At 63.0% G+C, this 54,096-nt stretch carries 53 protein-coding genes and 2 pseudogenes; 30 read left to right on the forward strand and 25 right to left on the reverse strand.

Annotated elements, in window-relative coordinates; translation table 11 throughout:
• The 3 genes from G7009_RS25605 to G7009_RS25615 form a co-directional block, all read right to left on the reverse strand.
• Positions 1 to 1,112: beta-glucosidase (locus G7009_RS25605; protein WP_181133011.1), on the reverse strand; the 1,112-nt coding region annotated here is incomplete at its 3' end.
• A 35-nt stretch (positions 1,113 to 1,147) separates the two neighbouring features.
• Positions 1,148 to 2,341, reverse strand: coding sequence for a UDP-galactopyranose mutase (glf, locus tag G7009_RS25610; protein ID WP_181133013.1), 1,194 nt, complete (start codon positions 2,339 to 2,341; stop codon positions 1,148 to 1,150).
• A complete protein-coding gene (locus G7009_RS25615; protein WP_181133015.1) occupies positions 2,329 to 3,498 on the reverse strand; it encodes a glycosyltransferase family 1 protein in 1,170 nt (389 codons plus the stop codon). The genes glf and G7009_RS25615 overlap by 13 nt, the downstream gene beginning before the upstream one ends.
• A 328-nt stretch (positions 3,499 to 3,826) precedes the next feature.
• On the opposite strand from G7009_RS25615, the gene galE reads away from it, so the two are divergent.
• The gene (gene galE / locus G7009_RS25620; RefSeq protein WP_181133107.1) at positions 3,827 to 4,873 is read left to right on the forward strand and encodes a UDP-glucose 4-epimerase GalE; all 1,047 of its coding nucleotides are present in this window, start codon (positions 3,827 to 3,829) and stop codon (positions 4,871 to 4,873) included.
• Positions 4,874 to 4,915: 42 nt separating this feature from the next.
• On the opposite strand, the gene G7009_RS25625 is transcribed toward galE, so the two are convergent.
• Positions 4,916 to 5,137, reverse strand: a complete 222-nt coding sequence (locus G7009_RS25625) for a hypothetical protein (protein ID WP_181133016.1) — start codon at positions 5,135 to 5,137, stop codon at positions 4,916 to 4,918.
• 10 nt (positions 5,138 to 5,147) lie between these two features.
• Between G7009_RS25625 and G7009_RS25630 the strand changes: the two genes are divergently transcribed.
• The 3 genes and pseudogenes from G7009_RS25630 to G7009_RS27930 form a co-directional block, all read left to right on the forward strand.
• Positions 5,148 to 5,438 carry a hypothetical protein gene (locus G7009_RS25630; protein WP_181133018.1) on the forward strand — a complete coding sequence of 97 codons (291 nt, stop codon included), beginning with the start codon at positions 5,148 to 5,150 and terminating at the stop codon, positions 5,436 to 5,438.
• A 74-nt stretch (positions 5,439 to 5,512) separates the two neighbouring features.
• Positions 5,513 to 5,809 (forward strand): DUF2388 domain-containing protein, encoded by a 297-nt coding sequence (locus G7009_RS25635; protein ID WP_181133020.1) that lies wholly within the window; start codon positions 5,513 to 5,515, stop codon positions 5,807 to 5,809.
• Positions 5,810 to 5,907: 98 nt separating this feature from the next.
• Positions 5,908 to 6,033 (forward strand): annotated as a pseudogene (locus G7009_RS27930) (helix-turn-helix transcriptional regulator); the annotation flags it as partial.
• 117 nt (positions 6,034 to 6,150) lie between these two features.
• Here the strand turns inward: G7009_RS27930 and G7009_RS25640 are convergent.
• The 3 genes from G7009_RS25640 to G7009_RS25650 all read right to left on the reverse strand — a co-directional run bounded on the left by G7009_RS25640 (position 6,151) and on the right by G7009_RS25650 (position 8,709).
• On the reverse strand, positions 6,151 to 6,399 hold the full coding sequence (locus G7009_RS25640; protein WP_181133022.1) for a hypothetical protein: 249 nt from the start codon (positions 6,397 to 6,399) through the stop codon (positions 6,151 to 6,153).
• A gap of 244 nt (positions 6,400 to 6,643) precedes the next feature.
• Positions 6,644 to 7,498 carry a TIGR03915 family putative DNA repair protein gene (locus G7009_RS25645; protein WP_181133023.1) on the reverse strand — a complete coding sequence of 285 codons (855 nt, stop codon included), beginning with the start codon at positions 7,496 to 7,498 and terminating at the stop codon, positions 6,644 to 6,646.
• On the reverse strand, positions 7,489 to 8,709 hold the full coding sequence (locus tag G7009_RS25650) for a putative DNA modification/repair radical SAM protein (RefSeq protein WP_181133025.1): 1,221 nt from the start codon (positions 8,707 to 8,709) through the stop codon (positions 7,489 to 7,491). The genes G7009_RS25645 and G7009_RS25650 overlap by 10 nt, the downstream gene beginning before the upstream one ends.
• A 199-nt stretch (positions 8,710 to 8,908) precedes the next feature.
• On the opposite strand from G7009_RS25650, the gene G7009_RS25655 reads away from it, so the two are divergent.
• The 3 genes from G7009_RS25655 (at position 8,909) to G7009_RS25665 (ending at position 12,166) form a co-directional block, all read left to right on the forward strand.
• Positions 8,909 to 9,382, forward strand: coding sequence for a hypothetical protein (locus G7009_RS25655; RefSeq protein WP_181133027.1), 474 nt, complete (start codon positions 8,909 to 8,911; stop codon positions 9,380 to 9,382).
• Positions 9,383 to 9,972: 590 nt separating this feature from the next.
• On the forward strand, positions 9,973 to 11,346 hold the full coding sequence (gene ppnN, locus G7009_RS25660) for a nucleotide 5'-monophosphate nucleosidase PpnN (protein WP_181133028.1): 1,374 nt from the start codon (positions 9,973 to 9,975) through the stop codon (positions 11,344 to 11,346).
• Between the two features lie 172 nt (positions 11,347 to 11,518).
• Positions 11,519 to 12,166, forward strand: a complete 648-nt coding sequence (locus G7009_RS25665; protein WP_181133030.1) for a TIGR04211 family SH3 domain-containing protein — start codon at positions 11,519 to 11,521, stop codon at positions 12,164 to 12,166.
• Positions 12,167 to 12,606: 440 nt separating this feature from the next.
• Here the strand turns inward: G7009_RS25665 and G7009_RS25670 are convergent, their stop codons facing one another.
• From G7009_RS25670 to G7009_RS25680, 3 genes are all read right to left on the reverse strand, one after another.
• Positions 12,607 to 13,305 (reverse strand): MOSC domain-containing protein, encoded by a 699-nt coding sequence (locus G7009_RS25670; protein WP_181133032.1) that lies wholly within the window; start codon positions 13,303 to 13,305, stop codon positions 12,607 to 12,609.
• A 104-nt stretch (positions 13,306 to 13,409) separates the two neighbouring features.
• On the reverse strand, positions 13,410 to 14,345 hold the full coding sequence (locus tag G7009_RS25675; RefSeq protein ID WP_181133034.1) for a 5'-nucleotidase: 936 nt from the start codon (positions 14,343 to 14,345) through the stop codon (positions 13,410 to 13,412).
• Positions 14,346 to 14,442: 97 nt separating this feature from the next.
• On the reverse strand, positions 14,443 to 15,324 hold the full coding sequence (locus tag G7009_RS25680) for a LysR family transcriptional regulator (RefSeq protein ID WP_181133036.1): 882 nt from the start codon (positions 15,322 to 15,324) through the stop codon (positions 14,443 to 14,445).
• A 105-nt stretch (positions 15,325 to 15,429) separates the two neighbouring features.
• Here G7009_RS25680 and argC point away from each other — a divergent pair, with 105 nt between their 5' ends.
• Together argC and G7009_RS25690 are read left to right on the forward strand one after the other, a co-directional pair.
• A complete protein-coding gene (argC, locus tag G7009_RS25685) occupies positions 15,430 to 16,389 on the forward strand; it encodes an N-acetyl-gamma-glutamyl-phosphate reductase (protein ID WP_181133038.1) in 960 nt (319 codons plus the stop codon).
• Between the two features lie 60 nt (positions 16,390 to 16,449).
• On the forward strand, positions 16,450 to 17,136 hold the full coding sequence (locus tag G7009_RS25690) for a GNAT family N-acetyltransferase (protein WP_181133040.1): 687 nt from the start codon (positions 16,450 to 16,452) through the stop codon (positions 17,134 to 17,136).
• A gap of 44 nt (positions 17,137 to 17,180) precedes the next feature.
• Here G7009_RS25690 and G7009_RS25695 read toward each other — a convergent pair whose 3' ends face one another.
• From G7009_RS25695 to G7009_RS25715, 5 genes are read right to left on the reverse strand one after another with little or no spacing between them, the layout of a single operon-like run.
• Positions 17,181 to 17,936, reverse strand: a complete 756-nt coding sequence (locus G7009_RS25695; RefSeq protein WP_181133042.1) for an ABC transporter permease — start codon at positions 17,934 to 17,936, stop codon at positions 17,181 to 17,183.
• Complete coding sequence (locus G7009_RS25700) at positions 17,936 to 19,141, reverse strand: ABC transporter substrate-binding protein (protein ID WP_181133044.1); 1,206 nt, start codon at positions 19,139 to 19,141, stop codon at positions 17,936 to 17,938. Before G7009_RS25700 ends, G7009_RS25695 begins: the two co-directional genes overlap by 1 nt.
• Positions 19,128 to 19,961, reverse strand: a complete 834-nt coding sequence (locus G7009_RS25705) for an ABC transporter ATP-binding protein (protein ID WP_181133046.1) — start codon at positions 19,959 to 19,961, stop codon at positions 19,128 to 19,130. The genes G7009_RS25700 and G7009_RS25705 overlap by 14 nt, the downstream gene beginning before the upstream one ends.
• The gene (locus tag G7009_RS25710) at positions 19,958 to 21,022 is read right to left on the reverse strand and encodes an acyl-CoA dehydrogenase family protein (protein WP_181133048.1); all 1,065 of its coding nucleotides are present in this window, start codon (positions 21,020 to 21,022) and stop codon (positions 19,958 to 19,960) included. The genes G7009_RS25705 and G7009_RS25710 overlap by 4 nt, the downstream gene beginning before the upstream one ends.
• Before the next feature lie 48 nt (positions 21,023 to 21,070).
• A complete protein-coding gene (locus G7009_RS25715; protein WP_181133050.1) occupies positions 21,071 to 21,628 on the reverse strand; it encodes a carboxymuconolactone decarboxylase family protein in 558 nt (185 codons plus the stop codon).
• Between the two features lie 101 nt (positions 21,629 to 21,729).
• On the opposite strand from G7009_RS25715, the gene G7009_RS25720 reads away from it, so the two are divergent.
• Both G7009_RS25720 and G7009_RS25725 read left to right on the forward strand, forming a co-directional pair.
• Positions 21,730 to 22,644 carry an AraC family transcriptional regulator gene (locus G7009_RS25720; protein WP_181133052.1) on the forward strand — a complete coding sequence of 305 codons (915 nt, stop codon included), beginning with the start codon at positions 21,730 to 21,732 and terminating at the stop codon, positions 22,642 to 22,644.
• A gap of 231 nt (positions 22,645 to 22,875) precedes the next feature.
• Entirely contained in the window at positions 22,876 to 24,486 is a 1,611-nt protein-coding gene (locus G7009_RS25725) for a methyl-accepting chemotaxis protein (RefSeq protein ID WP_445677198.1), read from the forward strand.
• Here the strand turns inward: G7009_RS25725 and G7009_RS25730 are convergent.
• Both G7009_RS25730 and G7009_RS25735 read right to left on the reverse strand, forming a co-directional pair.
• Entirely contained in the window at positions 24,476 to 24,937 is a 462-nt protein-coding gene (locus tag G7009_RS25730; RefSeq protein WP_181133056.1) for a hypothetical protein, read from the reverse strand. The two genes, G7009_RS25725 and G7009_RS25730, sit on opposite strands and share 11 nt — an antisense overlap.
• 319 nt (positions 24,938 to 25,256) lie before the next feature.
• On the reverse strand, positions 25,257 to 26,660 hold the full coding sequence (locus G7009_RS25735) for a purine-cytosine permease family protein (RefSeq protein WP_181133058.1): 1,404 nt from the start codon (positions 26,658 to 26,660) through the stop codon (positions 25,257 to 25,259).
• Between the two features lie 317 nt (positions 26,661 to 26,977).
• Here G7009_RS25735 and G7009_RS25740 point away from each other — a divergent pair, with 317 nt between their 5' ends.
• The 11 genes from G7009_RS25740 to G7009_RS25790 all read left to right on the forward strand — a co-directional run bounded on the left by G7009_RS25740 (position 26,978) and on the right by G7009_RS25790 (position 36,782).
• A complete protein-coding gene (locus tag G7009_RS25740; RefSeq protein ID WP_181133060.1) occupies positions 26,978 to 27,463 on the forward strand; it encodes a flavin reductase family protein in 486 nt (161 codons plus the stop codon).
• 90 nt (positions 27,464 to 27,553) lie between these two features.
• Entirely contained in the window at positions 27,554 to 28,597 is a 1,044-nt protein-coding gene (locus G7009_RS25745; RefSeq protein ID WP_181133062.1) for an LLM class flavin-dependent oxidoreductase, read from the forward strand.
• Positions 28,598 to 29,146: 549 nt separating this feature from the next.
• Positions 29,147 to 29,737, forward strand: coding sequence for an amino acid synthesis family protein (locus G7009_RS25750; protein WP_181133064.1), 591 nt, complete (start codon positions 29,147 to 29,149; stop codon positions 29,735 to 29,737).
• A gap of 213 nt (positions 29,738 to 29,950) precedes the next feature.
• Complete coding sequence (locus G7009_RS25755) at positions 29,951 to 30,784, forward strand: alpha/beta fold hydrolase (protein ID WP_181133066.1); 834 nt, start codon at positions 29,951 to 29,953, stop codon at positions 30,782 to 30,784.
• A complete protein-coding gene (locus G7009_RS25760; protein WP_181133068.1) occupies positions 30,781 to 32,262 on the forward strand; it encodes an aldehyde dehydrogenase in 1,482 nt (493 codons plus the stop codon). Before G7009_RS25755 ends, G7009_RS25760 begins: the two co-directional genes overlap by 4 nt.
• Before the next feature lie 13 nt (positions 32,263 to 32,275).
• Positions 32,276 to 32,761 (forward strand): flavin reductase family protein, encoded by a 486-nt coding sequence (locus G7009_RS25765; protein WP_181133070.1) that lies wholly within the window; start codon positions 32,276 to 32,278, stop codon positions 32,759 to 32,761.
• 155 nt (positions 32,762 to 32,916) lie between these two features.
• Positions 32,917 to 33,306, forward strand: a complete 390-nt coding sequence (locus G7009_RS25770) for a carboxymuconolactone decarboxylase family protein (RefSeq protein ID WP_181133072.1) — start codon at positions 32,917 to 32,919, stop codon at positions 33,304 to 33,306.
• Between the two features lie 88 nt (positions 33,307 to 33,394).
• Positions 33,395 to 34,147 (forward strand): GntR family transcriptional regulator, encoded by a 753-nt coding sequence (locus G7009_RS25775; protein WP_181133073.1) that lies wholly within the window; start codon positions 33,395 to 33,397, stop codon positions 34,145 to 34,147.
• Between the two features lie 2 nt (positions 34,148 to 34,149).
• The gene (locus tag G7009_RS25780) at positions 34,150 to 34,713 is read left to right on the forward strand and encodes an NUDIX hydrolase (RefSeq protein ID WP_181133075.1); all 564 of its coding nucleotides are present in this window, start codon (positions 34,150 to 34,152) and stop codon (positions 34,711 to 34,713) included.
• A gap of 144 nt (positions 34,714 to 34,857) precedes the next feature.
• Positions 34,858 to 35,835 (forward strand): threonine/serine dehydratase, encoded by a 978-nt coding sequence (locus G7009_RS25785; protein ID WP_181133077.1) that lies wholly within the window; start codon positions 34,858 to 34,860, stop codon positions 35,833 to 35,835.
• On the forward strand, positions 35,832 to 36,782 hold the full coding sequence (locus G7009_RS25790; protein ID WP_181133079.1) for an ornithine cyclodeaminase family protein: 951 nt from the start codon (positions 35,832 to 35,834) through the stop codon (positions 36,780 to 36,782). The genes G7009_RS25785 and G7009_RS25790 overlap by 4 nt, the downstream gene beginning before the upstream one ends.
• Here G7009_RS25790 and G7009_RS25795 read toward each other — a convergent pair.
• Both G7009_RS25795 and G7009_RS25800 read right to left on the reverse strand, forming a co-directional pair.
• Positions 36,779 to 37,414 carry a helix-turn-helix transcriptional regulator gene (locus G7009_RS25795; protein WP_181133081.1) on the reverse strand — a complete coding sequence of 212 codons (636 nt, stop codon included), beginning with the start codon at positions 37,412 to 37,414 and terminating at the stop codon, positions 36,779 to 36,781. The genes G7009_RS25790 and G7009_RS25795 overlap by 4 nt on opposite strands.
• A 224-nt stretch (positions 37,415 to 37,638) precedes the next feature.
• Complete coding sequence (locus tag G7009_RS25800; RefSeq protein ID WP_181133083.1) at positions 37,639 to 37,932, reverse strand: DUF1330 domain-containing protein; 294 nt, start codon at positions 37,930 to 37,932, stop codon at positions 37,639 to 37,641.
• Positions 37,933 to 38,010: 78 nt separating this feature from the next.
• On the opposite strand from G7009_RS25800, the gene ribBA reads away from it, so the two are divergent.
• Positions 38,011 to 39,120, forward strand: coding sequence for a bifunctional 3,4-dihydroxy-2-butanone-4-phosphate synthase/GTP cyclohydrolase II (gene ribBA / locus G7009_RS25805; RefSeq protein ID WP_181133084.1), 1,110 nt, complete (start codon positions 38,011 to 38,013; stop codon positions 39,118 to 39,120).
• 111 nt (positions 39,121 to 39,231) lie between these two features.
• Here the strand turns inward: ribBA and G7009_RS25810 are convergent, their stop codons facing one another.
• The gene (locus G7009_RS25810) at positions 39,232 to 39,384 is read right to left on the reverse strand and encodes a hypothetical protein (RefSeq protein WP_181133086.1); all 153 of its coding nucleotides are present in this window, start codon (positions 39,382 to 39,384) and stop codon (positions 39,232 to 39,234) included.
• A 535-nt stretch (positions 39,385 to 39,919) separates the two neighbouring features.
• On the opposite strand from G7009_RS25810, the gene G7009_RS25815 reads away from it, so the two are divergent.
• From G7009_RS25815 to G7009_RS25830, 4 genes are read left to right on the forward strand one after another with little or no spacing between them, the layout of a single operon-like run.
• A complete protein-coding gene (locus G7009_RS25815; RefSeq protein WP_181133088.1) occupies positions 39,920 to 40,945 on the forward strand; it encodes an ABC transporter substrate-binding protein in 1,026 nt (341 codons plus the stop codon).
• Positions 40,942 to 41,859 (forward strand): ABC transporter permease, encoded by a 918-nt coding sequence (locus G7009_RS25820; protein ID WP_181133090.1) that lies wholly within the window; start codon positions 40,942 to 40,944, stop codon positions 41,857 to 41,859. Before G7009_RS25815 ends, G7009_RS25820 begins: the two co-directional genes overlap by 4 nt.
• Before the next feature lie 6 nt (positions 41,860 to 41,865).
• Positions 41,866 to 42,675, forward strand: a complete 810-nt coding sequence (locus G7009_RS25825) for an ABC transporter permease (protein ID WP_181133092.1) — start codon at positions 41,866 to 41,868, stop codon at positions 42,673 to 42,675.
• A gap of 19 nt (positions 42,676 to 42,694) precedes the next feature.
• Positions 42,695 to 43,843, forward strand: coding sequence for an ABC transporter ATP-binding protein (locus G7009_RS25830; protein ID WP_181133094.1), 1,149 nt, complete (start codon positions 42,695 to 42,697; stop codon positions 43,841 to 43,843).
• A 137-nt stretch (positions 43,844 to 43,980) separates the two neighbouring features.
• On the opposite strand, the gene G7009_RS25835 is transcribed toward G7009_RS25830, so the two are convergent.
• On the reverse strand, positions 43,981 to 44,694 hold the full coding sequence (locus tag G7009_RS25835) for a YebC/PmpR family DNA-binding transcriptional regulator (RefSeq protein ID WP_181133096.1): 714 nt from the start codon (positions 44,692 to 44,694) through the stop codon (positions 43,981 to 43,983).
• Between the two features lie 197 nt (positions 44,695 to 44,891).
• On the opposite strand from G7009_RS25835, the gene G7009_RS25840 reads away from it, so the two are divergent.
• On the forward strand, positions 44,892 to 45,254 hold the full coding sequence (locus tag G7009_RS25840; protein ID WP_181133098.1) for a DUF2784 domain-containing protein: 363 nt from the start codon (positions 44,892 to 44,894) through the stop codon (positions 45,252 to 45,254).
• On the opposite strand, the gene tam is transcribed toward G7009_RS25840, so the two are convergent.
• The 3 genes from tam to G7009_RS25855 form a co-directional block, all read right to left on the reverse strand.
• On the reverse strand, positions 45,251 to 46,015 hold the full coding sequence (gene tam, locus G7009_RS25845; protein WP_181133099.1) for a trans-aconitate 2-methyltransferase: 765 nt from the start codon (positions 46,013 to 46,015) through the stop codon (positions 45,251 to 45,253). The two genes, G7009_RS25840 and tam, sit on opposite strands and share 4 nt — an antisense overlap.
• A 431-nt stretch (positions 46,016 to 46,446) precedes the next feature.
• Positions 46,447 to 49,023, reverse strand: a complete 2,577-nt coding sequence (locus tag G7009_RS25850) for a bifunctional diguanylate cyclase/phosphodiesterase (protein ID WP_181133100.1) — start codon at positions 49,021 to 49,023, stop codon at positions 46,447 to 46,449.
• A gap of 56 nt (positions 49,024 to 49,079) precedes the next feature.
• The gene (locus tag G7009_RS25855; protein ID WP_181133102.1) at positions 49,080 to 51,002 is read right to left on the reverse strand and encodes a bifunctional sugar phosphate isomerase/epimerase/4-hydroxyphenylpyruvate dioxygenase family protein; all 1,923 of its coding nucleotides are present in this window, start codon (positions 51,000 to 51,002) and stop codon (positions 49,080 to 49,082) included.
• A 274-nt stretch (positions 51,003 to 51,276) separates the two neighbouring features.
• Between G7009_RS25855 and G7009_RS25860 the strand changes: the two genes are divergently transcribed.
• Positions 51,277 to 52,632, forward strand: coding sequence for an MFS transporter (locus tag G7009_RS25860; RefSeq protein ID WP_181133103.1), 1,356 nt, complete (start codon positions 51,277 to 51,279; stop codon positions 52,630 to 52,632).
• Positions 52,633 to 52,699: 67 nt separating this feature from the next.
• Positions 52,700 to 53,578 carry a DMT family transporter gene (locus G7009_RS25865; protein WP_181133105.1) on the forward strand — a complete coding sequence of 293 codons (879 nt, stop codon included), beginning with the start codon at positions 52,700 to 52,702 and terminating at the stop codon, positions 53,576 to 53,578.
• A 337-nt stretch (positions 53,579 to 53,915) separates the two neighbouring features.
• On the opposite strand, the pseudogene G7009_RS27935 reads toward G7009_RS25865, so the two are convergent.
• Positions 53,916 to 54,096 (reverse strand): annotated as a pseudogene (locus G7009_RS27935) (GntR family transcriptional regulator); the annotation flags it as partial.

The raw sequence follows: 54,096 nt of genomic DNA on the forward strand, positions 1-54,096 counted from the left end.
CCCCCAAACAGCCCCGCCACCGCCCCCATTTCGCTGTGCAACGGATGAAAAGGCGCTCGCGTCCCTTGGTGATCCGCATACCCGAACACCCCTGACGGACAATAGCGTTCATCATCCCACCCCGGATAATCCAGAAACGGATACCAGCACGCCCCTTCGACAGGCACGCCCCTGGCCCGAGCCTGCCGCACCTGTGCGCAGATGTAACGCAACCAGGGCACGCGCAGGGTATCTTCGGCACCGGTCTCCGCGATCAGGATCGGCCGTCGATAGCGTTGATACAACTCGCTCAGCATTCCCGCCAACGGCCTGAAATCCCGATGCTCGGGGTCGATCTTGCCTCCATGGTGGTACCACTGGTTCTGTGGGTAGAAGTTGGCGCCAATGATATCCAGATACTCCTCTCGCCCACCCAACCCCGGCCAACGTCGACCGGCGAGCAGGTCCCAGGCTTCGAACTGCGCCAACCGATAGCCCTCGGCGGCCTCGATGTCTTCGACACGCCGTGATCCTGGCAGCACGTTGATCAGCGGCTCGCACTGGACGAATCGCGCTTGTGGCATGACCTCGCGCACGGCCTCGATCGCAGCTATCGTCGCCCGTACCAATTGTTGCTTGAGCTCTTCGCCACGGTGTCGCGCGCCGGGATTGAAATACGCCACCTCGCCCCCCGCCCAGCTCCAGAACGACATCTCGTTGACCGGCGAAAAGTAACCCGCCTCGGTACCCTCCTCGCGCATCAACCGCGCAACCGCGCCGGCAAAACGCGCGAACCGTTCGACGAACACCGGCCGCCAGATATCCAGGTCATCGGGGTAGCCATAATGGCAAAGATCCCAGATGACCTGGACCCCGGCGTCCCGGGCGGCCCGGAACATGGGCAGGAAGCTGCTCCAGTCATATCCCTGCGACCGGTGATCGATCAGGTGCCAGCGCAAACCGTCACGAGCGCAGCGGATGCCGAGCGAGGCAAGCTGCCGATAGTCCTGCTCGGCCCAGCGCGCATGGCCCGTCGACTCGAGCAAGTCGAGTCGGCGTCCGTCGCTGCGTCGCTGGGTCGAGCACTCGTAACCGGCCATGAGGAAGCTGTCGAAGAGCTGTTCCTGGCTCATGCCTCGCGCGCTCCCGTCAGGACCGACAGCTCCACTCAACCTGAAGCCGCCGCATCGGATTCCAGCTCGACCCCAGCGGGTTCGGCGATGCGTTGATAGAGCGCGAGCGCCTGGCCGACCACCTGATCCATGTTGTAGTACTTGTAGGTACCGAGCCGGCCCAGGAAGGTCACATCAGGAGTCTGGTCGGCCAGTGCCTTGTAACGCTTGTACAGCTCGGCGTTCTCCAGGCGTGGCACCGGATAATAGGGATCGCCTTCCGCGCAGGGGAATTCATAGCTGATGCTGGTCGAATCGTGAACCTGCCCCGTCAGATGCTTGTATTCCGTGATCCGTGTGTAAGGCACGTCGGGATGCGGATAGTTGACCACCGCGACCGGCTGGAACTGCGGCTGCTCCAGCGTCTCGTGCTGGAAACGCAACGACCGGTAAGGCAACTTGCCGTAGCAATGGTCGAAATACTCGTCGATCGGGCCGCAGTACACCAGTTCCCGGTGAGGAACACGCTCACGCACCTGCTTGAAGTCGGTCCCCAGCAGCACGTCGATGTTGGGATGGTCCAGCATGCGCTCGAACAGTCGGGTATAGCCCTCCAGAGGCATCATCTGGAAGGTATCGGTGAAGTACCGATCATCGGTGGTGGTACGCGTCGGTACGCGCGAGGTCACCGACTTATCCAGCTCCGACGGGTCCAGCCCCCACTGCTTGCGGGTGTAGCCCCGAAAGAACTTCTCGTAGAGCTCACGGCCGATCTGGTTCACCACGACGTCTTCGGAGGTGCGTATCGAGGCCACGGGCTCGGCACGCTGCTCGAGAAACGCTTGCGCCTGGGCCTCGTCCATGGACTGGTTGTAGAGAATGTTGAGCGTCGTCAGGTTGATCGGGATAGGCACCTGATGACCGTCCACCTGGGCCAGAACCCGGTGCTCATACGGGCGCCATTCAGTGAAGCGCGACAGGTAGTCGACGATGCGCTGCGCATTGGTGTGGAAGATGTGCGGCCCATAGCGGTGCACCAGCACGCCGGCGGCATCGAGATGGTCATAGGCGTTGCCGCCGATATGCTCGCGCCGGTCGATGACCAATACCCGCTTGTTCAACCCGGCGGCCAAACGCTCGGCCAGTACGCTGCCCGCGAATCCGGCACCGACGATCAGGTAATCGTAGGGCTGGCCTGCGGCTCGCTCGGAGGGTCCTTTCACTGCTTGCTCAAGTGTTATCTCTGGCATTCGATCTGCTCCTTCATCAAGTGGCAGGTCTTGTTCCAGGACATGCCTTGCAGCGCCTTGTCGGCGCGCTCACAGACAATCCCGGGCTGCGCGCGCAGGGCCAGGAACGCTTCGATCGCCGCTATGAAACCCGCCGTGTCGTCGGCGATGCTGACCACCCCGCTGCGGCCATAGTCGTTGACGACATCGCTGATACGGGTGGATACCACCGGACATCCGCCCGCCAGGTACTCGGGCGTCTTGGTCGGGCTGATGAAGCGAGTGGACTCGTTCAAGGCGAACGGCATCAAGGCCACGTCCCAGCCGGCCAGGTAGGCAGGCAGTTCCTCGTAACGCTTGGAACCCAGGTAATGAATGTTGGGCAGGCGCGGCAAGGTGGCGGGATCGATCTTCACCACCGGCCCGACCAGCACGATCTGCCAATCCGGACGCTGTGTCGCCACGTCCCTGACCAGCTCGACATCGAAGCGCTCGTCGATGACGCCGAAGAAGCCCAGCCGGGGCCGCGCGATCGATGCCTGATCCGGCGGCTCGGGCAAGGAGTCGCGCGCTGCCGCGAAATGGTCGATGTCCACGCTGCTGGGCATGGCGTGCACATTCTCATGGTGCTTGCGCTTGGCCTCTCCCAGGGTACGACCGCCAGTGAAGACCACGTTGGCCTTTTTCAGCAGGCGCTTTTCCATGTCTACCAGGGCGGCCGGCGCATGAAGAAATGCCGACAGCTCGTCCATGCAGTCGTAGATCACCACTTGCCCCTCGAGATGATCGGAGAAGGACAGGCTCATGGGTGTGTAGTACCAGAGCAACAACGCCTGCTCGCCCCTACCGCGCAGATGCTCGTCGAGCAGCGCGCGCTGGATCTCGCTGGCCTTTTCCCCGGAACCTTCCGGCAGTACCGGAACCAGCACGGTGACACCTTGCGCAACGGCGTGTGAGCGCAAATGTGCCGATGGTACCTGCTCGAACACAGGCTCTTCGAAAAACAGCACATCGTAATCACGCGCCAGGCGGGACATCACATGCTGTGGACGCTGGTACACGAAACCCCATCGCAAGTGCGAAAGACAGAGCAGGGTCGGGCGTTGCCCTGCGATGCGTGTCTGGGGTTGAAGCGATTCGGTGGGTGAAAGCTGTACAGGCTGCTCGATCTGATTCATGCAAAGCTCCTTGAATATATTCGATGCGCACGCCCCGGCTATCGCTGGCGGAGTATAGGCCAGTGCCGAACAAGGCCTGGATACAGCTCGTTGCTCCTCCTTGTGAAACTTGGAGAGGCCGCGTCGACGCGGCGTTCAGCGCAGATTGCCAGCATCCGATGAAGGGCATGGCCCGCTGGGTAAAACAACCTGAACTCCTTGACAAGTCCGACACCCTCAACAGGACAGGTCCTCGTCTCCAGCCCACCTCGCCGCTGCGAGACCGCCCCTGCAACACCTGTCGTCTTGCCCAAGACGCGGGTCATGGCTTGCCAGGAGGATTCAGATGATGATTTTGGTAACAGGTGGTGCGGGATATATCGGCAGCCATGTGGCCGTCGAACTGATGGCCCAGGGCGATGAGGTGCTGATCCTCGACAACTTGTGCAACAGCTCACGCGGCGCATTGGAGCGCATCGCCCAGGTGACCGGGCGTATGCCTGGCTTCATCTATGCCGATATCCGCAACCGCCGTGTACTCGACACGGTGTTCCGCGACTACCCCATCGACGCCGTGGTTCATTGCGCGGGGCTCAAGGCCGTGGGAGAAAGCGTCCGTGAGCCGCTGCGCTACTACGCCACCAACGTCGGCGGCAGCGTGACCCTGTGCCAGGCCATGGCCGATGCGGGCGTCATGCGGCTGGTCTTCAGTTCGTCGGCCACGGTCTATGGCGACTGCACGCAGATGCCGATCGCCGAAACCTGCCCGACTGGCCAGCCGACCAATCCGTATGGGCAGTCGAAGCTGATGGCCGAACACGTCATGAGAAGCATGGCGGCGTCGGATCCGCGCTGGTCTGTCGGCCTGCTGCGGTACTTCAATCCGATTGGCGCGCATCGTTCGGGCCAGCTCGGCGAAATGCCATCGCAGACTCCCAACAATCTGTTGCCCTATCTGCTACAGGTCGCCAACCGCGAGCGCGCGGTGCTGCGTGTGTTCGGCACGGACTACCCGACCGCGGACGGTACCGGTATCCGCGATTACGTTCACGTCCTCGATTTGGCCGAGGGTCACCTGCGGGCGCTCGACTACCTGCGACAGGCGCCGGGCGTGCATGTCTGGAATCTCGGCACGGGGCGAGGGCATTCGGTGCTGGAGGTGGTCAGCGCATTCGAACGGGTGACCGGCGTTACCGTCCCCCTCTCCTTCGAATCGCGGCGCGCGGGCGATGTGGCACGCTGCTGGGCCGACCCGAGCAAGGCGGCCCAACAACTGGGGTGGACAGCCCGACGGGACCTGGAATGCATGCTCGAGGATGCCTGGCGCTGGCAGTGCTACCTGGCCGCCCAAGTCGAGGCGCAAGGGCTGTTCCAACTGCCCAATACCGGGCGTTGATTCTTGGACGGGCCGCCGGCCCGTTCGATCCTTCACCTTCGGTTAGAGGCTGGCGTCGCGCAGCCGTGCCCGTGTACGCAGGTGCCAGCATTGGAGCAATACGGCTATCGTGAGCGAAACGAGCGCGGCGGCCATCAATGGGGCCCTGCCGTTGCCGGGTGTTAGTTCCAGCAGCGAGGACAGGAACTGACCCAGGAAAATGGCCATCGACAGATACGCCGATGTCCGTCCTCGCGGGTGTTCGGTGCTGCGCTCGATCGTCATGTGATTGACCATGGGGCAGATCGCCAAGGCGGCGGGCCTTGCGCGCACTATCACGCACCGAATCGTCGGATCCCTAGAGGCGCAGCAGTTCGTCATCAGCGCTCAGAACGGTATGCGGCTCGGCCCGGCGCCGATGCGCCTGGCCGCGTCGGCACCTACCGACATCGTCGCCATTGCCCAGGCCTTCATCGAAGTCTTGGGCCGCAAGACCCGGGAAACGGTGGTCTTGTGCGTCTATCGCGGTCGGCACGCGATTTCCGTCGATCAATATGCCTGCGACCAGGTGGCCGACGCTGGGTGAGGGAACTCCGGACCGTCCCCAGCCTCTTAACAGCAAGGAAAACACCCTGGCTCAACGCTTCTGGAGAACACATCATGCGTAAGTATTTGCTCATCCCTGCAGTGATCGCTTGCCTGCCCTTGGGCTCCGCCATGGCGGTAGGCACAAGGGATGTCGCCACATCGGCAGGGGTCTCGGCGTCGTTGTACTCGACCTTCAAGGACGACAAGATGGTCCTGCCCGCCCGCGACGACCTGTCCAGCTTCATCGCCAGTGGCGGCGCCATTCGCGGGGCCTACCTGGAAGCGGTACTGCAGCAGGCTCGACAAAATCACCCTGGCTTGCAGGCCAGCGATGAAGAACTGGCCCAGGCCCTGCTGGCTCAGGATTGATCGACCGCCGGCCGCTCGGACAGGCACCGCCACCCGCCACATAGCGTTCCCCGCAAGCCCCGGAATGACCCTAGTCATCCCGGGGCTTCTCGTTGGGCGTGGCAGGCGGGACGCTTGCCGAAATGGCGTTGCGGTTGAACGTCAAGATCAGCTCCGTAGTGACTTGCCTGAAGCGCGCAAGCGCGAAGCTGGGCGTCAGCGGGCGGCACGGGCTGGTCGGGTAGATGGCGAGGGGTTGATGCGGGGATCCGGTGTAGGGGTCAGGAGCGTTCTGATTGCCGCTGCGGGCTGGACGGGAGCATGCAGGTGTGAGTGCTGACTTGTCACAGACATGATTCGGCTCAGTGGTAATCCTCTCCAGCGACTGCTCGCAGATAAGCTTGATCGGCCTCGCGGCGCAGGTCCCGCCATTCTGTCCATGTCACGATGCCCAGTCGGTCCATTTCGTCGGCTTGGCGCAGGAGTTCTTCGTGATAGGTATCAGGGCAGTCCATACGCAGTTGGGCGTCGTCCAAGATCTGATGCCAGGCATCCAAGGCTCGTAGACGACGTTGTTGGTCGGGTGTCAGCAGGTTCTTGTAGGCATTCATCTTGATCGATTTCCCACGGTCTTTTTGTGTTGAGCGAAGGTGTGGGGGGAGGTTCAGATGGATCTGCCGAGGGGTAGGTATCCGGACAGGTGGGCGTCGTTGAAGGTTGTTCGGTGCACTTTTATCCTGCTTGCGCGATCCCTGCGGAACAACTGCACCTGCACCTGCAACTGCAACTGCAACTGCAACTGCAACTGCAACTGCAACTGCAACTGCAACTGCAACTGCTATCAAGTCTTACTGTTCAGGATCTTGAAGCATCCACTCCAACAGAAATCCGCTTGCCACCCTTCTCCGCCACTTCAAGCGCCTGTCCATCCCTCTGCTTGCCCTGCCGCGCCTGCCCAACCAACCGAGGGATCAGATCCCCTTCCGGCAAATGCCGCCAGAACCGCCCAGGCATGTGCTGACGCATCACATCCGGATTCACTCGCGCCGGATTGAAGATGTGCCGGTAATAGGTCCGCCACAGTTCTGCCCCGGGATCCTCCCCATGCCGCGCCCATTCCCGCCACTGCTCGGGACACTCGCGCCGATAATCCAGCACCTTGCCATCGAAGCGGATACCATCGCGCGGCGTCGCGATCAGCCAGCGTTGCCGACCCAACCGTTCGGCGAAATGCCCGCTGGCACTCTCCAGAATGTCATGCGCCGGCTCGTGGTAAGCCACCAGATCAAGTTGCAACCGTTTCGCCAGAACCTCCGGCAAGGGTACGAAGCGCAGGAAAGCGTGCAAGTGATGCGCCTCCCGACCGACCTGCTTGATCCGCCGCTGCAACTCGCTGCCCAGACGGTCACCCGCCAACATGGCGGTACGGTCTCCATGGGCGACGCGCCACAGCACTTCGTAGAGCAGGCTCCAACGTTGTTCGCCGCAATACCGGGCGGCCTGCTCGAGCTGGCTCAGCAGCACCGCCGGAATCCGCGCCTGGAAAGGCCCGGGGCCCTCGGGCAGCGAGGCTGGCACGGCCAACAGATCATCCATCGGCCCTTGCACCCAGGTTACCTGGGCCGGGTCGATGCCATGGCCGAGCAAGACCCGGGCCTGTCCTCGCCATGTGCCGAACTCATCGGCGCAATCAAGCGCGATCATCCCCACAAACCCATCTGCACCGGCGCCTGGGAGTCGCGCAGACGCGCTCGCAGAAGGCCGCTACGCACATCGGTCTGAGGCGGACGGTAATCGCTGGTGACAATGAATGGCCGTGCCTTGTCCAGCACGCAGCGCAATTGCACCAGGTCGTCGTAGCGAATCCGCCGCTCGCGACGCAACGCCACCAGACGCTGCACGCTACGCAGGCCGATACCGGGAATGCGTGCCAGCAACGTCGGCTCCGCGCGGTTCAGGTCCAGCGGGAAAACGTCTCGGTTGGCCAGGGCCCAAGCCAGCTTGGGGTCGATATCGAGCGCCAGGTTGCTCGATTCGGTCAGCAGCTCGTCCGCTTTGTACCCATAACCACGCATGAGAAAGTCAGCCTGGTAGAGCCGGTGCTCGCGCAATAACGGCGGCGCAGCCAGCGGCACGCTGTTGGGGCTGTCCGGGATGGGGCTGAATGCAGAGTAATAGACCCGCTTGAGACCGAACCCCTGGTACAGCGATTCGGCATTGCCGAGGATGGTGCGATCGTCCGTGGCATCGGCACCGACGATCATCTGGGTACTCTGCCCTGCTGGGGTGAAGCGCGGTGCCCGTGGTTCGTTGGCGACCGCTTGCTGCCCTCGATGAATGGTACCCATGGCCTGGCGGATGGTGCGCACCTGTTTCTCGGGCGCCAGCCGTTGAAGGCTCGCTTCAGTGGGCAATTCGATGTTCACACTGAGCCGGTCCGCCAGACGTCCAGCCTGTTCGATCAACAAGGGATCGGCGTCGGGAATGGTCTTGAGGTGGATATAGCCGCGGAAGTTGTACTCTTCACGCAGCAGTCGAGCCACTTCCACCAGTTGCTCCATGGTGTAGTCCGCCGAGCGGATGATGCCGGAGCTCAGGAACAAGCCGCTGATGCAGTTGCGCCGGTAGAAATCGAGCGTCAGGCGCACCACTTCCTCAGGCGTGAAGCGCGCCCTCGGCACGTTGCTCGAGCGTCGATTGACGCAGTACTGGCAATCGTAGAGACAGAAGTTGGTTAGCAATACCTTGAGCAACGACACGCAACGCCCGTCAGGGGTATAGCTGTGGCAGATGCCCATGCCATCGGTCGCGCCGAGCCCATCACGGCCACGCGAGCTGCGCTTGGGCGCCCCGCTGCTGGCGCACGAAGCGTCGTATTTGGCGGCGTCGGCGAGAATGCCGAGCTTGGCGATCAGCTGCATGGACTACCTCTCTACACTGAATATTCATACAGTATTGAGAGATTAATCCCTATGCAAGTGTTCATCGTCGGGTCGAACGCTCCAGTCGACCGAGGCAGCATGGCATTGACTGCCCAAGGCAACCGTCCGTCAGTTGCCGGGCACCGTGGCCTGCGTGTGTAGCCGAATGCATGACGACCACAACACTGGGAGAAATACCATGAATCGGATTCGTCTGAAGCATCTCACCCTGGCCCTGTGCCTGGGTCTCGCGGCACCGGTCACGTTCGCAGCCACCGACATGAGCGGCGCCGCGACCAGCAATGGCTCTCAAGGTACCCACGGCAATGCCAACAGCCCATCCAATGGGTCCACGACGGGTGGCATGGATGGAGCCGGCGGCAGCAACACCAGCTCACCCAATGGCGGCAACGATAGCAATGCCCCCAGCATGGACACCGGTACCGGCACTGGGCCGGGAAGCCCTGCTCCGGGTAACCCCTCGGGTACCGGTGGTACCGATGGCACCGGTACTGGCATAGACTCCGGCGGCGCGGGTACCGGCAACTCGGGTGGCATGGGTGGCTCCGGCGGCGCGGGCACTGGCAACTCGGGTGGCATGGGTGGCTCCGGCGGCAGTGGCTCCGGCGGCAGCGGTGGTGGCGCAGGGGGCGGTGGCGGTGGCGGCAGCTGATGCATCCCGTTTCAAGCGCGTCTGTTCGCAGTTGATCATCGGCCTCTTCTTGAGGCCGATGCTTTTGATGCCGCGGGCTAGGGTAGGCTCGGATCCTCATGAGCCTGGGTAGAGCCCGGTGCCGGTCGGTAAAGAAAGACGGGCGGTCCTCGGGTGTTGAAATGTATCTTTTCAATCATTGCTGTGTGGTGAAGCTGCCGGCCTTGTCGCGGGACAAGCCCGCTCGCCACCGGTTCGCGATATAGCCAGCACCTACCCCAGGTGGTGAGCGGGCTTGTCCCGCGACAGGGCCGGCAGCTTCACAAAAGATCCTGGAGCCCGAAAGAGGGGTTCCGACATCTGAAGATCGAATGCTGTTTCTTCGCCGATGGGGACTGGCCAGGCCCATCGCTTTGAATCTGCGCGCCGCTCTCGAGGCTTCCAGCACTCTGCCCTGCTCCGCTCACGTGTCAGCCTTGTGCCATGCCGCGCTTCTCCTCTCTGGAACTCCGGCGTGGCCGCAGATTTCCTCCTCCCCTCTCGTTGCCGCTCGTATTTGTCGGTATGGTGACGTATCGCAAGGATGTTTTACCCGCACAGGAAAACCCAGCATGCCTCAACGCAATGTCATCAACGCATCCGTCAGCCCGAAAGGCAGCCTGGAGACGCTGTCGCAACGTGAAGTCCAGCAACTGAGTGAAGTCGGTACCGGCACCCTGTATACCCTGTTCCGCCAGTGCGCCCTGGCGATCCTCAATACCGGCGCGCATGTCGACAATGCCAAGACCATCCTCGAGGCCTACAAGGATTTCGAGGTTCGTATCCACCAGCAGGACCGCGGCGTGCGCCTGGAACTGCTGAATGCGCCAGGCGCTGCGTTCGTCGATGGCGAGATGATCGCCAGCACGCGCGAAATGCTCTTCAGCGCCCTGCGCGACATCGTCTACACCGAAAGCGAGCTGGCCAGCCAGCGCATCGACCTGGAAAGCTCCCAGGGCATCACCGACTACGTCTTCCATCTGCTGCGCAACGCCCGCACCTTGCGTCCCGGCGTCGAGCCCAAGCTGGTGGTCTGCTGGGGCGGTCACTCGATCAGCAGCGAGGAGTACCAGTACACCAAGAAGGTCGGTCATGAACTGGGACTGCGCAAACTCGACATCTGCACCGGTTGCGGCCCGGGCGTGATGAAGGGCCCGATGAAGGGCGCGACCATCGCCCATGCCAAGCAGCGCATGCACGGCAGCCGCTACCTGGGGCTGACCGAGCCGGGGATCATCGCCGCCGAGGCACCCAACCCGATCGTCAACGAGCTGGTGATCCTGCCGGACATCGAAAAGCGTCTGGAAGCCTTCGTGCGCGTCGGCCATGGCATCATCATCTTCCCCGGTGGCGCCGGGACCGCCGAGGAGTTCCTCTATCTGCTCGGCATTCTCATGCACCCGGACAACCAGGACCTGCCATTCCCGGTGATCCTCACCGGCCCGCGCAGCGCCGAACCCTACCTGCAGCAATTGCATGCTTTCGTCGGCGCGACCCTGGGCGAGCAGGCCCATCGTCACTACGAGATCATCATCGACGACCCGGCGCAGGTGGCGCGGCAGATGGTCGATGGGCTCAAGGCGGTCAAGCAGTTCCGCCGCGAGCGCAACGATGCCTTCCATTTCAATTGGTTGCTGAAGATCGAGGAAAGCTTCCAGCGCCCCTTCGATCCTACCCATCAGAACATGGCCGACCTGGCCCTGCACCGTGAGCTGCCGTCCCACGAGCTGGCGGCGAATCTGCGCCGAGCGTTCTCCGGTATCGTCGCCGGCAACGTCAAGGACAAGGGCATACGCCTGATCGAAGAGCATGGTCCCTACCAGATCCGAGGTGACAGCGCGGTGCTCGATCCACTTGGACGGTTGCTGCAGGCGTTCGTCGAGCAGCATCGGATGAAACTTCCGGGCGGCGCGGAATATGTGCCGTGCTACCAGGTCGTGACCTGAGGTCATGCTGGATGCGGGCACGCCTGTGCCCGCAACATCCTGAAGGATTTTCCTACCCGGATGAGTGAACCAGCCTCGATAAAAACGGTCTTTCGCTGACGGTCAAATCACCCGGCCGGTCCATCGGCCCATTCACCGGGCCTTCATTTGTCCTGTTCATGCGAAGATCACCATGCCTCATTTCTGCCCTAGCCCCGCCCTGACTGTCCTGCGCGGTGGCCTGATCGGCGCGCTGCTTGTACTTGCCGCGCCCTTGCACGCCGAAGAAGCGCCCAGCGACACGCGCTGGGTCAGCGACAGCCTGACGACCTATGTGCGCAGCGGCCCGACCGATGGGCACCGGATCGTCGGTACGTTGAAGTCCGGGCAGAAGCTGGCGCTGATCGGTACCCAAGGCAATTACAGCCAGGTACGCGGTGAAAACGGTGATGTGGTCTGGATCCCCACCAGTGATCTGCAGCAAGTCCCTGGACAGGCGGAGCGCCTGCCGCAGCTCGATGCCGAGGTGGCGCAACTGAGCGACCAGCTCAAGACCATCGACGACAGTTGGAAGACCCGCGTGCAGGGCATGCAGGAAACCCTCGATTCACGCAAGGCGATGGTCGACGAACTGGAAGCTCGCAACAAGGCGCTCAACGATCAATTGGGCGAAGCGCAATCGGCGCTGCGCGATACCCAGGCGCGTCTTGGCGATGAAAACAAGCAGGTGCTGATGCGCTATATGGTCTATGGAGGCGGGATTGCCGGTGCTGGGCTGCTGGTGGGTCTGATCCTGCCGGCGCTGACCCGCGGGCGCAAACGTAACGATCGCTGGTTCTGATAGCTGGGGGCGTTGGGTCGGTGGCGGTCAGTCAGGCGCGGCATTCGATTTTCGCATGCCGCAGATCGTCTTTCAGTTTTTGAGGTTTGCGGCGCTGCGGCTGGCCCTGTCGCGGGACAAGCCCGCTCGCCACTGGGAAGGCAACTCCGCAAAATAGTCTATACCGCGCCAAGCATCGGTGGCATCAGGCGCGGCATTCGATTTTCGCATGCCGCAGATCATCTTTCAGTTTTTGAGGTTTGCGGCGCTGCGGCTGGCCCTGTCGCGGGACAAGCCCGCTCGCCACCGATGCGTGGTGCGGTGGAGACTCTTTTGCGGCGTTGCACCTTTCCAGTGGCGAGCGGGCTTGTCCCGCGACAGGGCCAGCCGCAGCACCGCAGGATGTCAGCGACGAAACTGGCCAGTTTCCCTTGTCAGGCCTGCATCAGGTCAGTGGTTCGTCAGCCATCCTGGCGTCCGTGCAAGCGTGACGTCCAATCCTCTACCTGACGCTGCTCCAAGCGGCGCTGCAACGTCTTGCGCCAGGAGGGCACCAGCGGCAACGCCAGGCACTCCTCCAGCAGCGCAGCCTCAAGACGCTTGTCGAAAAGCACCGCCGACAGACGCGCGATCGACCAATCGGGGTGTGGGCGCTCGACCAGCCGCAAGCGATCGCCGACCTGCACCTGCCCCTCTTCCAGCACCCGGTAGTACCACCCGGTACGTCCGTTCTGCTGCATGCGCAATGCCATCCGCTCGACACCGAAGCGGTCATCGAGCTTCCAGCACGGCAGTCGTCCCTGGGAAACTTCCAGTAGTGCCGTGCCGATACGAATGCGATCGCCAAGGCAGACATCCGCCTCGCTCCAACCCCGGGTGCTGAAGTTCTCGCCGAACGCGCCCGGCCGCGCGAGCAAGCCATGCTCGCCCAGCTCGTCGGCCCAGGCGCCGTAGTGCTCATGCGGATAATGGTGAATGGCCTTTTCAACGCCACCGTGCACCCGAAGATCGCCCTGTTCGTCGCCTTCGATGCCGAGCAGCGTGACCTTGCGCGGCCCCGTTTGCGAGCGCTTGTCGATGGCGCTGCGCGTCCCCGCGCGGGTGTAGGGCCGGGCTCGGCCGGTGAGCAGACAATCGAGGAAGGGACTGGGCTGGATCATGCAGTGGCCTCGCAACTGAATGAAAATGAAGGGCGCAGGACTGGCCACGGCTGCACGGCTGCACGGCTGCACGGCTGCACGGCTGCACGGCTGTTGACCTGGCGCTAGCGCCGCTGGTTGGTGACACCGAAAGGGATGTGCACCGACGGCACCACGGTACTGGATGCCGCCAGGTGCGCGGACTGGTCGTCGAAGAAGATATGCGGCTTGAGCACCTGCAGCACCCGTCGTTTTTCGATACCGCCGAGGAAAAACGCGTCGTTGGCCATCACGCCCCAGCTTTTCAAGGTATTGAGGGCACGTTCATGCGAAGGAGCGCTGCGCGCGGTGACGATGGAAACGCGTACACGGTTCTCGTAATCGGGGTGGGTGATCTTGTGCTCCTCCTCCGCCGCCTGGATCTTGGCGATACGCACGAAGAACGCTTTGAGCGGCCCGGGATTGTGGGGTTGGGCGACATTGAGCACCTCATGGGCATGGAATTCATCCAGCCCGCCACTTTGCATCACCGCTTCGGACTCGTCACCGGCCAGCACCCCGTCGAAGTCGAAGGCGATCCGCAGGCTGTCGTCGCTCTCGTCGTCGTCGAATTGCGAATCGAGCACCTGGCCCGCCGGATGGCCGGCCTGGATCGCGGCGTCCACGTGCTTCTTGTCGGCGGAAAGAAACAGCGCGATGTTCAGCGCCGGAATGTATTCGTAGGGCGATCGGCCTTGCATGAAGATCGCTCGTGTCATGCCCAGGCCATAGTGCTTGATGGTCTTCATCACGCGCAGGCCGGTGTCCGGATCGTTCTGCGACAACAACACGACCTCCACCAGCGGATCCTCGGGATCGGCGCGCAGGTCATTGAGGGCCAGCAGTCGCTTGATGAACGGAAACGCCATGCCTTTGCCCAAAGGCACATCCAGGTGCTGCTCCTGGTATTTGCGGTACTGCGCCTCGCCCTCGCGGCGAAACACGGCATCCGACTCGTTCAGATCGAAGACCGCGCTAGAGGCCACGCCGATGACCAGGCGGTTGTCCAGTTCGTAGGGCATGGGGGTTCCTTTGCATGTGGGCCATGAAGTATCGATGGATTGCTCGAGGACGTACAGCAGGGCTGTGCGACACGGCCCCACGACTGCCAGGCGTCGCCTATCGACCTACCCGAGTCACCGCTTCCAGCACATGCGCGGTAGCCCTTTCCATGGGTCCTTCGCGACAGGCGATGCCGAGCGCCCGCCACAGCGCCGGGCGCAGGGGACGGCGGGCGATACGGGGGTCCAGCTCGGCGGCGCCGCCCTCCTGGGGCAGTAGCGTCGCGCCGTAGCCCGCCGCCACCAGGCTCTTGATCGCGTCATTGTAGTTGAGCTCGATGCGCGCTTGCGGGTAATGCCCGGCCAAGGCGAACCATTCCGAGGTGACGCGTGACAACTGGGTGTTGCTGTCATTGAGGATCAGCGCGCGTTGTGCCAGCCAGGCCGGCGTGACACGCTCCGGTGCCTGCCAGTCGATCGGCACGTAGGCCATGATCGGGTCTCGACGCCAAGGCGTGACCCTGATGCCCTTGCCCGCGACTTGCGGCAACGCCACCAGGCCGATATCCAGGCTGCCCTCGCGCAAGCGGGCCAGGGAAGACTGCGAAGTGAGCACCTGGACCTGTACATCGATACCCGGATGCTCGACCCGCAGGGTCTCCAGGGCTTGCGGCAGCAGGTGCGCGATGGCCCCGGTCGAGGCGCCCAGGCGCACGCGCCCCGTCTGTCCCTTGACCTGTCGACGGACTTCATCCAGGGCCTGGTCGGCCTCCGCCAGCAGGCGTCGGGCGCGCGCCAGGAGCGTTTCGCCCACGGCGGTGGGCCGTACCTGCCCGCGAGTCCGCGAGAGCAGAGGCGCGCCGATCCGGGCTTCCAGATCGGCCACATGCAGGCTGACGGTTGGCGGTGCGAGGCTGAGCTGGCGGGCGGCCTCGGCAAAGGAGCCCAGGTCGGCGATCACTACCAGGGTACGAAGGCGGTCGAGACTGATTTCACGCATGGTCTGATTCAGAATTCATGAACGTCGCCATCATGATATTCAAATTTCCTTTCGTCCAGTGGCAAGGGAGGATAGCCCCTTCTCCTTTCTGCTCGGACCCCGACCATGTATCAGCCGCTTGTATTCATCGACGGTGACCAAGGCACCACCGGCCTGCAGATCCATGCCCGCCTGCAAGGACGCCAGGACCTGCGTCTGCTGACCCTGGGCGAAGCGCAGCGCAAGGATCCGCGGCACCGCGCCGAGGCCATCAACAGCGCCGACATTGCCCTGCTCTGCCTGCCCGATGCCGCCGCGCGCGAGGCCGTGGCCTCGATACGCAACCCAGCGGTGCGTGTCATCGACGCCAGCTCCGCCCATCGCACCGCCCCAGGTTGGGTATACGGCCTGCCCGAGCTGGACGAGCGACAATCCACGCGCATCGCCCAGGCCCGGCGGGTCACCAATCCCGGCTGCTACCCGACCGGCGCCATTGCCCTGCTGCGCCCACTCATCAAGGCCGGGTTGCTGCCCGATGACTATCCCCTGGCGATCCACGCGATCTCGGGCTACTCCGGCGGAGGGCGGACGGCGGTCGAGCATCATGAACGGGCCGCCGCGAGCAATCTGGCCGCGCTGCAGCTGTACGGCCTGGAGCTGGCCCACAAGCATGTCCCCGAGATCGAGCGGCATGCCGGTCTGGGCCAGCGCCCGGTCTTTGTGCCGGGGTATGGCGACTACCGCCAGGGCATCGTTCTGAGCATCGCGCTGCACCTGCGCCTGCTGCCGACAGGGGTCACCGCCGAGCATCTGCAAGCCTGTCTGGAACAGCATTATCAAGGCGCCCGACATGTTCAGGTCGCGCCCCTGCACACGCACGGGCCAGCCGCTCCCCTGAACCCCGAGGCATTGAACGACAGCAACGACCTGCGCCTGGCGCTGTATGCCAATGCAGAGCATGGACAAGTGCTGTTGACCGCGGTGTTCGATAATCTCGGCAAGGGCGCTTCCGGTGCCGCGGTGCAGAACCTCGAGCTGATGCTGGGCGCCTTGCGGGCGGGCAGCCTCGCGGAGAAAAACGGGTAGACTGTACGGCCCGCGTCGTTCCGGCGCGGGCTGCATCAACCAGCCGGAGTCCGTCCACCGATGTTCATCCTCAGCCGCCTCGACAGCGTGCCGCCTGAATCCTTCCAGAACCAGATCCGTCAGTTGGTGATCGACCATGTCAGCGAGCTGAGCAGCGTCGCCATCACCTCGGACAATCCCTTGTATCCGCTCTATCAGTACGGCGTGGGTCTTGAAGTGCATCGCTACCTGCAAGCCCTGAACGGCATGCAAGGGCTGGCGGTGGAACTGCTGCTGGCACTGGACGCCGATGCGCCGGATCAGCTCCAGGGTTTCGCGCTGTCACTGCCCGCCCAGGACGATGATCAGACCTGTGCCCTGGCCTTCCTCGCGGTCGCGCCGCAGTATCGCCGCCAAGGTATCGCTCGCGCCATGCTCGCCGACGTGCGGGCCCGGCACCCGCGCGTCGAACTCGACAGCTTCGTCAGCCAGGTACCGTGGTTCGAGGCGATGGGCCTGCAGGTGGTAGCCGCCAAGGGACCACAAGTATTGCTGAGCAGCACGGGCCAGCCGAGCGGCGCGCTGATAGGACGTCTCGACATTGCGTCGATCTACCAGACGGTCGAAGTGCGGCAAATCCATGCCTATCTGCTCAAGCAGCACGGCGAAGAGGCCATGATCGAAGCGGAGAAACAGCGGGATCGACGGCTGGACCAACTGGCCTGGCAAGCCGAGGATTTCGTGCGCCAGCGTCGAACGGTCCATTGACCAGGCGCGGATGCCGGTCGGGTGACCGGTATCCGGCAGCGCTGTCAGGCATGCACCCAGCGGCGATGAATGCCCCGCGCCACGGCATCGAGCATGAACCCGAGCACACCGATCAGCAGGACCATGGCCATCAGTTCCGAATAGGCCAGACGGTCGCGGGTGTCGAGGATGAAGTAGCCGAGGCCTTCGCTGACCCCGAGCATTTCGCATGGCACCAGGACGATCCAGAGGATGCCGATGGCCAGGCGCACGCCTGTCAGCACATGGCCGATCACCCCGGGCAAAATGATCTTGCGCAGCGTCTCCCAGCGGGTGGCACTGAGGCTGCGCGACAGTTGCAGCCAGCGCGGGTCGAGCTGACGCACACCCGCCGCCGTATTGAGCAGGATCGGCCAGAGCGCCGCGAAGGCCAGGAGGAAGTAGATGGGCTGATCGCCAACGCCCATCAGCATCACCACCACCGGCATCCACGACAACGGCGAGATCATCCGCAGGAACTGGAAAGCCGGCGTGGTGGCGGCCTCCAGGCGGCGATAGCTACCCACCAGCAGGCCCAGGGGTACGCCGATCAGCAGTGCCAGCAGCAAACCGACCAGGATGCGCTTGAGGCTGACCCAGGCATGCCCGTAGACCTCGCCCTGCCCGAGCAGCTCGACCAGGCTGGCCAGGGTCGCCTCGGGCGAGAAGCGCTCTGCGAGACCTCCGGCCTCGCCGAACAGGCGCACGCCCAGCCACCACAGCAGCAGCAACCCGAGCAGACCGATCAGGCCCAGCCCCCCATGAACGATATGCCGACGCATCAGACCGCGAACTCCTCACGACGCTCATAGCTGTCCGCCAGGCCGAACGCCGACAGCCCTCCCGCCGCCTCGATGCTGTTGCGCACGAAACGATCGTCGACCAGGTCACGCGCGACGTGGGCCGGATCGAGCGCGGCGAGAAAGCTCTTGTCGCCTTCGATCAGGGTGTCCTTCAAGCGGCGCACCAGCTCCTCGGTATAGCTGGGGAACGGGTACGGCTGGAAGTCGATGCGCTGCTCGTCCCATTGCCGATGGCGGATGGCGCCGCTCTGCACGTAGGCATCGCGGTCCCCCGGCGCCGGCGCCAGGACCTTGCTCAAGACCTGGGGAGTATGCGGGGTGTACCGGTTCGGACCCGCCTTGGACAACAGCGCCGCGGCTTCCGCGCGGTGGTCGCGGGTCCATAGCTGGGCCTTGACGATGGCGTTGACGACCTTCTGCGACCATTCGGGACGATTGTCGAGATCGTGCTCGTGCATGAACACCACGCAGCACGCATGGTTGCGCCAGACGTCACCGGTGAAGCGCTGCACGCGCCCGACCTTGAGGTCTTCGGCCAGTGCATTGAAGGGTTCGGCGACGATGTAGCCGGCGATGCGCTTGCTGGCCAGGGCCGGTGGCATATCCGAAGGAGGCAGCACCAGCAGGTTGACCTCGTTGGCCGCCACGGCCGCGTTGGCCGGCCTGGACACCGGCTGCAGGCCCTTGTCGCGGAACATCTGCTGCACGACCACGTTGTGGATCGAATACCAGAACGGAATGGCAACGGTCTTGCCGCCCAGTTGCGTGATATCCGTGATGTCCGACGCCACGGTCAGGCCGGAGCCGCCGACATGGTTCCAGGCCACTACCTTGGCCGGGACCTTGCTGCCGTAGCGAGCCCAGACCGTCATTGGCGAGAGCAGGTGAATGACGTTGACCTGTCCGGAAATGAACGCCTCCACCACTTGCGCCCAACTGCGCAGCATGACTGGCCGCTCGGCCTTGATGCCCTCGGCCTCGAACAGGCCATTGTTATGCGCCACCAGCAAGGGCGCGGCATCGGTGATCGGCAGGTAGCCGATGCGTACCGGCGCGTCCGGCTCGGCGGCGGCGCGAGCCTGCAGGCTGCTCAACAGCGGCACGGCACCCGCGGCGGTGAGCATGGCGCCGAGCTTGAGGAAATCGCGACGCGATGAAGAAGAACAGCAGTCATCCATGCACATGGACAGTCTCCGATGACAACGACAAGGAAGTAGGCGTAGAGCCAGGGTCGGCGGGACGGCTCGCCCGCCGCAGGGTTTTCAGGATTTCGACGCGCAGCGCCCCGAGCTCCTCGATCCGCTGGGCACGAGGCTGTGGCAGGTCGATATGCCATTGCCCGAGGGTGTGCGCCGGATGGCCACCCAGTAACAGCACCCGGTCCGACAGCAGCAGCGCTTCGTCGATATCGTGGGTGATCAGCACCGCCGCGGTACCGTGGGTCTCGATCAGCTGCAGCAGCAACTGCTGCATGTCCGCACGAGTCACCTCGTCCAATGCTCCGAAAGGCTCGTCGAGCAGCAACACCTCGGGCTGGCGCGCCAGGCAGCGGGCAAGCGCGGTGCGCTGCGCCATGCCACCGGAAAGTTGCGCGGGGTAGCGCTGGCGCGCATCGGCCAGGCCGACGGCATCGATGGCGTGATCGACCCGTGCCTTGCGCTCGGCGGCGGGCAGCCTGGGCTGGCGCGCGAAATCGAGGCCGAACGCAACGTTCTTCTCCAGGCTGAGCCAAGGCAGCAGGCTCGGGTCCTGGAAGGCGACCGCCAGGCGTGGGTGCGGACCGTTCAGCGCCTCCCCGTGCAGCATCACGCTGCCGGCTCGTGCCGTTTGCAGCCCGGCCAGCACGCGCAGCAAGCTGGACTTGCCGACACCACTGGGGCCAAGGATGCTGACGACTTCTCCGGCGGCAAGCTTCAGGTCGAAGTGCTCCAGCACCTGCTGCCAGCCCCCCTGGCGCGCGTAGCCCAGACTGATCTGCCGGGCCTCGAGTACCTCGGCGCTCATGCAGCAGCTGCCTGGCGGTGCAGTTCGGCACGCAGCTGGACCAGGCTCGGCGTGACGATCGGCACGAACGCCGATTCGCGCCAGCGGCGAGCGAAGCCTTCGCCATAGGCGGTGAGGTAGGCCTTGCCGCCGCTGGCCTGCAACTCCATCTGCACCGCGTCGGCGGCACTTTCGGCCAAGGTGATGCGCAGCTTGAACAATGCCGCCGGCTGCTTGATGAAACGGCCATCCATCAAGCCATGCTTGAGTTCGCGAACGGTATTCTCCAGGCGCTCACCAAGCACTTGACGCGCTTCCTCAAGGAACGAGGCCTGGCCTTGCAGGTGCCACTGCACTTCATCCAGGGCGCGGCGGGCCAGACCGATGGCCAGGCCGCATTGCAAGCCCAGGAAGGCCGGACGCACCGAGGGAAGGAACTCACGAGCGTTTTCGTGCAGCAGCCATTCCCTGCCCAGCGCTACCTGATCGAAGGCCAGGGCGGCGGTGTTGCTCGATTGCAGACCCATCAATTGCAGGTCCTCGGAACGCTCCAGCCCAGGGCTGGTGGACGGAATCGCCATGATGAACGGTGAGCCACCCTCTTCGTGCTCGATAGCCGCCGCAACCACGAAACCGCTCTTGCGCAGGTTGGTTACCCAATGCAGGCGGCCTTCGAGAGTCCAGCCGGTGTCTTCCGGTCGGCCCCGTATCTGCAGGGCCTCGATGCCGGAGAGGTACTTCATGGCATTGGACAGCCCGGTAGCACCCGCCAGCTCCCCGCACAGCAGGTCGGGCAGGAGCCGCTCACGCAGTGCCTGATTGGGACTTTGCAGCAGGTACTCGATGAATGCGCGCTGGCCCCAGCAGACAAAGGCGGCTGCCACCGAGTGGCTGGCAATGGCGGCAATGGCCTCGACCGCGTCGCCGACCTGGCCTCCCGAGCCGCCCAACTCGTAGTCGATGCCGATGCGCAGCAGGCGTGATCGGGCGATTTGCGCCAGGACAAGGTGCGGGTCGCACTGGCCTTGGTCGATTGCCTCGGCATTGGCATCCAGCCATTGTCGAAATGCAGAATCAAGCATGTTCCTACTCCTTAGAAAAACGCCGACAGAGCCGACACCAGGTGCCGATCAGGTCGAAGGCTGCCAGCGGTACTTGCCCAGTTCGTCATTGAGTGGCGTTTGGGCGAATACATTAGCAAAGTTGCACAAGGTTGCCAGGCTCACGCCGAGAATCACTTCCAGCGCGTTGCCTTCACTGTACCCGGCCTCACGGAAGGCGCCGTAGGTGGCCTCACTGACGTCACCGCGGGTAGCGATCACTTGCCGGGTGAATTCGGCCAGGGCCTCGTAGCGTGCATCCGGCAGCTCGCCACGCGCGCGAAGCGCGTCCACGACCTCCTGAGGCAGCTTGGCCTTGTTCAGGGCCACGGCGGTATGCCCGGCGACACAGAAATCACAGCCATGGCGGGTAGCTGCGATCAACTGGACTACCTCGCGGTCGGCCAGGCTCAGGTCGGACTTGCCGTTGAGCGCAGACACCGTGACATAGGTTTCCAACGCGGCCGGCGCATTGGCCAGCACACCGAGCAGGTTGGGAATGAAGCCGGAATTCTTCTGGGCATTCTCCAGGAAGGGACGTGCTGCTTCCGGGGCGCTCTGGAGAGTGTGTAGAGTAACGCGCGACATGGAGTGGACTCCTTGATGTGTGTTCATACAGTCTGTTGGTTATAAGAAGTACCATCCATATTCATCAGTCGTCATTCCTTGCTCGCGAGTCTTTCCATTAGATGATTTCTGCCAGCCCCCTCGTTGATTGGTTATTAGCACGCCTGGACATGGACGCCAGCCTGTTCCACGTGGGGCGGTATTGCGGAGGGTGGCATGCCAGCACCGAAGGCATGGGCCGCGCCAGTTTTCATCTGGTGGTTCAAGGCAGTTGCTGGCTGCATGTCGATGGCCACCCAGACGCGATATGTCTGGAAAGCGGTGACGCGGTGTTCCTGCTACGCGATCTGGGCTACCGCTTGTCCAGCGCCCAGGATCCGCTGGACGCCTGCGCCCAGCCACGACGGCCGATGGAGCCGCTGGAGGCGACGGCCAGTGATGGTGTCGGGCTGGTGTGCGGATTCTTCGATTTTCACTGCGGCCTGTCTTCGCTGATCGTCGAGGGGCTGGGCGACTGGATCATCCTGCGCGCGGGCGATCCGGCCGTCAGCGCGGCGCGGGCCTTGTTCGAACTGATCCTGGAAGAGTGCCGGCGAAGCCCTGCCCCTTCCCAGAACATGCTGGAACGGCTGACCCACCTGCTTTTCCTTTATGTCCTGCGTCAGCATGTGGGCGAGCAACCCGACCTGCGCGGGCTCATAGCGCTGGCCAGGCACGCTGCCTTCGCCCCGCTGCTGGAGCGACTGATCGAGCAGCCGGATCAGCCCTGGACGCTTGAGAGCATGGCGGCCTGTACCGGCGTTTCGCGCTCGGCCTTCTTCAAGCGCTTCAACGAGACCGCCGGCCTGTCTCCTGGCCAGGTCTTGCTGGCCGTGCGCATGCGCCATGCCTGCCAATTGCTGCGCGCCGGTACTACGGTGGAGCGCGCGGGCGCGGCGGCGGGGTATCAGTCGGTGGCGGCCTTCACCCGGGCGTTTGCCAAGGCCGTCGGCGTACAGCCCGGTGCCTACAGAAAAGCGATGGCACCACACGCCTAGCGAAAACCGTTCCGAGCGAGGCAGACCGTCTTGCGCGCAAGAACGACGCGGACACATGGGACGACTGGCGAGCCGTGATGTCAACATGGCATCATCCTGAAAAAAGGGTGAGGACTACACACAAACCGCAGCGCATCGAGATGCCTGGCGCCGTATCGGCACCGTCCATACCATCCATGCACTTGGCGCCTGCATGTCTTCGTCAAGGAATATTCCATGCAGTTACGGAACATGAAGATCGGCAAACGTGCGGCTAGCGTATTCACGCTGCTAGGGGGGCTGGTGCTGGTCATGGGTCTGCTTTCACTGTTCGAGACACGCAAGATGGACAGTGCGACGGACGAGATTCGTGTCACCTGGATGCCGGCGGTCATCGCGCTGGGGGACATCAGCGGCAATCTCGGGCGGGCACGCGCATTGACCCTGCGCAGCGTGGTCGTCGATGACCCAGACGAACGGGCAAGCAGCCTTTCGGCGGTCGAGAAGCTCAGCCAGCAATTGCAGGCCGATCTACAGGCTTATCAGGACACCATCATCGCGGCCGATGATCGCGCGTTGTTCGAGCGCTTCACCGCTGCCCGGCAACGCTACCTAGACCTGCAGCAACGGGTGCTTGCCGATGCCGCCGCCGGCAGACTCGACGAGGCCAAGCGCCAGATCGCCGGCCCGCTGACGGAACATGCCGATGCCATGGTGACGGCCCTGAACGCGCTGATCGCCTACAACAGCCAAGGTGCGCAGGCGGCGTCGCAGCGCAGCAGCGACGTGGCGGACGAATCCTTCCTGATCATGATCGTCGCCCTGCTGGTGATCGTGGCCGTCCTTGCCGCCATCGCCACCCTGCTCACCCGCAGCATCGTCATTCCCCTGGCGGATGCCGTGGCAGTGGCCGAGCGCGTGGCGACCGGCGATCTGACCCGGGACATCTCGGTCGTAGGCCGTGACGAACCGGCCGCGTTGCTGAGCGCGCTGGCCGCCATGCAGCAAAGCTTGCGCGATACCCTGCGCAGGATCTCTGCCTCTTCCGACCAGCTGGCGTCCGCCTCGGAAGAACTGCACACGGTGACCGAAGACACCAGTCGCGGCCTGCATCAGCAAAGCGCGGAAATCGACCAGGCCGCCACGGCGGTCAACCAGATGACCGCCGCCGTGGAGGAAGTTGCCAACAACGCCGTCAGCACCGCCGACGCCTCCAAGGGCGCCGATCAGACCACCCAGGACGGCCGCCAGCAGGTCAACCTGGCCTTGGCGTCGATCCAGCACCTGGTCGATGATGTCACCGGTACCTCCCAGGAAATCGAGCAGCTGGCCAACAGCGCCAGCGAGATCAGCCGCGTGCTTGACGTGATCGGCAGCATCGCCGGGCAGACCAATCTATTGGCGCTCAACGCCGCCATCGAAGCCGCTCGCGCGGGGGAAGCCGGACGCGGTTTTGCCGTGGTGGCCGACGAAGTTCGCGCGCTGGCCCACCGCACCCAGCAATCCACGCAAGAGATCGAGCAGATGGTCACCGGTATCCAGTCCGGCACCGAACGCGCGGTCAGCGCCATGCACAGCAGCCAGGGCCGCGCCAACGGCACGCTGGAAGTGGCGCAGGCCGCGGGGCACGCTCTGGAAGTCATCGCCGGGGCGATTGCCTCGATCAACCAGCGCAACCTGGTGATCGCCAGTGCGTCGGAGCAGCAGGCTCAGGTCGCTCGTGAGGTGGACCGCAACCTGGTGAATATCCGGGACCTGGCCATGCAGACCTCGGCCGGTGCCCACCAGACCAGCGCCGCGGCCCAGGATCTGTCGCGCCTGGCGGTGGATTTGAACGGGATGGTGGCGCAGTTCAAGGTTTGATGGAGGGCGCTTGGAGTGAATTGCTCGAGAGCGTGCCATGGCCGCTCGGTGCAGGCCGTGGAATTTTCAGCGCCTTGAGATCAAGCGCCGCCCGCGCGGCGTTTCGCGGGGTGCAGGCCGTGGAATTTTCAGCGCTCTTGAGATCGAGCGCCGCCCGCGCGGCGCTTCGCGGGGGGCAGGCCGTGGAATTTTCAGCGCCCTTGAGATCGAGCGCCGCCCGCGCGGCGCTTCGCGGGGTGCCTGTCATGGCACTTTCAGCGCCCTTGAGATCGAGCGCCGCCCGCGCGGCGCTTCGCGGGGTGCCTGTCATGGCACTTTCAGCGCTCTTGAGATCGAGCGCCGCCCGCGCGGCGCTTCGCGGGGGGCCTGTCATGGCATTTTCAGCGTCCTTGAGATCGAGCGCCGCCCGCGCGGCGCTTCGCGAGTAAACTCGCTCCCACATTTGTTGCAACGCGCCATGGCCTGTGAGAGAGGGGTTGTCAGCCTTGGTGAAGGGCTGAAGATTGCATGAGGGCTCTTGCTGGCAACCTCAATATCAAGTCTTACAAACCAAGGCTAAGAGCTCGGTCTGTCAGGCCATGGCGCGTTGCAACAAATGTGGGAGCGAGTTTACTCGCGAAGCGCCGCGCGGGCGGCGCTCGATCTCAAGGGCACTGAAGATCCAACGGCATGCCCCTAACGGCCATTACACACTCTCAAACCAACCTTTCGCTCGCTCAAAAAAAAGGGGCCATCGCATGGCCCCATTTTTTATCGCGCAACCGCTGCCATCAGCGATTGATGGTTATGGCCTCAGCCAGCTTTTGCGCTTGCCCGCGCGTAGCCAGGCAGTAGTACAACGGGCAAGTGACCAACAAGCCGAACAGCCATGACAGGTCGGCACCCTCGACCAGGTTCGAGTAAGGACCGACATACAGCGCCGTGTTGGCAAAAGGCAGCTGCACCAGGATGCCGCAGGCATAGGCAATGATCGCGTGGTAGTTGAAACGACCGTAGATACCGCCATCGGCACTGAAGATCGAGTCGATGTCGTACTTACCCTTCTTGATCAGATAGAAGTCGATGAGGTTGATCGAGGCCCATGGCACCAGCACCAGCAACAACGCAAGGATCAGACCGATGAACTGGCCGATGAAGTCGGCCGAAGCATTCAAGGCGGTCATGCCACAGCAGAGCAGGATCACCGAGGCGAGGATTACCCGCACCTTGACGCTCGGCGACCATTGCGCGGCGAAGGTCTGGATGGCAGTCACGATGGACAGCACGGCGCCATACAGGTTGAGGGCGTTGTGGCTGATGATGTTGAGCAGGAACAGCACCATCAGGATCGGACCCAACCAACCTGTGGCCTGCTTGACGGCCATCATGGCATCGGTGCCTTCCGGCACGGCCAGCACGGCGATCGCGCCGAAGCTGAAGCACAGGATGGTGCCCAGGGTGGCGCCGAAGTAGGTCGCCCAGAACGGCTTGGCGATACCGATTTCGCGAGGCAGGTAACGCGAGTAGTCCGAGGTATAAGGAGAGAAGCTGATCTGCCAGATGACGCCAAGCGACACCGTGGCGATAAACCCGGACAGGTTGAATGCGCCACGGGTATAGAACTCGGCGGGCAGGTCCTGGGCGAAGATCATGACGAAACCGGCCAGCAGCGCGGAGCCCATGACCCAGGTGCCGATGCGGTTCAGGCTATGGATGAAGCGGTAACCGATCACGCCGATGGCCGTGGCGCTCAACGCGCCGATGATGATGGCTGTCGGCATCGGTACGCTCGGCGCGATGCCATGGATCGACTTGCCCGCCAGGACGATGTTGGAAATGAAGAAGCCCACGTAGATCAACGCGGTGAAGAAGACGATCAGCAAGGCGCCGTAGCGACCGAACTGCCCACGACTCTGCACCATTTGCGGAATGCCCAGCTGCGGTCCCTGCGCAGAGGCCAGGGCGATGACCACGCCCCCCAGCAAATGACCCACCACGATAGCGATCAGTCCCCAGAGCAGGTTCAGGTTGAACACCTGGACCACCATGGCGCCGGTAACGATGGGCAGAGGCGCGATGTTGGTACTGAACCAGAGGGTGAACAGGTCGCGCGCCTTCCCATGGCGCTCTGCGGGTGGAACATAATCGACCGTGTGATTTTCGACAAACTGGTGCTGCGACGACGATTGGGACATAGGAATTCAGCTCGAAAGGGTCGTTTTTATCTTTGTAGGAAACCGCTCAAGGCGGCCTCTCAGCTGAAGACCATATTATGGTATTCCAGATTTTTGACAATACTGATCTGTGTTTTGAATCAGCCTCTGATCCGCTTTTTAACAGGCCCCGGCATGCGCTCTTGTCTGCCGAAGCCAATGAATACGGGACCTTCAGCCGCTCATCGCTTGGTGGAAGCACAAGAAAATTCCGCTTGCAAAATAGGTATTACGGTATACCATCAGACACATCAACGATAAAAATGCGGACCACCGCTGCCCCACCCGAGGACGACGCCATGATCGACGCAACTGTCTACAAGAACGTTATGGGCTCCTTCCCGTCCGGCGTTACGGTGATCACTACCCTGGATGACGATGGCTCGATCGTCGGCCTGACCGCGAGCGCCTTCAGTTCCCTCTCCATGGACCCGCCGCTGGTACTGTTCTGCCCCAACTACAGCTCCGACTCCTACCCGGTACTGATCCGCAACAAGCGTTTCGCCATCCACCTGCTCTCCGGCGATCAACAGGCGGAAGCCTACGCCTTCGCCCGTAAGGGCAAGGACAAGGCCGCGGGGATCGAGTGGACCTTGAGCGAGCTGGGCAATCCGCTGTTGGCCAATGCCACGGCGATCATCGAATGCGAATTGTGGCGCGAGTACGAAGGTGGCGATCACGCCATCATGGTCGGCGCGGTGCAGAACCTGATCGTTCCGCAGGAAGCGCCACGGCCGATGATCTATTGTCGCGGCAAGATGGCCAGCCTGCCCGCCTTCGCCTGACCCTATTCTTGAGACGGGTGCAGGGCGCTCGTCGAGACACCAGACGCCTGGCCCGCCCAGGCGCCATCTTTCAGATCCGAGGAATGCCCCATGAAATTTTCGTTGTTCGTGCACATGGAACGTTGGGATGAACAGGTCAGCCATCGTCAGCTGTTCGAAGACCTGACCGAACTGACCCTGATGGCCGAGAACGGCGGTTTCAGTACCGTGTGGATCGGCGAACATCACGCCATGGAATACACCATCTCGCCGAGCCCGATGCCCCTGCTGGCCTACCTGGCCGCGCGCACCGACAAGATCCGCCTGGGTGCCGGCACCATCATCGCGCCGTTCTGGAATCCGATTCGTGTCGCAGGCGAATGCGCCCTGCTCGACGTGATCAGCAACGGTCGCATGGAAGTGGGCCTGGCCCGCGGCGCCTATCAGTTCGAGTTCGATCGCATGGCCAATGGCATGCCCGCCTCCGATGGCGGCAAGGCCTTGCGCGAGATGGTCCCGGCCGTGCGCGCACTGTGGCAGGGCGACTACGCCCATGAGGGCGAGGTGTACAAGTTCCCGACGTCCACCAGCGTGCCCAAGCCAGTGCAGGACGGCATGCCACCGATGTGGATCGCCGCGCGCGACCCGGATTCGCACAACTTCGCGGTGAAGAACGGCTGCAACGTCATGGTCACCCCGCTGATGAAGGGCGACGAAGAAGTGCTGGACCTGAAGAACAAGTTCCAGGCCGCTCTGGACAACAACCCCGAAGTGCCGCGTCCGCAGCTGATGGTCCTGCGCCACACCCACGTGCACAGCCCGTCCGAGCCGGAAGGCTGGAAGGTCGGCGCCCAGGCCATTTCGCGCTTCTACCGCACCTTCGATGCCTGGTTCGGCAACAAGACCACCCCGAACAACGGCTTCCTCGCACCGAGCCCGGAAGAAAAATTCGCCGAGCGTCCGGAGTTCGCGCTGGAGAACATTCGCAAGAACACCATGATCGGCACCCCGGAAGAAATCATCGCGCGCATCAAGTACTACCAGGAACTGGGCGTCGACGAATTCAGCTTCTGGTGTGACAACAGCTTGCCGCATGCCGAGAAGAAGAAATCGCTGGAGCTGTTCATCAAGGAAGTGGTACCGGCGTTCGCCTGATTCGCGTGACCTGAAGTCTTGCGGGAAAAAGCCCGCTCGCGCATGCCCCTGTGGCGTGAGCGAGCGGGCTTTTTTGTTGAGTCCAGAGGGTAGATAGCCACCTGCAACCGGTGGAGGGATAAATCTTCGTGGAGCTGTCTCGGCAGTGATGAGCAAAAGCACCTGTATAGCCCAATGCCAACCAGGCAAGGAAAAGTCATCAGGTTTGATTGCTAGCTCTCTTGTTCGGCCTCCGAATTATGCAGTGACGCTGATGACCCATCGCGGGACAAGCCCGCTCCCCACCGGGGTGTGGTGTTCCCGGGGTGCAGCGTGCCAGGTGCGAGCGGGCTTGTTCCGCGACAAACCATCAGCGTCACTGAAGATTCCAGAAGCCGAAGGCTAAACATAGCAACTTGAACCAACCGCCTTCTCTCGACTGACCAGCATTACCCGCACAACCGCACCTTTCGTCCCCTGCACCAAGAAATTTTCCGGCACCTCTTGCACAACAAATATTATGGTATACCATCAGACAACAAGCCCTAATAACCTCCACAGGAGCCGTCCATGAGTTTCGAAATCCGCAAGATCGTCACCTACTCCGAAGAAACCCGCATCGAAGGTGGCAAGGCTACCGACAAGCCGGTGACCATGGTCGGTCTGGCCGTGGTGATCAAGAACCCATGGGCTGGCCGCGGCTTCGTCGAAGACCTCAAGCCCGAGATCCGCGCCAATTGCTCCGAACTGGGTGCGCTGATGGTCGAGCGCCTGACCGCAGCCATCGGCGGCGCCGACAAGATCGAAGCCTATGGCAAGGCTGCCGTGGTGGGCGCCGACGGGGAAATCGAACACGCCTCCGCGGTCATCCATACCCTGCGTTTCGGCAACCACTACCGTGAAGCGGTTCAGGCCAAGAGCTACCTGAGCTTCACCAACAAGCGCGGCGGCCCGGGCACCTCGATCCAGATCCCGATGATGCAGAAGGACGACGAGGGCCTGCGCTCCCACTACATCACCCTGGAAATGCAGATCGAAGACGCGCCGCGCGCCGACGAGATCGTCGTGGTCCTGGGCGCCGCCGACGGTGGCCGCCTGCACCCGCGCATCGGCAACCGCTACATCGATCTGGAAGAACTGGCTGCAGAAAAAGCTCAATAACAATAACCAGACGGGCCGGGGCGTGCCTGTTGGACTGCAAGGTCGATTCGAGCACTCCCGTGTGAGTGCGAGAGCAGCCACGCTAGCGCCATGACGAGTCGTAGCATCCCTGCGGCATGTCAGAGCAGTGCAGCGTGGCCGCAACGGGTGCCCTGGAGCGCCCGTATCGTCACAGCCACAACCGCCACGCCCGACCTTCAAGGAGCGCCCTCCATGATTCAGCCTGTCGCTGAACGTACACCCGCCGGGACCAGCTACCTGGCACTCGGCCAGGGCCAACCCGTGGTGCTGATCCACGGCGTCGGTCTGAACAAGGAAATGTGGGGCGGACAATTCGTCGGCCTGGCCAACGACTATCGCGTCATCGCCTACGACATGCTCGGCCATGGCAAGAGCCCGCTCCCCGATGTCGGTACCGACCTGCAAGGCTATGCCGCGCAGCTGGCGGAATTGCTCGACCACCTGCAGATCCCGCAAGCCACGGTCATCGGCTTCTCCATGGGTGGCCTGGTCGCCCGTGCCTTCGCCCTGCACTACCCGCAACGCATCTCGGCGCTGGTCGTGCTCAACAGCGTGTTCAACCGCACGCCAGAGCAGAGCGCCGGCGTTATCGCGCGCGCCGCCCAGGCAGCGGAACTGGGCCCCGACGCCAACGTCGATGCGGCACTGGAGCGTTGGTTCAGCCGCGAGTACAAGGCTGCCAACCCGGCCCAGGTCGCCGCCATTCGGCAGACCCTGGCAAGTAACGACCCGCAGGGCTACCACACCACCTATTCATTGTTCGCCACACAGGACATGTATCGGGCCGATGACCTGGGCAGCATCCAGGTACCGGCGCTGATCGCCACCGGTGAACTCGACCTGGGCTCCACCCCGACCATGACCCGCCAGCTCGCCGCGCGTATTCCCGGCGCGCAGAGCGTGGTCCTCGCCGAGCAACGGCACATGATGCCGGTGGAAGCGCCGCGGGAAGTCAACAGGATGCTCCTGGACTTCCTCAGCCACGCCCGTACCCTCTCCGATTCTGCCAAGGGGATTGTTGCATGACACTCGTTAGTTTCCAGATGTGCATCGACGGCCAATGGTGCGATGCGCAAAGCGGCAAGACCTTCGACAGTCTCGACCCTGCCACCGCCAAGGTCTGGGCCCAACTGCCCGATGCCGACGAGGCGGACGTCGAGCTGGCCGTTCAGGCCGCCCAGCGCGCCTTCGACAATCCGGCCTGGCGCGGCCTCACCGCCACAGCTCGCGGCAAGCTGCTGCGACGCCTGGGTGACCTGATCGCCGACAACAAGGAACACCTGGCCCAGCTGGAAAGCCGCGACAACGGCAAGCTGATCCGCGAAACCCGCGGCCAGGTCGGCTATCTGCCGGAATTCTTCCACTACACCGCAGGCCTGGCCGACAAGCTCGAAGGCGGCACCTTGCCGCTGGACAAGCCTGACCTCTTCGCCTACACCGTGCACGAGCCGATCGGCGTGGTCGCCGGGATCATTCCCTGGAACAGCCCGCTGTACCTGACCGCGATCAAGCTGGCACCGGCGCTGGCCGCCGGCAACACCATCGTCCTCAAGCCGTCCGAGCACGCTTCGGCGACCATCCTCGAGCTGGGACGCCTGGCCTTGGAAGCCGGCTTCCCGCCGGGTGTGGTCAACGTGGTGACCGGCTACGGCCCAAGCACGGGAGCGGCACTTACCCGCCATCCCCTGGTGCGCAAGATCGCCTTCACCGGCGGCGCCGCCACCGCTCGCCACGTGGTTCGCAGCAGCGCCGAGAACTTCGCCAAGCTGTCTCTGGAGCTGGGCGGCAAGTCGCCGAACATCATTTTCGCCGACGCCGACCTGGACAGCGCCATCAATGGCGCCGTCGCCGGTATCTACGCGGCCTCCGGGCAGAGCTGCGTGGCCGGTTCGCGCCTGCTGGTGCAGGACGAGATCTTCGACGAGTTCGTCGAGCGCCTGGTGGCGCGTGCCAAGCGCATCCGGATCGGCAGTCCGCAGGATGAACAGAGCGAGATGGGCCCGATGGCCACCGCGCAACAGCTGGCCGTGGTCGAGAACCTGGTGGCTGCCGCCAAGGCCGAGGGTGCCAAGCTGCACCTGGGTGGCAAACGCGCCGAGGTCGAGGGTGAAGGCTGGTTCTACGAGCCGACCCTGTTCGAATGCGACAGCAACTCGATGACCATCATGCAGGAAGAGGTGTTCGGCCCGGTCGCTTCGGTCATCCGCTTCAAGACCGAAGAAGAAGCCCTGGCCATCGCCAACGACTCGCAGTTCGGCCTTGCCGCCGGGATCTGGACCCGCGACCTGGGCCGCGCCCACCGTCTGGCGCGCGACGTGCGCTCGGGTATCATCTGGGTCAATACCTATCGCGCCGTGTCGGCCATGGCGCCGATCGGTGGCTTCAAGAACAGCGGCTATGGCCGCGAGAGCGGCATCGATTCGGTGCTCGCCTATACCGAGCTGAAGACCGTGTGGATCAATCTTTCCACCGCGCCGATGCCCGATCCCTTCGTGATGCGTTGAGAGGCCTATTGCCATGATCGAACCCGGCATCTACAAAGACGTGATGGGCTCCTTCCCATCGGGCGTCACCGTGGTCACTACCCTCGACGCCGATGGCGGCATCGTGGGCATCACCGCCAGTGCGTTCAGCGCGCTGTCGATCGACCCGGCGCTGGTACTGTTCTGCCCCAACTATGCCTCGGACACCTACCCGATCCTGCGTGACAGCAAGCGCTTCGCCATTCACCTGCTGTCCGCCGACCAGACCGCCGAGGCCTATGCCTTCGCCGGTAAGGGCAAGGACAAGGCCAAAAACATCGAGTGGCACCTGAGCGAACTGGGTAACCCCTTGTTGCCCAAGGCCACCGCCATTATCGAATGCGAATTGTGGCGCGAGTACGATGGCGGCGATCATGCCATCATCGTCGGTGCGGTGAAGAACCTGGTCTTCCCTGAAAACCCGGTCACCCCGATGGTCTACCATCGAGGCAAGTTGGGCGCCCTGCCACCCTTGGGTTGATGGCCCTTCGCGGCACCCGTGGGAGCGTCGGTTCGCCGATGCGACTTGCCCGCGAAGGTGCCGCGGATCAGCCCCTGGATTCGCATTGGTTTTGGGGGCCGTGCCGTTCCGTCACCCTCGGTCACAGCCCCCTGTTTCTTTCCGGAGTACCGTACATGAGCAACGAGAAGTACGAAAAAGGCCTGCAGATCCGTACCCAGGTACTGGGCGAGGACTACGTCAACCGTTCGATCCAGAATGCCGACGAGTTCACCAAGCCCTTGCAGGAGATGGTGACCGAATACTGCTGGGGCCACGTCTGGGGCCGCGACGGCTTGTCGCTCAAAGAGCGCAGCATGATAAACTTGGCCATGATTTCCGCGCTCAACCGCCCCCACGAGCTCAAGCTGCACATCCGCGGCGCCTTGCGTAACGGCTTGAGCCGTGAACAGATTCGCGAAATCCTGCTCCAGGTCGGCATTTATTGCGGCGTTCCCGCGGCGGTGGACAGTTTCCGCCTTGCCCGCGAAGCGTTCGCCGAAGCCGATGCGGAGTCAACCCGTTAACCACGGGCTGTTCGAACCACTGCATGGAGCACCTCGGTTCGCGGTGCTCCATGGGTCATGGCGCAACAGCCTCATCAGAGCGCACCCAATGAAACGCCAGCCACTCGACGACAGCTTCAAGGTCAACCGCAATCCCGTCACCCTGCGTGAAATCGTGCTCGACAAGCTGCGCAGCGCGATCATGAACTTTCATCTGCTGCCAGGCGATCGTCTGGTCGAGCGCGACCTGTGCGATCGCCTCGGCGTCAGCCGCACCTCGGTTCGCGAAGCATTGCGCCACCTCGAATCCGAAGGACTGGTGGAGTTTGCCGACGCCAAGGGCCCGCGGGTCGCGATCATCACCCTGGAAGATGCCTGCGACATCTATGAGCTGCGCTGCGTGCTCGAAGGCCTGATCGTCCAGCTGTTCACCCTCAACGCCAAGGCCAAGGACATCCGTGCCCTGGAGCGTGCCCTCGAGGAAAACCGCGAGGCCCTGGAGGAAGGCGAGCTGCAGCAGGTGATCGACTCGGTGCAGGGGTTCTACGACGTCCTGCTCGAAGGCTCGGGCAACCACGTCGCCGCGACCCAGCTGCGCCAGCTGCAGGCGCGCATCAGCTACCTGCGGGCCACCTCGGTATCCCAGGAGAACCGCCGCGGCGCGAGCAACCGCGAGATGGAGAAGATGGTCGAGGCGATCAAGAGCGGCGATCCGCTGGCCGCCCACCAGGCCTCTGTCGACCACGTCCGCGCGGCGGCCAAGGTTGCCCTGGACTACCTGCGTCGCAAGCAGGGTGACACCGGTGAGGTGCGCGATATCGTCGTGCCCATTGCCATCAAGGAACCTCGCATAGGTCGCTGATCATGTCCATCGCCCCGCGCTATTGCCCACATTGCACCCACGAGCTCGCCAAGGGCACTCCAGCCGGGGATACCCACGAACGCCTGCATTGCACGGCCTGTGGCTACATCCACTACATCAACCCGAAGATCATCGCCGGCTGCATCATCGAGCGCGAGGGCAAGTACCTGCTGTGCCAGCGCGCCATCCCGCCGCGCCCCGGCACCTGGACCCTCCCGGCAGGTTTCATGGAAAGCGGCGAGACCACCGAGCAGGCGGCGCTGCGCGAAGTCTGGGAAGAAACCGGCGTTCGCGCCGATATCCTCTCGCCCTACTCGATCTTCAGCGTGCCGACCATCAGCGAGGTGTACATCATCTTCCGCGCGATCGTCACGGAAGAAACCGGGCAGTACGGGCCCGAGACTCTCGCCTACCGTTTCTTCGAGCCCGACGAGATTCCCTGGGACGAAATCTACTACCCGGCCATCCGGCAGATCCTGGAGCGCTACATCCTCGAGCGCCAGGCGGGGGTCTACGGGATCTACATGGGCAATGACGATACCGGCAAGGTGCACTTCATTCGCTGATCGGTTTCATTTCACGTCGATGGTGACCACCACGCCTGGCAGGTCCTCTGAAACGCGACCCTTTGGTGGAATATATTTCTACTTTAGATTTTTATTCCACGGTAGTACGCTTCTGGCTCAATCTTCTGCCGATAGGTGCGCTCGATGGTCTCCCCTTCAACTCCTTCGTCCTCATTGTTCGCCAGCATCCAGGACGCGCATGCAGCGCTTCGCCCACAGGTGGCTGTCACGCCTCTTGTACAGAGTCATGGACTGAGCAGCCTGTCCGACTGCGAGCTGTACCTCAAATGCGAGCATCTCCAGCACACCGGTTCGTTCAAGTTCCGCGGGGCCAGCAACAAGGTGCGTCTGCTGGAGGCGCGGCAGCGACCGCGGGGCCTGGTCACCGCGTCCTCGGGCAATCACGGCCAGGGCCTGGCGCTTGCCGGCCGTCAGGCAGGCGTCGCGGTCACGGTCTACGCAAGCGGTTCGGCTTCTCCCTTGAAGCTGGACGCGATTCGCGCCCTGGGCGCCACCGTGATAACGCTGGACCTCGACCCCCTGAGTGTCGAGTTGGAGGCCGCACGGCAGGCCCGGCTGCAAGGCGCGCTGTTCGTTTCGCCCTACAACGACCAGCAGGTCATCGCCGGTCAAGGCACCATAGGCATGGAACTGGCTGAGCAGTTGCCCGAACTGGATGCGGTATTCGTCGCTGTCGGTGGCGGCGGGATGATTTCCGGCATCGGTACCGCCCTGCGCCAGCTTGCACCGCGCTGCCAAGTGATCGGCTGCTGGCCGAGCAATGCCCCCACTCTGCAACGCTCGCTCGAAGCCGGACACATCATCGAGATGGAGGAACTGGAGACCTTGTCCGACGGAACCGCGGGCGGTGTCGAGCCTGACAGCATTACCTTCCCTTTGTGCCAGGCGCTCATCGATGCCACCGTACTGGTCAGCGAGGACGAAATCAGGGAAGCCATGAGATTGCTCGCGCACCATGAGCGCTGGATCGTCGAGGGTGCCGCCGGGGTGGCCTTGGCCGGAGCATTGCAGATGGCGAACCGGTATCGAGGCAAGCGCGTCGCCGTGGTTCTCTGCGGTCGCAACATCATGCTGGAGAAATTCCTCGGAGCCGTGCAATGAAGCACTACAGCCGCCAGCAGATAGAACAGACCATGAACCTGGCCAAGGCCACAAGGTTGCTCGAAGCCGGCTTCATCGCCTTCGCCCGAGGCCAGGTACAAGTGCCACCCGTGCAAGGCTTCGCCTTCGAGCAGGCCAACGGCGACTGCTGCGTGAAGTCCGCCTACGTCACGGGTGAAGATTGCTTTACCGTGAAGGTTTCCACCGGCTTCTACGACAATCCCGGCAAGGGCCTGGCGAGCAACGATGGTTTGATGCTGGTGCTTTCGGCCCTGACGGGTCAGCCCTTGGCGCTGCTTCAGGACGAAGGCTGGCTGACCGCGCTGCGCACTGCGCTTACCGGACGGATCGTCGCGAGCAGGCTGGCGCCAACGCAGGTGCAGACCATCGGCATCCTCGGCACCGGCATGCAGGCCAGGATGCAGCTGGAGCACCTGCTACCGGTCACCGCTTGCCGTCGAGTGGTGGTCTGGGGCCGCCGCCAATCGCAGCTGGACCTTTATCGCGTCTTCGCCGAGCACCTGGGATGCCACGTGGAAACCACCCTCGATGCCGAAGTCGTAGCCCGCAAGGCCAACCTGATCGTCAGCACCACGCCATCGCGTCACCCCTTGCTGCAGAGTGAGTGGATACGTCCGGGCACCCATATCACGGCGATCGGTGCCGACGCCCCCGGGAAGCAGGAACTGGATGCCGCATTACTGGCCAGGGCCGACCGCCTTTTCGTCGACTCCATCGAGCAATGCAGCCGCTATGGCGAAACCGCCCACGCGCTGGCTGGCGATCTGGTCGACAGACGCAAGCTGCTGGAGCTGGGCCGGTTGCTAGCGGGCGAAGCCCAAGGCCGAAGCGATGATCGGCAGATCACCGTGGCCGACCTCACCGGCGTCGCGGTGCAGGACGCCCAGATCGCGCGTTGCGCCCTGGAATGCTGCCAATCGGCCTAACCTTGCTTGAGCGCCTTCACGTATTTGTAGACGGTGGCCCGGCCCATGGACAGGACATTGGCCACGTAGTCGAAGGCGCTACGTCCCTCGAAGGCACCTTCGTGGTAAAGCGCCTCGACCAGCGCCCGCTTTTGCTCACGGTCAAGGCCGGACAAGCCCAGATGATGGCTGCGCAACCAATCGTGAAGAAAGGTATTGATGCGCTCCTGCCAGTCATCCCGGAACAGCGCTTGCGGCTGCGGGATCAGACGGCTGGCCTGGAAAAACTGCAGCAAGGCGTCCTTGGCCTGTTCGAGCACCGAAATGTTGAGGTTGATGCACATCATCACGTCCGGCTGGCCTTGATCATCAAGCAGGACGCTGCTGATCGAGCGGATCTTCTGGCCATCCCAATTGAGTTTCTCATAAGGGCCCAACGACAGGCTGAGTTCGAGGTCCGCCGGCAGGTCTTCGAGCGCGGACTCGTCACCGATCTTGCGTTTGGAAATGTTGTTGGCGATATAGGCGACCGACTGGCTGCGCAAGTCGTGCAGCACCACTTCGGCATGCGGAAACAGCAGTGCCGCGATGCAGTCGGCGATAGTCGTGTAATTCTGAAGACGCCGTGTATTCGGCACAGCCTTTGAACTCATGTCTCTTCTCGAAAACGGACAGCGAACCTTGGGTTCCGATGCGCGCTAGTGTACGACACAAAGCCGTTTCCCACGCGACTGCGTGGGACAGCGCCAAGACTGTCTGAGGCATAGTGGTGTCACTGCCGGCCCCATTGCGGGCAAGCCCGCTCGCCACTTGAGACTGCGGCGTCAAAGGCACAGTGGTATTGGACGCGAGCCTGGCTCAAGGCGTAGGCGATTGCTCAAGGCTCGTAGCCTTCGACGATGATCACTTGCGCCTTGGCCACCCCCTGCCGGAACTGGCAGGCAGTCTGATACTGCTCGGATCGATAGCACGCTATCGCCTGCTCATAGGACTCGAACTCGATCACCACGCTGCGTTGTGGCGTGGCTCGACCTTCCATGGCTTCGCTGCGTCCGCCGCGGGCCAGAAGCTTGCCGCCAAAGGCGGCGAACGCGGCTGGGGCGCGCTGGGTGTATTGCTGGTACTGCTCGGGGTCGGTAACGTCCACATGGGCGATCCAGTAGGCTTTCATCTGCCGCTCTCCTGTTGGAATAGGTTTTGTGTATGATGGTATACCACAAAAAATTTACCCGTACAGCGAGCGTGCAGCATGGCTTTCAACAGCATCGAAGAAATCCTCGAAGATTATCGCCAAGGCAAAATGGTCCTGTTGGTGGACGACGAAGACCGGGAGAACGAGGGCGACCTGTTGATCGCCGCCGAGTGCTGTGATGCCCAGGTCATCAACTTCATGGCCCGCGAAGCGCGTGGCCTGATCTGCCTGACTCTGACCGACGAGCATTGCCAGCGCCTGGGCCTCGAGCAGATGGTGCCGGCCAATGGCAGTGCCTTCAGCACGGCCTTCACCATCTCCATCGAAGCGGCCCAAGGCGTGACCACCGGTATCTCCGCCGCTGACCGCGCGCGTACCGTTGCCGCGGCCGTCGCTGCCGACGCGCGTCCGGAGGACCTGGTACAGCCCGGTCATATTTTCCCCGTGTGCGCCCGCGAAGGTGGCGTGCTGACCCGGGCCGGTCACACCGAAGCCGGTTGCGACCTGGCTCGCCTGGCGGGCTTCAGCCCTGCCTCGGTGATTGTCGAGGTGTTGAATGACGACGGCACCATGGCGCGTCGACCCGACCTTGAACAGTTCGCTCGGCTTCACGGCATCAAGATCGGCACCATCGCCGATCTGATCCACTATCGCCTGAGCACCGAGCAGACCGTCAAGCGCATTGGCGAGCGCGAGTTGCCGACCGTGCATGGCACCTTCCGTCTGGTGACTTTCGAAGACCGGATAGAAGGCGGGGTGCACATGGCGATGGTGATGGGTGAGATCCGCCGTGAAGAGCCGACGCTGGTCCGCGTGCATGTCATCGACCCCTTGCGCGACCTGGTTGGCTCGGAGTACGCCGGCCCTGCCAACTGGACCTTGTGGGCGGCCTTGGAAAAAGTCGCGGCTGAGGGCAAGGGCGTGGTCGTGGTCCTGGCCAATCATGAATCGTCGCAAGCGCTGCTTGAGCGGATTCCCCAGCTGACCCAACCGCCGCGCCCCTATCAGCGCGGGCAATCCAAGACCTATTCGGAAGTCGGGACCGGGGCGCAGATCCTTCAGGAGCTTGGCGTCGGCAAGTTGCGCCATCTTGGCCCGCCCCTTAAGTATGCGGGTTTGACCGGGTATGATCTGGAGGTTGTGCAGAGCATTCCATATGCGCCTTGATCGATATCGGGGCGGTCTGGTGTTGCAGTGTTCCCGTGTTCGGATACCACCTTCGTGGTCAGGCAACGAATGGCATTCGATTCTGAACGGTTTCGGATAGTGCTCCCATCACTATTGCGAAGGTTTGATGCCCTTGTATTGCCAGGCGAGTCCTGCGGCCTCGATCGCAGGGCAAGCCTGCTCGCCACTGGAGCCTGCGCAAGCCAGGATGTCGGTGGCGAGCAGGCTCATGGCTTGTACCGGACCGGTGGCGAGCAAGCTCATGGCTTGCACCGGACCGGTGGCGAGCAGGCTTGCCCTGCGATCGAGGCCGCAGGACTCGCCTGGCAATACAAACACCCACACGACGCGGTCTGCGTGGCTATTCAAAACCATCTGTCTCAGGTACTCAGGGCAGTCCATTATTCTGACCACCTATTCACCAGCTAGCCGTAATGCCGAATGCGAGCGACACCACCGGTCCCCAGCCGAATAAACTCTCTTGGAAAATCAGCCAGTTATCAACAGTTAAGCTTGGTCGCCCATGAACCCAGGCTTGGATGTCACGACAATCCCTCCTCCCGCCCCCTCCGTTCTGCCCTTTGGTCCAATGCTTGCAGTAGCAATATTCCCCTCTTTTTACCGCTCGAAGGCGCTTGCCAAAAGTTTGGAATACCATAATATGATATCCCGTAGACCTTAAATTGCAGGCCGGCACCTATAACCACAACGGCCGTACGACACTTTGTAGAAAGCTGCTCCCCGAACACAGGTGGGCGACAGAAAGCCCACTCGAATAACAAAGAATGAGGGCGTAACCATGCTGTTGAGCAAACGTGTAACCGCAGTGCTGTCCGCCAGCCTGCTGACCTTGTCATGCCAGGCCGCGCTGGCCGCTGACAGTCTCAACTTCGTCAGTTGGGGCGGTACGACCCAGGATGCGCAGAAGCAGGCATGGGCCGTGCCGTTCACCAAGAGCAGCGACATCAAAGTGGTACAGGACGGCCCTACCGACTACGGCAAGCTCAAGGCCATGGTCGAGAGCGGCAACGTCCAGTGGGACGTGGTCGACGTCGAGGCCGACTTCGCGCTGCGCGCCGCCGCCGAAGGCCTGCTCGAGCCGCTGGACTTCAACACGATCAAGCGCGATCGCATCGATCCGCGTTTCGTCTCCGACCATGGCGTCGGTTCGTTCTTCTTCTCGTTCGTGCTGGGCTACAACGAAGGCAAGCTCGGTACCAACAAGCCAGTCGATTGGACGGCCCTGTTCGACACCAAGACCTATCCGGGCAAGCGCGCACTGTACAAGTGGCCCAGCCCAGGCGTCCTGGAACTGGCCTTGCTGGCCGATGGCGTCGCGGCCGACAAGCTCTATCCGCTCGACCTGGACCGTGCCTTCAAGAAACTCGACACCATCAAGAAAAACATCGTCTGGTGGGGCGGCGGCGCCCAGTCGCAACAGTTGCTGGCCTCGGGTGAAGCATCGTTGGGCCAGTTCTGGAACGGCCGCGTCTACGCCCTGCAGCAAGATGGCGCGCCGGTCGGCGTGAGCTGGAAGCAGAACCTGGTCATGGCCGATTTTCTGGTCATCCCCAAAGGCGCCAAGAACAAGGACGCGGCCATGAAGTTCCTGGCCAACGCCAGCGGCGCCGAGGGTCAGGCCGAGTTCGCCAACCTGACCGCCTATGCGCCGGTCAACCTGGACAGCATCTCCAAACTGGACGAGAAACTCGCGCCTAACCTGCCGACCGCCTATGCACAGGACCAGGTCACTCTGGACTTCGCCTACTGGGCCAAGAACGGTCAGTCCATTGCTAACCGCTGGAACGAGTGGCTGGTCAAATGAAAGTCGCCATCAACGCCCAGCAAAACGCGCAAGGTGCCCCCACGGGCACCGGCGCACCCGGAGCGGCCGTGCCCCCTCCCTCCATGAGGCAACGCTGGCGCGGCAGTCGCAACCTGGTGCCCGCGCTGCTGTTCCTCGGTCTGTTCTTCTTCGCTCCACTCATCGGCCTGTTACTGCGCGGGGTGCTGGAGCCCGTGCCGGGACTGGGCAACTACGAGCAACTGTTCGCCAACTCGGCCTATGCCCGGGTCCTGTTCAACACCTTCTCGGTGGCTGGCCTGGTCACGCTGATCAGCGTGCTGCTCGGCTTTCCGCTCGCCTGGGCCATCACCCTGGTACCCAACGGCTGGGGCCGCTGGCTGCTGAACATCGTGTTGCTGTCGATGTGGACCAGCCTGCTGGCGCGCACCTACTCCTGGCTGGTACTGCTGCAAGCCTCCGGGGTGATCAACAAGGCGTTGATGGCCATGGGCATCATCGATGCCCCGCTGGAGATGGTGCACAACCTGACCGGCGTGGTGATCGGCATGAGCTACATCATGATCCCGTTCATCGTCCTGCCATTGCAGGCGACCATGCATGCCATCGACCCGATGGTGCTGCAGGCCGGCTCGATCTGTGGCGCCAGCCCTTGGACCAACTTCTTCAAAGTGTTCCTGCCGCTGTGCCGTTCGGGCCTGTTCTCGGGTGCCTTGATGGTGTTCGTGATGTCGTTGGGGTACTACGTCACCCCGGCCTTGCTCGGTGGCGCGCAGAACATGATGCTGCCCGAATTCATCGTCCAGCAGGTGCAATCGTTCCTCAACTGGGGCCTGGCCAGCGCCGCCGCCGCGTTGCTGATCGCCATCACCCTGGTGTTGTTCTACTTCTACCTGAAGCTGCAACCGGAATCCCCGGTCGGCAACGCGAGGTAAGCCGCCATGCTCCTGACTCCCAATGCCATGGGTCGCCCGCTGCGCGTGGGCCTGTACCTGACCACCGGGGTGATCGCGGCGTTCCTGCTGCTGCCGATCGTGTTCATCGTCCTGCTGTCGTTCGGCTCGTCCCAGTGGCTGGTGTTCCCACCACCGGGCTGGACCTTCAAGTGGTACGAGCAGTTCTTCGCCAACCCCGAGTGGATGGACGCGGCCCTGGCCAGCCTCAAGGTCGCCATCCTGACGACCATCTGCGCGGTACTGCTGGGTCTGCCGACGGCCTTCGCCCTGGTCCGCGGTCGCTTCCCCGGTCGCGACATGCTCTACGGCCTGTTCACCCTGCCGATGATCGTGCCGCTGGTGATCATCGCCGTCGCGGTCTATGCGCTGTTCCTCAAGCTTGGCTACACCGGCACGCTGTTTTCCTTCGTGGTCAGCCATGTGATCGTGGCCTTGCCGTTCACCATCATCTCGATCATCAACTCGCTGAAGCTGTTCGACCAGTCGATCGAGGATGCCGCGGTGATCTGCGGCGCGTCGCGTCTGCAGGCCATCTACAAGGTGACCTTCCCGGGAATCCGCCCAGGCATGATCGCCGGCGCCCTGTTCGCCTTCCTGGTTTCCTGGGACGAGGTGGTGCTCAGCGTGATGATGGCCAGCCCCAACCTGCAGACCCTGCCGGTGAAGATGTGGACCACCTTGCGCCAGGACCTGACGCCGGTAATCGCCGTCGCCTCGACGCTGCTGATCGGTCTGTCGCTCCTTGTCATGGTGATCGCCGCCGCCCTGCGCCGGCGCAACGAAGTCAGCGCCTGAGCGCCCGGAGACAACAACAATGAATGCAGTCAGCAAAGACCCCGCGCACGACAAGACCCTGGTCAGCCTGCGCGACCTGAACAAGCACTACGGCGATTTCGCCGCCGTCGACAACATCAGCCTGGAGATCCAGGACGGTGAGTTCCTCACCTTCCTCGGCTCCAGCGGCTCGGGCAAGTCCACTACCCTGTCGATGCTGGCCGGTTTCGAAACGCCGAGCAGCGGCGAGATCCTGGTCGATGGCAAATCGCTGGTGAACGTGCCACCGCACAAGCGCGACATCGGCATGGTGTTCCAGCGTTATTCACTGTTCCCGCACCTGTCGGTACGCGACAACATCGCCTTCCCGCTGGCCATTCGCAAGCTCGGCAGCGCCGAGATCGACAAGCGCGTCGATGCCATGCTCAAGCTGGTGCAGCTGGAAAAGTTCGCTCACCGCCGCCCGGCGCAAATGTCCGGCGGACAGCAACAGCGCGTGGCCATCGCCCGCGCACTGGTCTACGAGCCACGCATTCTGCTGATGGACGAACCCCTCGGCGCGCTGGACAAGAAGCTGCGCGAAGACCTGCAGGACGAGCTGCGCCAGTTGCATCGGCGCCTGGGTATCACCATCGTCTATGTGACCCATGACCAGGAAGAAGCCATGCGCCTGTCCCAGCGCATCGCCATCTTCAGCCATGGCAAGATCGTCGGTCTCGGTACCGGCTATGACCTGTACCAGAACCCGCCGAACGCCTTTGTCGCGTCCTTTCTCGGCAATTCCAACTTCCTGCGCGTCACGGCCAACAGCAACGGCGCCGCAAGCTTCGAGGGCCAGCCGCTGACCATCCGCCTGACTCCGGGCCTGGACGCGGGCAAGGAAGCCCTGATCATGGTGCGCCCGGAAAAAGCCTTGGCCCTGAGTGTCGAGCAGGCGTCTCGCGATCCGCTGCCCGCCGGTTGGAACGAGGTCAGCGCCAAGGTCGGCGAAGTCTTGTTCCTCGGCGAAAGCCAGACCTGTCACGTCGTGACCACAGGCGGTACCGAGATGACGGTCAAGGCGCTCTCGGCGGCAGGCATGCCGATGCAACCGGGGGATACCGTGAAAGTGCGCTGGGCCACCGCCGATGCATGCATCTACACCGAGTGGACGGAAAGCGACCTGAACAAGGCGGCGGGCGCGCATTGAGCGATACGCCGCGCGTCATGGCGGTATGAACGGGGCGCTGGCGACAGCCGCCCCTTTCGACAATTCCAGCGGGTCCGCACGGAAGCGGATACAGAACCGTCGAGCGACCTCGGACAGAGGTCGCAGGCAGGACGGTATCAGTCGGTCAGACCGACGTAGACGTTCTGCACGTCGTCATGATGGTCGATCGCCTCGAGGAACGCCTCGACCTCGGCCATGGCCTCGGCACCCAGGCCGGCAGCGCTGACCGGGTTCTTCGGGGTGTAGCCGATCTTCGCCGAAGTCACGGTGAACCCATGCTCGGGCAGGGCTTTCTGCACGCTGTCCAGGTCCGTGGTCTCGGTGACGAACAGCGTCGAGCCCTCCTCCTCGCCAGCTTCGAAATCCTGCGCGCCGGCTTCGATCGCCGCCAGCTCCGGATCCGCGTCGGCGTCGACCGGGATGGCCTCGATCAGGCCGACGTGGTTGAAGTCCCAGGACACCGAGCCACTGGCGCCCAGTTGCCCCTTGCGGAACGCCACGCGGATCTCGGCGACGGTGCGGTTGACGTTGTCGGTCAGGCACTCGACGATCAGCGGCACGCGGTGCGGCGCGAAACCTTCGTAGGTCACGGCGGTGTACTGGATGGTATCGCCATCGAGGCCCGCGCCCTTGCGGATGGCGCGCTCGAGGGTCTCGCGGGTCATCGAGGCCTTCTTGGCCTGTTCCACCGCCAAGCGCAGGCGAGGGTTCATGTCCGGGTCGGCGCCGGACTTCGCGGCGATCTGGATTTCCTTGGCCAGCTTGCCCATGATCTTGCCCTTGGCATTGGCTGCGGCTTCTCTATGCTTGGCTTTCCACTGTGCGCCCATGTCGACTCTCTTACGTTACAGATGCCGGTTCAGGAAGCGACCGGCGAAGTGGGTGCAGTTTATACGCCCTCTTTCCCCCAATCGACAAGAAATGACGCCATGAGGTGTTCAACGCAAGTCCGCGCGCCTGGTGCTCCGCCGTCATCCGGTGCGATGCCCTATGATGAAGTCGTCCGGCTTACTTCGAGGCTTCTGTCATGCCCTACCGTCTCGGCGCCGATGCCCTGCTCGTGCTGCACCTGGGCTTCATCCTGCTGGTCCTGTTCGGTGGCTTGCTGGTATTGCGCTGGCGTGGCGCCCTGTTGATCCACCTGCCGGCGGTGGCCTGGGGGCTGGCGGTCGAGTGCCTGCACCTGGACTGCCCGCTGACCGCGTGGGAGAACCGTCTGCGTGTCGCAGCGGGACAGGCCGGTTACCAAGGGGGCTTCATCGAGCACTACCTGTGGCCGTTGATTTATCCGGCCGGGCTGACGCCTCAACTACAGGTGGTCCTGGGCGCGATCGTCCTGGCGGTCAACCTCTCGGTCTACGGTTACCTGGCCTGGCGCTGGCGTCGCTAACGGGTAGCGACCAGGAACAGTCGCGGAAACGGCAGCAGCACCTTGCCATCCGAGGCCGGTGGGTAATCACGCCGCATGGCCTGCAGGTACAGTTGCAGGAAACTTGCCCGTTCCTGTTCCTCGAGTCGCGCGAGGTAGGGACGCAACGCGGATCCCTTGAACCATTCGACCACCGCCTCGGCCCCTCCCGACAGCGGATGGTGGTAGGTGGTCCGCCAGATATCCACACGGGCGCACAGCGGGCCGAGCAGATCGTAGTAAAAGGCGGCATCGTGCCGCGGCGGCAGCTTCAGGCTCGCCAGCCTGTCGGCCCAAGGGCCTTGGCCGGCGATTTCGCGCAAGCGCCGGTGGGCCGGCTCATCGAGGTTGTCGGGCGTCTGCACGGCCAGGCAGCCCCCATCCGCCAACTGCTGCAACAAGTGCGGATAGAGGTTGCGATGGTCAGGCACCCATTGCAGCGAGGCGTTGGCGAGGATCAACGCCTGAGGTTCCTCGGCCGACCACCCGGCGATGTCGCCAGCCTGACAGCGTACATGGGGTAGGCGCTGGTGCGCCTGGCCGAGCATGTCCTCGTCGCTGTCCAGGGCAGTGACCGACGCATCGGGATAGCGCCGCAGCAACACCTCGGTCGAGTTGCCCGGACCGCAGCCCAGGTCGGTCGCATGCGTTACCGTCTTCAATGGCACGGAGGCCAGCAGATCGCGTACCGGGCGGGTACGTTCATCTTCGAACAGCGAATACTGCGAAGCGGACCAGGTCATTGCCGGCTCCTTTTTGTGAATGTAGCGGTTGGGCCGCTTTGCACCCCTTCGCGGGCAAGCCCGCTCCCACACGTTGAGCGCTGAATTCAGAAAACTGCGCACTTCTTGTGGGAGCGGGCTTGCCCGCGAAGGGGTGCAAAGCAGCCCCAGTTGCAGATTGTGGGGCTTAACTGACTGGCATTAGCCATTGCAGGCTCCTTTTGTGTGCATGTGGCGGTCAGGCCAGGGCCAGTCGGTGAAGAATGATATTCGATGCGACTGCTGGCGGGCGGCCTTCGGCTTCTGGGATTTCATTGAAGCCGAAGGCCTATCGCGGGACAAGTCGCATCGGCGACCGCCGCTCGCCACCGGTATGCGGTGTAGCGAAACACGCGCTCGGTGGCGAGGGCTGCGATGCGCCGCGCGGACGGCGCTCGCTCCCAAAGGCGCTCTCACTGCTCGATTCGCGCCGGGCACTCCTGTGGCTCAGGCGCGCGATACCCGTTCATCAGGCGAATCAGGTCGTCGTTGTCGATCGGCCTGCTGAGCAAGAACCCTTGCACTTCGTGACACTGGTCGGCGCTCAGCAGCGCCAGCTGGTCGGCGGTCTCCACGCCTTCGGCGGTCACTGTCATGCCCATGGCATTGCCCAGGTTGATGATCGCCTGGACGACACTGCGATCGCTGTCGCTGCGACCCAGCGACTGCACGAAACGCTTGTCGATCTTGATGCTGTCGAAGGGATAGGTGCGCAGGTAGCCGAGCGACGAATAGCCGGTACCGAAGTCATCCATGTTCAGACGCACGCCCAACTCCTTCAGCGCGTTCATGGTATGCAGCGCGCCTTCCACGTCGTTGAGCATGACGTTCTCGGTAATCTCCAGCTCCAACCGATGAGCCGGCAGGCGCGTGGCGATCAATGCCTCGCGCACATCCCTGACCACATCGCTAAGGCTGAACTGTGCCGGTGACATGTTCACCGAGACCATCACCTCCAATGGCCAGCCGCTGGCTCGCAGGCAGGCTTCGTGCAGCACCCAGTTCCCCAGGTGCACGATCAGGTCGGATTCTTCGGCCAGGCCGATGAAGTCGTCCGGACGCATCAGGCCGCGCTCGGGATGCTGCCAGCGCACCAGCGCTTCCACCGAGGCGACGGTCGTGCCGTCCACGCAGAAACGCGGCTGGAAGTGCAGGACCAGTTCGCCACGCGGGATCCCCTCGCGCAGTTCACGCTCGAGGGCGCGTTTGTCCAGCAGCGCGGCGCTCATCTGCGTGGAGAAATACCGCCAAGTGTTCTTGCCCGCCTGCTTGGCGCTGTACAACGCCACGTCGGCGTAGCGGATGAGCTCCGAGGGACCGCCACCATGCTCTCTGGACAGGACCACGCCCAGGCTGGCGCCCACATGGACACGGTGATTCTCGATCTGGATAGGCTGCTGCAGGCTCTGGATGATGCGTGCGCAAAAGCGGTCCAGTTCTTCGCGCTGGCCTGGCTTGACCAGAGCCAGGACAAATTCGTCGCCACCCAAGCGCGCCACCAGGTCGCTGTCGCGCGTTGCCTGGCCCAGCCGCGCCGCGACCTCCATCAGTACCGCGTCGCCCGCCGGGTGACCGAGGCTGTCGTTGATCGGCTTGAAATTGTCCAGGTCGAGCACCAGCACGGCCATCTCGGTGTGCCCCGCTTCTTCGAGAAAGCGGAACAGCTTGTTGCGATTGGGCAGCCCGGTGAGCGCGTCATGCATCGACAGGTGCTGGATCTGCGCATGGGCCGCCACCTCGTCGGTAATATCGGTGCTGGTGCCACGAAAACCGACGCACAACTTGTGCTCGATGATGGCCCGCGCCGAGATACGACATGTGCGCGACTGACCGAGTTGATCGCGATAATGGCAACGCAGGCTCCCCGCAGCGCCGCTGGCAGCCAGACTGCCCAACCAGGTCTCCACGCGTTGGGTATCGCATTCCAGCAGGTCGGTGAGCGGCCGCAGCAGCCACTGCTCTACTGGGTAACCCGTGAGCTCGGCGAAGCGTGGCGAAAGATAGGTCAGGCGCAGTTGCGCATCGGACTCCCAGATCCAGTCCGAAGCCGCCTCGGCCACGGCCTTGAATCGTTCTTCGCTGGTTTGCAGGGCGGCCTTCGATTCGGCCAGGCGCTGGTGGCTGCGGTCGATGCTGGTGCTGACACGCATGGCATAGCGAGCGAAGACTGCCATCAGCGTGAGAATGATCAAGGCGGCAGCGGCCAGCGGCGGCCCAACGCTCCAGAGCAGTTCGCTGCCCGGCTGCGGTATGGTCCAGGTCAGTGCACGACCGCTACCTGGCAAGGGAATGTATCCGCGTCCCTTGGCGGGACTCTGTACGGCAGTCGTGGCGAAGCCGTGCAAGCCGACCGTGGCACCCAGGTCCTTGAGCATGACCGGGTCGAGCGCACGAATGAACACCAGCACTGTCTGTGACGCGGCCAGATGATGCGGCATGGCGAGAGGTTGGATCACTGCCGCCGTGAACAGCGCTGGCTGCCCATCGAACAACAAGAAGCCCACGGCTGCCTGCTCGGATTCGGAAGCCTGGGAGGCCTCGCGAGCACGCTGCAGGATGGTCGACGCGTGGCCGGTCCTGCGCTCGAGCGGTACATCGCTCAATTGCCCCTCGAAAATGGCATAGCGTGTGCCGCTGTCATCAAGGACGTACACCCCCTCGTAGCCGTCGGACGTGAAAAGCGTCGGGCCGACATTATCCTCATCGAAGGCCCAGCGCTGATCGATTCGTCCCACCAGATGGTCGTAGGCCGATTGCCAGACCGCGTGGCTGAGCAGGTAGACCTTTTCGGATCTTTCCAGTTGGGTCAATGCCGAGTCGGCATAGAAATGGCTGGCTCGAACCTCTCGCTCATTCAAGGTACCGGCGATGCGGTAGAGCGACACTGCGCCAATCACCAAGGCCAGGGCAAGCAGCCCGGCAAACCCCACTATCAGTTGGCGTACCACATGGCTGCGGGTCGACGTACCGTTGCCCAAGGATGCATCCATTGCGTCACTACCTTATCCGGGTTTTCAGACAATTGACCCCTGCCTCCTGCGGTTGATCACCGCACCTGACGATCGGGCACCTGGCGTGGGACCTCTGTACTGTGCAACTGGGTCATCGAAGCCAGCCGTATGGCGGTATTGGCCGCGCCATAGCCACTGTATCCGCCATTGCGCTGGACGATTTCGAAGAAGAAACGCGCCTCGAATGGCTCGGTGAAAGCATGCAATAGCTCTCCACCCTGGGCATCGCGGTCGTAAAGCACGTTGCAGCGGGCCAGTTGCCGCAGGAACGCTTCGTCCAGGTCGTATCGAGCCGCCAGATCGTCATAGTAGTTGCGAGGGATGTTCAGCAACGCGACACCCGCCGCGTGAGCCCTTGCCACCTCCGTGAAGATGTCTTCGCAGGCAAAGGCGACATGCTCGAGGCCAGCGCCGCGGTAGCGAGACAAGGCATGAGCGATGGCGGTTTCGCCTTCCTGCGAGACGCTCAACGACAGGCGTACAAAGCCGCAGGGGCTGCGCAAGGCACGGCTTCTTACCAACCCGTAAGGGTCGGACGCTACCGTTTCGTCTTCGGTCAGGAAGCCGATCAGGCTCTTGTAGAACAGTGCTCCACTGCCCAGCGACTGGGCGGGCAACGCCAGGGCCAGATGATCGATGCGCCGAAGCGTGCCGGTGGGCTGCGCATCACCGTCGAGGATGAAGTCAGGATCAACGCGCCTCTGGCTTGCGGGCGCTTGTTGGACGAGGTGGATCAGGCTGCCGTCCGGCGCACGCAGTGAAGGGGCTTCATGCTGATCGGGGCCGCCCGGAGCGTCATGAATCTGTGCACCGTACTCACGGGCACGCTGCACGGCGGCCACGGAATTGTCGACCCGTAGCGTGGTGGCCGACAGGGAGGGTCCATGAGCGTCGAAGAAATCATGCGCGAAGCCATCGGGTTGGCTATTGAGGAGGATATTGATATCGCCCTGTCGTAGCAGTCGAACGTCTCGCGTGCGGTGCCGCCCGGCCTGGGCAAAGCCGAGACGTTCGAGCCAGCCCCCCAGGCGACGGCCCAGCGTCGGGTCCACGGCGAACTCGAGGGATTCGATACCGTGACAGGCACTGGCCGCGGCTGGGCTGAAGAGCAGCCCTGACGCCACCGCCCCGCCCCGCTGCCGCAATTGCGAATGGCACTGTTCTTCGAGATGCAGCAGCGAGCGCAGGCCATCGGCAGCGTTCTGGCGCGCGGGCGCGGCGCGAAAACCATCGTTGAAGATTTCCAGCGACAATGGCCCCTGGTAGCCCGTCTCGAGGATCGGCGTCAGGAAGCCCGGCATGTCCATTTCTCCCTGGCCAGGAAAACAGCGGAAATGACGGCTCCATTCGGCGACCTCCATGTTCAGCATCGGCGCGTCGGCCATCTGCACGAAAAAGATCTTCTCGCCGGGTATATCCCGGATGGCTCCGGGGTCCCCCTTCAGCGCCAGGGTATGGAAGCTGTCGAGAACCATGCCCAGGGCGGCGTGATCGACGTGACGCACCAGATCCCAGACCTGTTGCCAGGTATTGACATGGTGCCCCCATGCCAGCCCTTCATAGCCGACCCGCAGACCACGGGTGCCAGCGCGTTCGGCCAACTGATGCAGGTCTTCGACCAGCACCTCGTGCTCGCCCGAGGCATCGGCCTGAGTATTGCTGCACATGAGCATCAGATCGACGCCCAAGGCCTGCATCAGGTCGAATTTGCGTTCGGCGCGGTCGAAGTTCTTGCGCAGCTGCTCACGCGGGCAGCCTTCGAAATCCCGAAACGGCTGGTACAGGGTGATGGCGAGGCCCAGGTCGTCGCAACGCTGGCGGACCTCGCCTGGGCTCCCCCAATAGCACAGCAGATCGTTCTCGAAGATCTCGACACCATCGAATCCGGCGGCGGCGATGGCCTCCAGCTTTTCTGGCAGGGTACCGCTCAGAGAGACGGTGGCGATGGAGCGATGCATGGGGAAGTTTCCTTGTCAGAGGGCCGGCGCCTGGCAGGCGCGGGGCCAGGTGATGGTCGCTGCCGTGTTGATGTGGATGCGCCACTACAGGCCGGACAGTAGGCCGTGACGCGGTGGTTCAGACATTACTTTGTACGAAGTAGTTAGTTGTTGGTTCAATACGTGTCCTTTGCCACGCACGACACGTCCGTAGTGACAGCAGAACGCATCCCTGGCGCCAGCAGGGCTGCCCGGCACGATGCATGGCCGGTCAACTACAAGAATGGAGACAACCATGGCCCACGCCAGCCCCCAAGCCAGGAAAGCAACCGCCAGTGGTTGGATTGGCTCGGCTCTCGAGTACTACGATTTCTTCATCTATGCCCAGGCGGCGGCGCTGATATTTCCGCAGGTGTTCTTTCCGTCCGATGATCCCAAGATGGCCATCATCGCCTCGCTGGCCACCTTTGGCGTGGGCTACCTGGCGCGTCCGGTCGGCGCCGTCGTGCTGGGGCACTGGGGCGATACCCGAGGACGCAAGAACGTCCTGGTGCTGTGCATGTTCCTCATGGGCCTGTCGACCCTGGCCGTGGGCCTGCTGCCCACCTACCGCGACATCGGCATCATGGCGCCGATCCTGCTGGTGATCCTGCGCCTGGTCCAGGGGTTCGCGGTGGCCGGAGAGATAGCGGGTGCGAGTTCCATGATCATGGAGCATGCGCCGAGCGGTCGGCGCGGCTACTACACCAGCTTTACGCTGCAAGGGGTGCAAGCAGGGCAAGTCCTGGCGGCGGCGGTCTTCCTGCCCCTGGCCTATTTCATGCCCGCAGATGCCTTTGCCGCATGGGGCTGGCGCATTCCCTTCCTGATGAGCGCGCTGGTGCTGCTGATCGGTTTCATCATCCGCAGGGAAGTCCACGAGACACCCGCCTTTGTCCAGGAAAAGACCCAACGCAAGGTGCCTTCGTCACCCATCATCGAAGCCCTGTGCCACAGCTGGAGACACATGCTGCTGGTGATGGTCATGGCGCTGATGAACGTGATTCCCGTGGTGGCTACCGTGTTCGGTGCCGCCTATGCCGTGCACCCTGCCTATGGGGTGGGCTTCGACAAAAGCGTCTACCTGTGGATCTCCGTGGTCGGGAACATCGTCGCGATGCTGGTGATTCCGCTGGTGGGCGACCTGTCTGACCGCATCGGTCGACGTCCGACCATGATCGCCGGGTGCCTGGGCTCCGGGTTGCTCGCCTCCGTCTATCTCCAGGCCATCGGTCTGCAGAGCGTGCCGCTGGCCTTCGCGGCGTCGGTCCTCATGTGGGGCTTGATGTACCAGGGTTACAACGCGGTCTTCCCGAGTTTCTACCCCGAGCTGTTCCACACCCGCTATCGGGTCTCGGCCGTGTCCATCGCGCAGAACAGTGGCAGCATGCTTACCGCCATGCTGCCCGCGGTGTTCGCGACCCTCGCGCCGCCTGGGTCGCACGATATTCCCCTGGTGATCGGCGGGCTCGCCTTGTTCATCACCAGCTTGAGCGCCATCGCCGCCTACCTGGCGCCGGAGACCCATCGCCTGGCCATGGAAGACTTGGGCAACCCGAACGCCAAGCCGATGCCCAAGCAGACCTTCGATCAGCCACCTGGCGCAGCCTGAATACGGCACAATGCCTGTGCCACCTCACACCTGGTGCAGTGGAGCGCTACATCCTTCAGAGAACCTCATGAAACTCAGCACGCCACTGTCCGGAGTCAACCAGCCGCTGCGCGGCATCGCCTTGGTGGTGACGGCCACCTTCCTGTTCGCCAGCCACGATGGGTTGTCGAAATTCCTCGGTGGCGTCTACCCGGTGATCATGGTCGTGTGGGCGCGTTACCTGGTGCACACCTTGCTGATGGCCGGGATCTTCATGCCGCAGGCCGGCCTACGGGTCCTGCGCACCCAGAGGCCGCTCTTGCAGACGCTTCGCGCCTTGTGCCTGCTCAGTACCAGCCTGTTGTTCACCGCCGGCTTGCAATACCTGCCCCTGGCGGAAGCTACTGCGGTCAACTTCCTCGCTCCGGTGCTGGTGACGGCCTTGTCGGTACCACTGCTCAAGGAGCGGGTGACCGTCGGCCAATGGGTGGCCGTGATCATGGGTTTCATAGGCGTGCTCATCGTGGTGCACCCAGGCGGCGCGATGTTCACCCCGGCGATTCTCTTCCCGCTGGGCTCGGCCCTGGGGTTCTGTTTCTACCAGTTGCTTACCCGCACGCTGGTCGCCCATGACAGCCCGACCACCAGCAACTTTTTCGCCGGGTTGTGCAACACCCTGATCATGAGCGCATTGGTGCCCTTCTTCTGGGAAACGCCACGCTGGGAGCATATTCTGCTCATGCTGGCATTGGGCGGCTGTGGGATGACCGCCCATCTGCTACTGACCCAGGCCTTCCGCCATGCCGCGCCGGCCTTGCTCGCTCCCTTCAGCTACTGTCAGATCGTCTTCGCGGGATTGCTGGGGCTGATCGTCTTCAGCCAGGCACCTGACACCCTGAGCCTGGTCGGTATCGCTGTCATTTGCCTGAGCGGGCTGGGTGCCGCCTGGATGCAGCGCAGGCCCTGAACCAGCGTCGGACCGCGCGACCAAGCGGCAAGACCGCTGGCTCGGTCTTCGCCTCAAGGGCCCACCTTTGATAATATTCCCCGCCCCATATCCTGTTGACCAAGACTTGCGCGGTGGTTGGCAACTGTATGTCCATATGAGAAGGGGTGGTATTATCGACTCATCCCTAAAATGATCTTCGGGTACTCACTGAATACGAACAAAAGGCTCCAGCCCCTCAAGCGGTCTGCTGGCAAGAAGTAGTGGCATCATGCCTTCTTTCAGTGATTACCGTGACCTTGTCACAGAAAATCCATTGACTGGGAAGAAGAATGGCTACTGGGGTAATGCCAATCAATTAAGAACAACACTCGACTTTCAAAAGCTGGAGGTTATCTTCGGCTTCTGAATCTTCTGGGAAGCTCAAGGCCTCGTCACTGCGACGTTCGAGAATGCCGGCGAGAATCCGTCCGTGTTCTTCATAGGTCAGCGTGACACGTGGGCCCTGGGTGAAGTCTAGACGACGAATGATGCGGATC

The organism is Pseudomonas capeferrum (assembly GCF_013523055.1).
GTDB lineage: Bacteria > Pseudomonadota > Gammaproteobacteria > Pseudomonadales > Pseudomonadaceae > Aquipseudomonas > Aquipseudomonas capeferrum_A.

Excerpts from the sequence above, each read along its gene's own strand:
- tam (WP_181133099.1), bottom strand. The coding sequence starts at position 46,015 with ATGACCTGGTCCGCTTCGCAGTATTCGCTGTTCGAAGATGAACGTACC.
- G7009_RS25835 (WP_181133096.1), bottom strand. The coding sequence starts at position 44,694 with ATGGGCGCACAGTGGAAAGCCAAGCATAGAGAAGCCGCAGCCAATGCC.
- G7009_RS25790 (WP_181133079.1), top strand. The coding sequence starts at position 35,832 with ATGAAGCACTACAGCCGCCAGCAGATAGAACAGACCATGAACCTGGCC.
- G7009_RS25640 (WP_181133022.1), bottom strand. The coding sequence starts at position 6,399 with ATGAATGCCTACAAGAACCTGCTGACACCCGACCAACAACGTCGTCTA.
- G7009_RS25655 (WP_181133027.1), top strand. The coding sequence starts at position 8,909 with ATGAATCGGATTCGTCTGAAGCATCTCACCCTGGCCCTGTGCCTGGGT.
- G7009_RS25775 (WP_181133073.1), top strand. The coding sequence starts at position 33,395 with ATGAAACGCCAGCCACTCGACGACAGCTTCAAGGTCAACCGCAATCCC.
- G7009_RS25755 (WP_181133066.1), top strand. The coding sequence starts at position 29,951 with ATGATTCAGCCTGTCGCTGAACGTACACCCGCCGGGACCAGCTACCTG.
- G7009_RS25690 (WP_181133040.1), top strand. The coding sequence starts at position 16,450 with ATGTTCATCCTCAGCCGCCTCGACAGCGTGCCGCCTGAATCCTTCCAG.
- G7009_RS25670 (WP_181133032.1), bottom strand. The coding sequence starts at position 13,305 with ATGATCCAGCCCAGTCCCTTCCTCGATTGTCTGCTCACCGGCCGAGCC.
- G7009_RS25615 (WP_181133015.1), bottom strand. The coding sequence starts at position 3,498 with ATGAATCAGATCGAGCAGCCTGTACAGCTTTCACCCACCGAATCGCTT.
- G7009_RS25630 (WP_181133018.1), top strand. The coding sequence starts at position 5,148 with ATGGGGCAGATCGCCAAGGCGGCGGGCCTTGCGCGCACTATCACGCAC.
- G7009_RS25735 (WP_181133058.1), bottom strand. The coding sequence starts at position 26,660 with ATGTCCCAATCGTCGTCGCAGCACCAGTTTGTCGAAAATCACACGGTC.
- G7009_RS25680 (WP_181133036.1), bottom strand. The coding sequence starts at position 15,324 with ATGCGTGAAATCAGTCTCGACCGCCTTCGTACCCTGGTAGTGATCGCC.
- G7009_RS25725 (WP_445677198.1), top strand. The coding sequence starts at position 22,876 with ATGAAGATCGGCAAACGTGCGGCTAGCGTATTCACGCTGCTAGGGGGG.
- G7009_RS25760 (WP_181133068.1), top strand. The coding sequence starts at position 30,781 with ATGACACTCGTTAGTTTCCAGATGTGCATCGACGGCCAATGGTGCGAT.
- G7009_RS25825 (WP_181133092.1), top strand. The coding sequence starts at position 41,866 with ATGCTCCTGACTCCCAATGCCATGGGTCGCCCGCTGCGCGTGGGCCTG.
- G7009_RS25815 (WP_181133088.1), top strand. The coding sequence starts at position 39,920 with ATGCTGTTGAGCAAACGTGTAACCGCAGTGCTGTCCGCCAGCCTGCTG.
- G7009_RS25830 (WP_181133094.1), top strand. The coding sequence starts at position 42,695 with ATGAATGCAGTCAGCAAAGACCCCGCGCACGACAAGACCCTGGTCAGC.
- G7009_RS25850 (WP_181133100.1), bottom strand. The coding sequence starts at position 49,023 with ATGGATGCATCCTTGGGCAACGGTACGTCGACCCGCAGCCATGTGGTA.
- galE (WP_181133107.1), top strand. The coding sequence starts at position 3,827 with ATGATTTTGGTAACAGGTGGTGCGGGATATATCGGCAGCCATGTGGCC.
- G7009_RS25765 (WP_181133070.1), top strand. The coding sequence starts at position 32,276 with ATGATCGAACCCGGCATCTACAAAGACGTGATGGGCTCCTTCCCATCG.
- G7009_RS25720 (WP_181133052.1), top strand. The coding sequence starts at position 21,730 with ATGATTTCTGCCAGCCCCCTCGTTGATTGGTTATTAGCACGCCTGGAC.
- G7009_RS25810 (WP_181133086.1), bottom strand. The coding sequence starts at position 39,384 with ATGAGCTTGCTCGCCACCGGTCCGGTACAAGCCATGAGCCTGCTCGCC.
- G7009_RS25820 (WP_181133090.1), top strand. The coding sequence starts at position 40,942 with ATGAAAGTCGCCATCAACGCCCAGCAAAACGCGCAAGGTGCCCCCACG.
- ppnN (WP_181133028.1), top strand. The coding sequence starts at position 9,973 with ATGCCTCAACGCAATGTCATCAACGCATCCGTCAGCCCGAAAGGCAGC.
- G7009_RS25865 (WP_181133105.1), top strand. The coding sequence starts at position 52,700 with ATGAAACTCAGCACGCCACTGTCCGGAGTCAACCAGCCGCTGCGCGGC.
- G7009_RS25745 (WP_181133062.1), top strand. The coding sequence starts at position 27,554 with ATGAAATTTTCGTTGTTCGTGCACATGGAACGTTGGGATGAACAGGTC.
- G7009_RS25675 (WP_181133034.1), bottom strand. The coding sequence starts at position 14,345 with ATGCCCTACGAACTGGACAACCGCCTGGTCATCGGCGTGGCCTCTAGC.
- argC (WP_181133038.1), top strand. The coding sequence starts at position 15,430 with ATGTATCAGCCGCTTGTATTCATCGACGGTGACCAAGGCACCACCGGC.
- G7009_RS25665 (WP_181133030.1), top strand. The coding sequence starts at position 11,519 with ATGCCTCATTTCTGCCCTAGCCCCGCCCTGACTGTCCTGCGCGGTGGC.
- G7009_RS25780 (WP_181133075.1), top strand. The coding sequence starts at position 34,150 with ATGTCCATCGCCCCGCGCTATTGCCCACATTGCACCCACGAGCTCGCC.
- G7009_RS25750 (WP_181133064.1), top strand. The coding sequence starts at position 29,147 with ATGAGTTTCGAAATCCGCAAGATCGTCACCTACTCCGAAGAAACCCGC.
- G7009_RS25855 (WP_181133102.1), bottom strand. The coding sequence starts at position 51,002 with ATGCATCGCTCCATCGCCACCGTCTCTCTGAGCGGTACCCTGCCAGAA.
- ribBA (WP_181133084.1), top strand. The coding sequence starts at position 38,011 with ATGGCTTTCAACAGCATCGAAGAAATCCTCGAAGATTATCGCCAAGGC.
- G7009_RS25635 (WP_181133020.1), top strand. The coding sequence starts at position 5,513 with ATGCGTAAGTATTTGCTCATCCCTGCAGTGATCGCTTGCCTGCCCTTG.
- G7009_RS25770 (WP_181133072.1), top strand. The coding sequence starts at position 32,917 with ATGAGCAACGAGAAGTACGAAAAAGGCCTGCAGATCCGTACCCAGGTA.
- G7009_RS25740 (WP_181133060.1), top strand. The coding sequence starts at position 26,978 with ATGATCGACGCAACTGTCTACAAGAACGTTATGGGCTCCTTCCCGTCC.
- G7009_RS25785 (WP_181133077.1), top strand. The coding sequence starts at position 34,858 with ATGGTCTCCCCTTCAACTCCTTCGTCCTCATTGTTCGCCAGCATCCAG.
- G7009_RS25715 (WP_181133050.1), bottom strand. The coding sequence starts at position 21,628 with ATGTCGCGCGTTACTCTACACACTCTCCAGAGCGCCCCGGAAGCAGCA.
- G7009_RS25840 (WP_181133098.1), top strand. The coding sequence starts at position 44,892 with ATGCCCTACCGTCTCGGCGCCGATGCCCTGCTCGTGCTGCACCTGGGC.
- G7009_RS25860 (WP_181133103.1), top strand. The coding sequence starts at position 51,277 with ATGGCCCACGCCAGCCCCCAAGCCAGGAAAGCAACCGCCAGTGGTTGG.
- G7009_RS25700 (WP_181133044.1), bottom strand. The coding sequence starts at position 19,141 with ATGTGCATGGATGACTGCTGTTCTTCTTCATCGCGTCGCGATTTCCTC.
- G7009_RS25650 (WP_181133025.1), bottom strand. The coding sequence starts at position 8,709 with ATGCAGCTGATCGCCAAGCTCGGCATTCTCGCCGACGCCGCCAAATAC.
- G7009_RS25705 (WP_181133046.1), bottom strand. The coding sequence starts at position 19,961 with ATGAGCGCCGAGGTACTCGAGGCCCGGCAGATCAGTCTGGGCTACGCG.
- G7009_RS25800 (WP_181133083.1), bottom strand. The coding sequence starts at position 37,932 with ATGAAAGCCTACTGGATCGCCCATGTGGACGTTACCGACCCCGAGCAG.
- G7009_RS25710 (WP_181133048.1), bottom strand. The coding sequence starts at position 21,022 with ATGCTTGATTCTGCATTTCGACAATGGCTGGATGCCAATGCCGAGGCA.
- G7009_RS25695 (WP_181133042.1), bottom strand. The coding sequence starts at position 17,936 with ATGCGTCGGCATATCGTTCATGGGGGGCTGGGCCTGATCGGTCTGCTC.
- G7009_RS25795 (WP_181133081.1), bottom strand. The coding sequence starts at position 37,414 with ATGAGTTCAAAGGCTGTGCCGAATACACGGCGTCTTCAGAATTACACG.
- G7009_RS25625 (WP_181133016.1), bottom strand. The coding sequence starts at position 5,137 with ATGACGATCGAGCGCAGCACCGAACACCCGCGAGGACGGACATCGGCG.
- glf (WP_181133013.1), bottom strand. The coding sequence starts at position 2,341 with ATGCCAGAGATAACACTTGAGCAAGCAGTGAAAGGACCCTCCGAGCGA.